The sequence below is a fragment of the Devosia riboflavina genome (assembly GCF_000743575.1).
Lineage (GTDB): Bacteria > Pseudomonadota > Alphaproteobacteria > Rhizobiales > Devosiaceae > Devosia > Devosia riboflavina.
The window spans coordinates 107,318-162,859 of sequence record NZ_JQGC01000004.1 but is presented as its reverse complement, the minus strand read 5'-3'; the positions used below and the strand labels follow the sequence as shown (position 1 = coordinate 162,859).

At 61.7% G+C, this 55,542-nt stretch carries 58 protein-coding genes (1 of these 58 running past the window's edge); 24 read left to right on the top strand and 34 right to left on the bottom strand.

Annotation, left to right across the window (positions count from 1 at the left end; all coding sequences use genetic code 11):
• Positions 1-176: 176 nt before the first annotated feature.
• A complete protein-coding gene (locus JP75_RS06180; RefSeq protein WP_035080565.1) occupies positions 177-623 on the bottom strand; it encodes a hypothetical protein in 447 nt (148 codons plus the stop codon).
• A gap of 268 nt (positions 624-891) precedes the next feature.
• Here JP75_RS06180 and JP75_RS06175 point away from each other — a divergent pair, with 268 nt between their 5' ends.
• Positions 892-2,652 (top strand): tetratricopeptide repeat protein, encoded by a 1,761-nt coding sequence (locus tag JP75_RS06175; RefSeq protein WP_035080564.1) that lies wholly within the window; start codon positions 892-894, stop codon positions 2,650-2,652.
• A gap of 3 nt (positions 2,653-2,655) precedes the next feature.
• On the opposite strand, the gene JP75_RS06170 is transcribed toward JP75_RS06175, so the two are convergent.
• From JP75_RS06170 to JP75_RS06155, 4 genes are all read right to left on the bottom strand, one after another.
• The gene (locus JP75_RS06170) at positions 2,656-2,988 is read right to left on the bottom strand and encodes an SMR family transporter (protein WP_035080562.1); all 333 of its coding nucleotides are present in this window, start codon (positions 2,986-2,988) and stop codon (positions 2,656-2,658) included.
• Entirely contained in the window at positions 2,985-4,286 is a 1,302-nt protein-coding gene (gene murD, locus JP75_RS06165) for a UDP-N-acetylmuramoyl-L-alanine--D-glutamate ligase (RefSeq protein WP_035080560.1), read from the bottom strand. The genes JP75_RS06170 and murD overlap by 4 nt, the downstream gene beginning before the upstream one ends.
• Positions 4,276-5,607 (bottom strand): MurL-like N-terminal domain-containing, encoded by a 1,332-nt coding sequence (locus JP75_RS06160; RefSeq protein WP_152565744.1) that lies wholly within the window; start codon positions 5,605-5,607, stop codon positions 4,276-4,278. Before JP75_RS06160 ends, murD begins: the two co-directional genes overlap by 11 nt.
• Before the next feature lie 80 nt (positions 5,608-5,687).
• Entirely contained in the window at positions 5,688-6,578 is an 891-nt protein-coding gene (locus JP75_RS06155) for a metallophosphoesterase family protein (RefSeq protein ID WP_035080557.1), read from the bottom strand.
• Between the two features lie 213 nt (positions 6,579-6,791).
• On the opposite strand from JP75_RS06155, the gene JP75_RS06150 reads away from it, so the two are divergent.
• Positions 6,792-7,265 carry an NUDIX domain-containing protein gene (locus tag JP75_RS06150; RefSeq protein WP_035080555.1) on the top strand — a complete coding sequence of 158 codons (474 nt, stop codon included), beginning with the start codon at positions 6,792-6,794 and terminating at the stop codon, positions 7,263-7,265.
• A gap of 3 nt (positions 7,266-7,268) precedes the next feature.
• Here JP75_RS06150 and JP75_RS06145 read toward each other — a convergent pair whose 3' ends face one another.
• Entirely contained in the window at positions 7,269-8,228 is a 960-nt protein-coding gene (locus JP75_RS06145; protein WP_035080553.1) for a glutathione S-transferase family protein, read from the bottom strand.
• A gap of 351 nt (positions 8,229-8,579) precedes the next feature.
• On the opposite strand from JP75_RS06145, the gene JP75_RS06140 reads away from it, so the two are divergent.
• The 3 genes from JP75_RS06140 to JP75_RS06130 all read left to right on the top strand — a co-directional run bounded on the left by JP75_RS06140 (position 8,580) and on the right by JP75_RS06130 (position 11,002).
• Positions 8,580-9,128, top strand: a complete 549-nt coding sequence (locus JP75_RS06140; RefSeq protein WP_051960417.1) for a GNAT family N-acetyltransferase — start codon at positions 8,580-8,582, stop codon at positions 9,126-9,128.
• A gap of 78 nt (positions 9,129-9,206) precedes the next feature.
• Positions 9,207-9,827, top strand: a complete 621-nt coding sequence (locus tag JP75_RS06135; RefSeq protein WP_035080682.1) for a CoA pyrophosphatase — start codon at positions 9,207-9,209, stop codon at positions 9,825-9,827.
• Positions 9,824-11,002, top strand: coding sequence for a CCA tRNA nucleotidyltransferase (locus JP75_RS06130; RefSeq protein ID WP_035080551.1), 1,179 nt, complete (start codon positions 9,824-9,826; stop codon positions 11,000-11,002). The genes JP75_RS06135 and JP75_RS06130 overlap by 4 nt, the downstream gene beginning before the upstream one ends.
• 12 nt (positions 11,003-11,014) lie before the next feature.
• Here the strand turns inward: JP75_RS06130 and JP75_RS06125 are convergent, their stop codons facing one another.
• From JP75_RS06125 to JP75_RS06110, 4 genes are all read right to left on the bottom strand, one after another.
• Positions 11,015-11,212 carry a DUF1059 domain-containing protein gene (locus JP75_RS06125; protein ID WP_035080548.1) on the bottom strand — a complete coding sequence of 66 codons (198 nt, stop codon included), beginning with the start codon at positions 11,210-11,212 and terminating at the stop codon, positions 11,015-11,017.
• A gap of 63 nt (positions 11,213-11,275) precedes the next feature.
• Entirely contained in the window at positions 11,276-12,448 is a 1,173-nt protein-coding gene (locus tag JP75_RS06120) for an AAA family ATPase (RefSeq protein WP_035080546.1), read from the bottom strand.
• Between the two features lies 1 nt (position 12,449).
• On the bottom strand, positions 12,450-13,322 hold the full coding sequence (gene hemF / locus JP75_RS06115; RefSeq protein ID WP_035080545.1) for an oxygen-dependent coproporphyrinogen oxidase: 873 nt from the start codon (positions 13,320-13,322) through the stop codon (positions 12,450-12,452).
• A gap of 18 nt (positions 13,323-13,340) precedes the next feature.
• Positions 13,341-13,811, bottom strand: coding sequence for a tRNA (cytidine(34)-2'-O)-methyltransferase (locus tag JP75_RS06110; protein ID WP_035080543.1), 471 nt, complete (start codon positions 13,809-13,811; stop codon positions 13,341-13,343).
• A gap of 226 nt (positions 13,812-14,037) precedes the next feature.
• On the opposite strand from JP75_RS06110, the gene petA reads away from it, so the two are divergent.
• The 5 genes from petA (at position 14,038) to JP75_RS06085 (ending at position 17,680) form a co-directional block, all read left to right on the top strand.
• Entirely contained in the window at positions 14,038-14,565 is a 528-nt protein-coding gene (gene petA, locus JP75_RS06105) for a ubiquinol-cytochrome c reductase iron-sulfur subunit (RefSeq protein WP_035080542.1), read from the top strand.
• A gap of 14 nt (positions 14,566-14,579) precedes the next feature.
• Positions 14,580-15,833 (top strand): cytochrome b, encoded by a 1,254-nt coding sequence (locus JP75_RS06100; RefSeq protein WP_035080541.1) that lies wholly within the window; start codon positions 14,580-14,582, stop codon positions 15,831-15,833.
• A gap of 14 nt (positions 15,834-15,847) precedes the next feature.
• Positions 15,848-16,717, top strand: a complete 870-nt coding sequence (locus tag JP75_RS06095) for a cytochrome c1 (RefSeq protein WP_035080539.1) — start codon at positions 15,848-15,850, stop codon at positions 16,715-16,717.
• Positions 16,718-16,927: 210 nt separating this feature from the next.
• Positions 16,928-17,122 carry a hypothetical protein gene (locus JP75_RS06090; RefSeq protein ID WP_035080537.1) on the top strand — a complete coding sequence of 65 codons (195 nt, stop codon included), beginning with the start codon at positions 16,928-16,930 and terminating at the stop codon, positions 17,120-17,122.
• A 24-nt stretch (positions 17,123-17,146) separates the two neighbouring features.
• Positions 17,147-17,680: an adenine phosphoribosyltransferase gene (locus JP75_RS06085; RefSeq protein ID WP_035080535.1), complete on the top strand. Its 534-nt coding sequence runs from the start codon at positions 17,147-17,149 to the stop codon at positions 17,678-17,680.
• Between the two features lie 68 nt (positions 17,681-17,748).
• Here JP75_RS06085 and JP75_RS06080 read toward each other — a convergent pair whose 3' ends face one another.
• From JP75_RS06080 to JP75_RS06040, 10 genes are all read right to left on the bottom strand, one after another.
• Positions 17,749-18,147, bottom strand: a complete 399-nt coding sequence (locus JP75_RS06080) for a GFA family protein (protein ID WP_035080533.1) — start codon at positions 18,145-18,147, stop codon at positions 17,749-17,751.
• Between the two features lie 71 nt (positions 18,148-18,218).
• A complete protein-coding gene (locus tag JP75_RS06075) occupies positions 18,219-18,617 on the bottom strand; it encodes a VOC family protein (RefSeq protein WP_035080531.1) in 399 nt (132 codons plus the stop codon).
• 162 nt (positions 18,618-18,779) lie between these two features.
• Positions 18,780-18,953 (bottom strand): hypothetical protein, encoded by a 174-nt coding sequence (locus JP75_RS26440; RefSeq protein ID WP_160194644.1) that lies wholly within the window; start codon positions 18,951-18,953, stop codon positions 18,780-18,782.
• A gap of 339 nt (positions 18,954-19,292) precedes the next feature.
• On the bottom strand, positions 19,293-20,312 hold the full coding sequence (locus JP75_RS06070) for a TerC family protein (RefSeq protein ID WP_035080529.1): 1,020 nt from the start codon (positions 20,310-20,312) through the stop codon (positions 19,293-19,295).
• Positions 20,313-20,610: 298 nt separating this feature from the next.
• Positions 20,611-20,955: a hypothetical protein gene (locus JP75_RS06065; RefSeq protein WP_035080527.1), complete on the bottom strand. Its 345-nt coding sequence runs from the start codon at positions 20,953-20,955 to the stop codon at positions 20,611-20,613.
• 31 nt (positions 20,956-20,986) lie between these two features.
• Positions 20,987-21,544 (bottom strand): MaoC family dehydratase, encoded by a 558-nt coding sequence (locus JP75_RS06060; protein ID WP_084587517.1) that lies wholly within the window; start codon positions 21,542-21,544, stop codon positions 20,987-20,989.
• Positions 21,541-22,014: a MaoC family dehydratase gene (locus JP75_RS06055; protein ID WP_035080525.1), complete on the bottom strand. Its 474-nt coding sequence runs from the start codon at positions 22,012-22,014 to the stop codon at positions 21,541-21,543. Before JP75_RS06055 ends, JP75_RS06060 begins: the two co-directional genes overlap by 4 nt.
• A gap of 70 nt (positions 22,015-22,084) precedes the next feature.
• Positions 22,085-24,379 (bottom strand): putative bifunctional diguanylate cyclase/phosphodiesterase, encoded by a 2,295-nt coding sequence (locus JP75_RS06050; protein ID WP_051960414.1) that lies wholly within the window; start codon positions 24,377-24,379, stop codon positions 22,085-22,087.
• Between the two features lie 60 nt (positions 24,380-24,439).
• Positions 24,440-24,913 (bottom strand): putative pterin-binding protein, encoded by a 474-nt coding sequence (locus JP75_RS06045; protein ID WP_035080524.1) that lies wholly within the window; start codon positions 24,911-24,913, stop codon positions 24,440-24,442.
• Positions 24,914-25,075: 162 nt separating this feature from the next.
• Positions 25,076-25,957 carry an AraC family transcriptional regulator gene (locus JP75_RS06040; protein WP_035080521.1) on the bottom strand — a complete coding sequence of 294 codons (882 nt, stop codon included), beginning with the start codon at positions 25,955-25,957 and terminating at the stop codon, positions 25,076-25,078.
• Between the two features lie 90 nt (positions 25,958-26,047).
• On the opposite strand from JP75_RS06040, the gene melA (JP75_RS06035) reads away from it, so the two are divergent.
• The 6 genes from melA (JP75_RS06035) to ychF all read left to right on the top strand — a co-directional run bounded on the left by melA (JP75_RS06035) (position 26,048) and on the right by ychF (position 31,803).
• On the top strand, positions 26,048-27,502 hold the full coding sequence (gene melA, locus JP75_RS06035) for an alpha-glucosidase/alpha-galactosidase (RefSeq protein ID WP_035080520.1): 1,455 nt from the start codon (positions 26,048-26,050) through the stop codon (positions 27,500-27,502).
• Positions 27,503-27,651: 149 nt separating this feature from the next.
• A complete protein-coding gene (locus tag JP75_RS06030) occupies positions 27,652-27,924 on the top strand; it encodes a CopG family ribbon-helix-helix protein (RefSeq protein ID WP_035080518.1) in 273 nt (90 codons plus the stop codon).
• Between the two features lie 47 nt (positions 27,925-27,971).
• On the top strand, positions 27,972-28,208 hold the full coding sequence (locus JP75_RS25770; RefSeq protein ID WP_244446267.1) for a type II toxin-antitoxin system RelE/ParE family toxin: 237 nt from the start codon (positions 27,972-27,974) through the stop codon (positions 28,206-28,208).
• Positions 28,209-28,330: 122 nt separating this feature from the next.
• Positions 28,331-29,872, top strand: coding sequence for a tryptophan halogenase family protein (locus tag JP75_RS06025; protein WP_035080515.1), 1,542 nt, complete (start codon positions 28,331-28,333; stop codon positions 29,870-29,872).
• On the top strand, positions 29,869-30,456 hold the full coding sequence (locus JP75_RS06020; RefSeq protein WP_035080513.1) for a LysE family translocator: 588 nt from the start codon (positions 29,869-29,871) through the stop codon (positions 30,454-30,456). The genes JP75_RS06025 and JP75_RS06020 overlap by 4 nt, the downstream gene beginning before the upstream one ends.
• Before the next feature lie 249 nt (positions 30,457-30,705).
• Entirely contained in the window at positions 30,706-31,803 is a 1,098-nt protein-coding gene (gene ychF, locus JP75_RS06015; protein WP_035080511.1) for a redox-regulated ATPase YchF, read from the top strand.
• A gap of 222 nt (positions 31,804-32,025) precedes the next feature.
• On the opposite strand, the gene JP75_RS06010 is transcribed toward ychF, so the two are convergent.
• A complete protein-coding gene (locus tag JP75_RS06010) occupies positions 32,026-32,844 on the bottom strand; it encodes a phytanoyl-CoA dioxygenase family protein (RefSeq protein WP_035080508.1) in 819 nt (272 codons plus the stop codon).
• An 85-nt stretch (positions 32,845-32,929) separates the two neighbouring features.
• Between JP75_RS06010 and JP75_RS06005 the strand changes: the two genes are divergently transcribed.
• Positions 32,930-33,751: a helix-turn-helix domain-containing protein gene (locus tag JP75_RS06005; protein ID WP_051960412.1), complete on the top strand. Its 822-nt coding sequence runs from the start codon at positions 32,930-32,932 to the stop codon at positions 33,749-33,751.
• On the opposite strand, the gene JP75_RS06000 is transcribed toward JP75_RS06005, so the two are convergent.
• Positions 33,748-34,665: a helix-turn-helix domain-containing protein gene (locus JP75_RS06000; RefSeq protein WP_035080506.1), complete on the bottom strand. Its 918-nt coding sequence runs from the start codon at positions 34,663-34,665 to the stop codon at positions 33,748-33,750. The genes JP75_RS06005 and JP75_RS06000 overlap by 4 nt on opposite strands.
• Positions 34,666-34,882: 217 nt before the next feature.
• On the opposite strand from JP75_RS06000, the gene JP75_RS05995 reads away from it, so the two are divergent.
• The 5 genes from JP75_RS05995 (at position 34,883) to melA (JP75_RS05975) (ending at position 42,340) form a co-directional block, all read left to right on the top strand.
• Entirely contained in the window at positions 34,883-36,910 is a 2,028-nt protein-coding gene (locus JP75_RS05995; protein ID WP_051960411.1) for an ABC transporter substrate-binding protein, read from the top strand.
• A gap of 172 nt (positions 36,911-37,082) precedes the next feature.
• Positions 37,083-38,093, top strand: coding sequence for an ABC transporter permease (locus JP75_RS05990; protein WP_035080503.1), 1,011 nt, complete (start codon positions 37,083-37,085; stop codon positions 38,091-38,093).
• Entirely contained in the window at positions 38,090-39,277 is a 1,188-nt protein-coding gene (locus JP75_RS05985; RefSeq protein WP_084587509.1) for an ABC transporter permease, read from the top strand. The genes JP75_RS05990 and JP75_RS05985 overlap by 4 nt, the downstream gene beginning before the upstream one ends.
• Positions 39,278-39,287: 10 nt before the next feature.
• On the top strand, positions 39,288-40,952 hold the full coding sequence (locus tag JP75_RS05980) for an ABC transporter ATP-binding protein (RefSeq protein ID WP_035080502.1): 1,665 nt from the start codon (positions 39,288-39,290) through the stop codon (positions 40,950-40,952).
• A gap of 20 nt (positions 40,953-40,972) precedes the next feature.
• Positions 40,973-42,340, top strand: coding sequence for an alpha-glucosidase/alpha-galactosidase (gene melA / locus JP75_RS05975; RefSeq protein ID WP_035080500.1), 1,368 nt, complete (start codon positions 40,973-40,975; stop codon positions 42,338-42,340).
• A gap of 273 nt (positions 42,341-42,613) precedes the next feature.
• Here melA (JP75_RS05975) and pth read toward each other — a convergent pair whose 3' ends face one another.
• From pth to JP75_RS26840, 11 genes are all read right to left on the bottom strand, one after another.
• Positions 42,614-43,312, bottom strand: coding sequence for an aminoacyl-tRNA hydrolase (pth, locus tag JP75_RS05970; RefSeq protein ID WP_035080499.1), 699 nt, complete (start codon positions 43,310-43,312; stop codon positions 42,614-42,616).
• Between the two features lie 203 nt (positions 43,313-43,515).
• Positions 43,516-44,136: a 50S ribosomal protein L25/general stress protein Ctc gene (locus JP75_RS05965; protein ID WP_035080674.1), complete on the bottom strand. Its 621-nt coding sequence runs from the start codon at positions 44,134-44,136 to the stop codon at positions 43,516-43,518.
• Positions 44,137-44,393: 257 nt separating this feature from the next.
• The gene (locus tag JP75_RS05960; protein ID WP_244446266.1) at positions 44,394-45,629 is read right to left on the bottom strand and encodes an RNA polymerase sigma factor; all 1,236 of its coding nucleotides are present in this window, start codon (positions 45,627-45,629) and stop codon (positions 44,394-44,396) included.
• Positions 45,626-45,979 carry a YciI family protein gene (locus JP75_RS05955; protein ID WP_035080497.1) on the bottom strand — a complete coding sequence of 118 codons (354 nt, stop codon included), beginning with the start codon at positions 45,977-45,979 and terminating at the stop codon, positions 45,626-45,628. Before JP75_RS05955 ends, JP75_RS05960 begins: the two co-directional genes overlap by 4 nt.
• A 3-nt stretch (positions 45,980-45,982) precedes the next feature.
• Positions 45,983-46,390: a YciI family protein gene (locus tag JP75_RS05950; RefSeq protein WP_035080495.1), complete on the bottom strand. Its 408-nt coding sequence runs from the start codon at positions 46,388-46,390 to the stop codon at positions 45,983-45,985.
• Between the two features lie 225 nt (positions 46,391-46,615).
• Positions 46,616-47,548, bottom strand: coding sequence for a ribose-phosphate pyrophosphokinase (locus tag JP75_RS05945; protein ID WP_035080493.1), 933 nt, complete (start codon positions 47,546-47,548; stop codon positions 46,616-46,618).
• 119 nt (positions 47,549-47,667) lie between these two features.
• Positions 47,668-48,429 (bottom strand): peptidoglycan editing factor PgeF, encoded by a 762-nt coding sequence (pgeF, locus tag JP75_RS05940; protein WP_035080491.1) that lies wholly within the window; start codon positions 48,427-48,429, stop codon positions 47,668-47,670.
• Positions 48,426-49,505 carry a class I SAM-dependent methyltransferase gene (locus JP75_RS05935; RefSeq protein ID WP_035080489.1) on the bottom strand — a complete coding sequence of 360 codons (1,080 nt, stop codon included), beginning with the start codon at positions 49,503-49,505 and terminating at the stop codon, positions 48,426-48,428. The genes pgeF and JP75_RS05935 overlap by 4 nt, the downstream gene beginning before the upstream one ends.
• Positions 49,506-49,517: 12 nt before the next feature.
• A complete protein-coding gene (gene lgt, locus JP75_RS05930; RefSeq protein ID WP_244446265.1) occupies positions 49,518-50,384 on the bottom strand; it encodes a prolipoprotein diacylglyceryl transferase in 867 nt (288 codons plus the stop codon).
• A 206-nt stretch (positions 50,385-50,590) separates the two neighbouring features.
• The gene (locus tag JP75_RS05925; RefSeq protein WP_035080486.1) at positions 50,591-51,826 is read right to left on the bottom strand and encodes an MFS transporter; all 1,236 of its coding nucleotides are present in this window, start codon (positions 51,824-51,826) and stop codon (positions 50,591-50,593) included.
• 128 nt (positions 51,827-51,954) lie between these two features.
• Positions 51,955-52,623, bottom strand: coding sequence for a hypothetical protein (locus JP75_RS26840; RefSeq protein WP_201772906.1), 669 nt, complete (start codon positions 52,621-52,623; stop codon positions 51,955-51,957).
• 375 nt (positions 52,624-52,998) lie between these two features.
• On the opposite strand from JP75_RS26840, the gene JP75_RS05915 reads away from it, so the two are divergent.
• Positions 52,999-53,802, top strand: coding sequence for an ABC transporter permease (locus tag JP75_RS05915; RefSeq protein ID WP_035080484.1), 804 nt, complete (start codon positions 52,999-53,001; stop codon positions 53,800-53,802).
• A 26-nt stretch (positions 53,803-53,828) separates the two neighbouring features.
• The gene (locus JP75_RS05910) at positions 53,829-54,839 is read left to right on the top strand and encodes an ABC transporter substrate-binding protein (protein WP_210165356.1); all 1,011 of its coding nucleotides are present in this window, start codon (positions 53,829-53,831) and stop codon (positions 54,837-54,839) included.
• 132 nt (positions 54,840-54,971) lie between these two features.
• Here JP75_RS05910 and JP75_RS05905 read toward each other — a convergent pair whose 3' ends face one another.
• Positions 54,972-55,542: the 3' portion of an outer membrane protein gene (locus tag JP75_RS05905; protein ID WP_051960410.1), read on the bottom strand. It continues 125 nt past the right edge of the window; 571 of the gene's 696 nt are visible here — the last part of the coding sequence; the start codon falls outside the window, past its right edge; the stop codon is at positions 54,972-54,974.

The window sequence follows — 55,542 nt, the reverse complement described above, 5'->3', positions numbered from 1 at the left end:
ACCGTGCCCCCACGCCAGTTCACTTGGAGCTGAACCAGCGGTGTCAGACGTCGATGGTGCAGATCGACGTCTGTATTACGAAGACGGAGAGCAACGCTTGGGAATGCAGGACACGATCGAAAACGTGGCTCGCAGCGATGCTCTCCGTCCAGGCACGCAACCTGTGGACGCAGGAGTCACATGCCAACAGCATCCAGGCGCTCAGTGCGCGCCCAGAAATTCGCTATACCGGCCAGCTCGTGCCGATAGGCATCGGCTTCCGACTGGCGGAAGAAGACGGCGGTAGCGCCGGCTTCGAGGTAAACCATTCGCCCCGCCCGATTGGTCGGGGGCACCATCACCAGCAGCGCGACACCCTTTTGGTGCAGCCAGGCCTGATGGCGGCGGATAAATTCGAGGTTGGCCTGGCTGTGGCCCTTGAGGTCCACGACCAGCAGCTCCGGCCAGTGCGACTGCGGATCGCTCAAGACCTGAGCAAGATCCTCGACCGCCTCTTCGTCGTCGCTGTAATGGCGAACCGACGGGCCGTCATTGGCGGCCAGCACGCGCATGAACAGGCGGGCCGAATGGCCGTCGTCGTCAATCAGCCCAATGAAGGGCGCCTGTGCAAACGGACTGGTCACACGATTACCTCTGCCCGAAACACACCGGGCAAAACACTCTTGTGGAAAAACATGCGGCCGCCGCGCCGCATGCTGGTTCAGAAACACTTGGTGGTCTCACGCATCCGGCAGGGCCTATCCACCGGGAACCGCGTCTGTTCAGCGAACTGACGCCGGTCATATGAGGGAGGTCGGGCAGGGCGGGTAGGCAAACTCGCGTAAAATTCAGGTAAGTCGCTCTTGCTTTTTACATGTAAGCGATGACTATTAACCTCCATACGGGGGTAAAATGGCTCAGGCCAATGACGACAAGGATGCAGTGCTGGCGGCGCTGGATCGCCTGACGGCGTGGTCTGAAATGGCCAGGTCGCCCCAACTCACGCGCTTTCTCGACTACATCGTGCGCAAACGGCTCGATGGCGATACGCAATCGATCAAGGCCTATTCGATCGCCGTCGACGTGTTCGGCCGGCCAACGGACTTCGATCCGCAGAGCGATCCGATCGTCCGTGTGCAGGCACGGCGTTTGCGGGCCTTGCTGGATCAATATTATCGCGGGCCCGGCGCGCAGGAGCGGTTGCAGATCGTCCTGCCGATCGGACGCTATGTGCCTGATTTCCTGGAGACGGACGGCACTCCTCCGCCGCCTTCCAGCCAGACCGCCCAGCGGTTCATGGATGCCGATATCGATGCCGTTCCGGACGCAACGGCGCCGCGCGGCCATGTCACCGTGTCCTGGCTGGTGCTGCTCGTCATCGCTATTGGAGCGGCTGCACTTGCCTATTCGCTTTCCACATGGGGGCCTCGGCAGGAGCAGCAGGCGACGCAGAACGGCGTCATGCAGCAGCCAAGCCTGCGGGTGATGGAGTTTCAGAACCTCACCGACGACCCTTCGATCACCGCTGCCGTTTCGGGTCTGGCCATCGAATTGGTGGACCGGCTGCAGCCGCTGAACTTTCTCAGCGTCGACTATGGCGGTCGCGGGGAGGTAAATTCGGAACCCGTTAAGGCGGACGGATATCTGCTTACCGGCATCGTTCGGCGCGACCCGGGAGCGCCGGCCAATTTACAGTACAGCGTCGTCCTTACCGACCTTTCGAGCAATAGCGTGGTCTGGAATCGCTCGTTGATTCTGACGGAACAGCAATTATCCGATCCCGGGCGAATCGATCGGCTCTCCATCGACATCCTGGCGGTGCTCGGCAATCCGCGGGGGCCGCTGCATACGCGGGCGCGCCAATATCTCAGCCAGAACCCGCTTGTGGGTGGCGAAAATCTCTATCTCTGTCGGCTGCTCTTTACGATGTATCGCGAGAGTTCGACGCTCGGAGCGGCCGAACGCGCCAGGTCATGCTATGCGGCGCTGCCGCAAAGCGACCAGAAAACGGGTATCGCGCTAGCCGCGGTCGCCAGCCTGACTGCGGAGGGAGCCGATAGCGGCAAGCCGTCGCCCACGGCGCAGCTCGACCGGTACCGAGTCGCCAACGAAATGCTCAGTGAGGCCGTGCGCGTCCTGCCGACGAGCAGCTTTGTCTGGGAGCAGCGCGCGCGCCTTCACGAAGTGCTCGGGGAGCACGGCTTGGCCGAGGCTGCCTATGGGACGGCGCTGCAATCCAATCCCTCCAATATGGATGCGCTTGCTGCGCATGCCCGGCACATGGCGTTCATGGGCCAGCTCGACCAGGCCGTTCCCCTGGCGCAAAGGGCACTCGATGCCTATACGATCATTCCGGATTGGTATTATGGCGTGCCCACGCTCCTCGCCATTCGGGAGCGCGATTTCGGCAAGGCGGCGCGCTATGCCGATATCTATGCGCGGGCCGACCGCGAAATGGGGCCGGTCCTCGCCATTCTCGCCGCCGAGGGGGCGGGCGACGATGCGCAGGTGGCGCGACAATTACCGCGCGTGCTTGATGTGCCCAGTTTCCGCAGCGTCGGGATCGTGACGCAGCTCCGGCGACGGATCACCGATACCGCCCTGCTCGATCGCATTCGCGTCGCTCTGACGGATGCAGGCGTGCCACCGCTGTCGCTGGTGACGGCTTACTAGCGCTTAGTGGGCGCTTGATTGGCTGAAGAGGTTGATTACCAGCACGCCCGCCAGAATGAGGCCGATGCCGATCAGCGCCGGCAGATCGAGCGTCTGGCCATAGGCGAAGAAGGCGATGATCGAAACGAGGATGATGCCGACGCCGGACCAGATGGCATAGCCAATGCCGACCGGAATGGTCTGCAGGGCCAGCGAGAAGAAGTAGAAAGTCACGCAGTATCCCACCACCACGACGATGGAGGGCACAAGCTGGGTGAAGCCGGCCGAGGCGCGCAGGAACGAGGTGGCGATCACCTCGCCGACGATGGCAATGGCGAGATAGGCAGCGCCGTTCATGATTGTGGGTCCGAAAAATGGGTCCGGCAGAGTTCGACGAAGCGCTGACCGCGCTCTTCGAAATTCTTGAACTGGTTATAGGACGGTGCGCCTGGCGACAGGATGACAGTGTCGAATTTTTCGCGCTTTTGGGCGAGCGCGGTTACGGCAGCTTCGAGATCGGGCACTTCCGTTACGTCGATATCGGGCGCGGCCTCGCGAGCGGCCGTGGCGAGGCGCTGCCCGGTGACCGGCAGGGTAACGAGTGTCGTTACGCCCCGGGGCGCCAGGAGCGTCGCCAGTTCGGCATAGTCCTGTTCTCGCTCGTGGCCGCCGGCGATCAGCGCGGTGCGGCGGCCGGGATAGGCGGCGAGGGCGGCCTTGGTGGCTTCGGGCGTCGTCGAGATGGAATCATTGACCACGGTTATGTCGCCAATGCGGTGTTCTTCGAGCCGATGCGGCAGGGGGCGGAAGGCAGCAACGCCTGCCAAAATGCCGTCCATGGTGGCGCCGACCGCGAGGGCGATTTCGGCGGCGAGAATGGCATTGTCGAGATTGTGGGCGCCCTTGAGGCGGGAACGGGACACTGCGCCTTCGAGGGCGATGGCCTGCTCCTCGGAAAGGGGTTTTACCAGCCGGCGGTGATCACGTACGGCCTTGGCGACGCGGGAATTGCCAGAGGCGGCGTGGCCGAGCGCGACAGCAAAGCTGCCATCCCGGTCCACCAAGTGCAGCTTGTCGTCGTAGTAGCGCTCGACCGAGCCGTGCCAATCGACATGTTCGGGATAGAGATTGGTGATCGCCGCGACATCGGGGATGAAGCTCATGTCGGCGGTCTGGTAGCTCGAGAGTTCGAAGACCACGATGGCGTGCTTGTCGGCGATTTCGAGGGGCGCGAGGCCGACATTGCCAGCGAGGCCTGCATCCAGCCCTGAACGCGCCAGCATCAGGTGGACCAGCGTCGCAGTGGTCGATTTGCCCTTGGTGCCGGAAATGGCAATGACCGTGCGGTCCTGCCGATAGGTCGCGCCCCAGAGATTGAGGTTCGAGGTCACGGCAATCCCGGCCTCGGCGGCGGTGGCAAAAATCGGCTTGTAGCGCGACACGCCGGGGCTTTTGACGATGGTGCCGAAGCGGCGCGTGGCGATGGCTTCAGCGAGATCGGCCGCCGCTATGATTTCCGTCTCCGGCACATCGGCGGTGCCGGAATCGACCGTCACAAAGACCTTCAGCTCCGGCTGGATACGTTTGAGGAATTGCCGGGTGGAATTGGCTTCGCGCCCGGCGCCGTAGAGGAGGACCGGTTCGTCAAACCGCATAGGCGGCCACCTTGGCGGCCAGCGCCGGGGGGATGTGATGGTCGCGGCTATCGGTCAGGCATTCGGCCATGGCCAGTTGCAGCCGCTCCTCGCCATATTGGGCGAAAAGGTCGGCCTTCACGGCCTTCACGATTGCGTCCTGATGCCAATCGGCGTGGCGGGTAAGGGTATAGAAGCACGCGGCGGCTTCGAGAATTTCGCCGACGCATTCCCAGGGTTTTTGTCCGGCGAGGCCGGAAAGCTCGCGGAAGGAGCGTTCGTTGGCCGGCACGTCGAGGAGGTTCTTGCCAAAGATTTTCAGCAAGCGATCCTTGGCCATGAAGGGGGCAAAGATCAGGAAGACGAAGTGACACTTCGGGCATTCGCCGCACCAGAGTGGGCCGTCATTGCCGGTCAGGCGGAAATTGCGGTTGCAGCTCGAAAATACCGCGTCAAAGCGCTTGCCCTGGGTGAAGAGCGAGGCGATGCGGGCTTCGGAATAGGGGCGGAGCAGCGAGAAGTATTTGAGGGCGCCGCCGGTGGCATTGCCCAGGATGTCGGCGATCAGCAGCTCAAAGCCGAGCGATTTCGAATATTGGTGATTGGTCTCGCGGCCATCGAATTCGATATTGCCTTCGCTGGCCGAGCGCTCGTTGCTGAGGACGATCTGGTCGTAGCCGAAGAGCAGGGCGCAGAGCGAGGCGATCATGGAATTGATCGCCGTCGACGGGACGTGGCCGTTGTAATAGCCGGGCTCCTTGCCGAGGCGGATCATTTCGGCATCGAGCGTGCGCGTCACATAGAGCGGTGCGCGGTCGATGGCATCCACCGAGGTCAGAATCGGGCCCTTGGGATTGACGGCGAAGGGCGTGAAGTCGATCCCGACGTGGCCCAGCAGTTCGACGCTGACGAGGGAATCCTTGCCGCCGCCGATCGGCAGCAATGTGCGCTCGGGCAGCTCGGGCGAGGGCTTGCGCTCCACAGGGTCATCGGCGGTCGACAGATTAAGCCGGCCGAAGCGTGCAAGATTGTTGCGCGCATAGAATTCGCCGAGGCCATTTTCGTAGACGTCGATGACGAAGGCTTTTTCCGCCGCGGTGAGGGCCAGGTCCGGGGCGGCGATGTCGAAGGGCGCGCGGAGCTTGAAATAGCTCACGCCCAGCACGAAGGCCGTCAAGTCGAGCAGCTTTTTGAAAGCCGGACTTTCGGCAAGTTCCGCCTTGGCACCCGTAGGCAGGCCCAGCACTTCGGTAAAGGTCAGCTCTCCCAGGCGATAGGGAAAGCGTGCTTCGCCAGTGGTCGGATCAAAACTCGGGGGCAGGATGGAAAAGGATTCGGTCACGGGCAACTCACGCGGCTTTGCATCATCATATAGGTGATTTGCGGCGATGGCGGGAGTGGGGCGAAAAGCGCTGCCGATGTTTAGTAGATGCGCATCTGCATGCGCATGACGATATCGCTGCCGATGCGCTGAAAACCGTATTCGCGCATGGTGCAGGACCAGCCGTTGCCGTTCTTCTCGATGCGGAAGAGGTTGTATCGGGCCGGATCGTCCAGCGTGCCGCCCTGCGCGGCGCTGGCTGCGGCGACGCCGATGACGGGCACTTCGTGGTCCAGACCCGGAATGTGGTGGATCGAGGAGCGATGCGTGTGGCCGTGCAGGATCATTTCCGCGCCGCGCGTGGCGATAACCTTGCGGAAGATGCGATGGCCCTTGAGGCCGAAGGATGGGTGCTGCAATTCGGCATTGGGCGGGTGGTGGATCAGCACCACGCGGAAATAGCCGGCATCGCCGAGGAGTTTCAGAATGCGGTCGAGCCGCGCCGCCTGCTTTTCCTCAAAGCGCCCGATGGCGAAGAAGGGGGCCGTGGGCACTGCGCTGGAACAGGAGATGATTGCAACATCGCCGACGCGGCGCACGAAGGGGAAGGGGGCGCCTTCGAGCGTTTCGCCCTTGAGATAATCGCCCCACATGTCGCAGGCCATTTCGAGCGCGCCGGGCACATAGGCGTCATGATTGCCGGGACAGACGGCGGTGCGTTCGCTGTCGCCCAGATCCTGCAGCCATTTTCCGGCACGGCGGATTTCGGAGGGCAGGGCGAGATTGGTGAGGTCGCCGGTGACGGCCGTGAAATCGGCCTTCTGCTCCTGCATGTGAGCGACGAGGCGGGTCAGGGTTTCGGAATTGAGTTCGCCGTGGCGCTTCAGCTTCCAGTTGAGATAGCCGGTCACGCGCTTGCCGACGAGATCACTGAAAGCCATCTCCGGCATGGGCGAGAGGTGAATATCCGATATGTGCGCAAGCGTTGTCATCGGGAGGGGTTTTGCCAGAAGCTTCCGCGCAGGGAAACGGTCAATCGACCGCGGTGGTCGGATTTTCCGGGCAAAATCTGGTGACCGGACTGGAATAGGTTGGCTTCAAACGTGTGAATGGGCGCTTGGCTGCATTGGAAAAGCGCGAAATGCGCTATCGACTTTTGCGCAGGAAACGCTACCCCTGCGGCAAGTTCGACGGAGAAGCCAGTCATGATGAACCGATTCCAGCGCGTCCGCGCCAAGGTGTTTCTCACCATTATCGGCATCATACGCCACATGACCATCGGTACCCGCGTCATGCTGGTCGACGGCAACAAGGTTTATCTCATCCGGCACACCCTCATTCCGGGCTGGCAGTTTCCCGGCGGCGGGATCGAGCCGGGGGAGACCGCCGAGGCGTCCGGCGCGCGCGAGACGCTGGAGGAGACTGGGCATCGCGTGACCGGACCCATGGAGCTTTTTGGCGTCTACCACAATTCCAGTTCGGTCACGAACCGCGACCATGTGCTCTTTTATGTGGCGCGGTCGCACGAATTCGTCTTCGTGCGGAAGAAGGACCACGAGATCGCCGAAGGCGGCTGGTTCGAAATCACCAAGCTGCCGGAGGGTGTGACCCCCGCGACGTCCCAGCGCATCGACGAAGTGTTCGACGGTGCGCCCAAGCGGGACGTCTGGGGGTACTAAGCATCAGTCGAGGAACGACAGTTCCGGGCCAATCGGCACGATGCGGTGCGGATTGATGGTGATGTGGCTCCAGTAGTAGTGCGTCTGGATGTGGCCGATATCGACCGTTTCCTTGACGCCCGGGACTTCGTAGAGCGCCTTGAGGTAGTGCGACAGGTTCGGATAGTCAGCGATCTGCCGGCGGTTGCACTTGAAGTGGCCGAAATAGACCGCGTCGAAACGCACCAGCGTGGTGAAGAGGCGCCAGTCGGCCTCGGTGATATTTTCGCCGGTCAGATAGGCGTTTTCGCTGAGTAGTGCTTCGGCCCAGTCGAGCGCGTCGAAGAGCTTGTTGGCGGCTTCTTCATAGGCGGCTTGGGTGGTGGCGAAACCGGCCTTGTAGACGCCGTTGTTGATGTCGTCATAGACGCGGGCATTGATCGTATCGATCGTCTCGCGCAACGCCTCGGGATAATAGTCATCCGTGTTGCCGGTCAGTTCGTTGAAGGCCGTGTTGAACATGCGGATGATTTCCGCACTTTCGTTGGACACGATGGTATTGGTCTTCTTGTCCCAGAGGACGGGAACGGTCACGCGGCCGGTATAGTCGGGCTTGGCCGCGGTGTAGACGTGGTGGAGAAAATCCTTGCCCAGCAGGGTATCGCCGGTCGAGCCTTCGTCGGTCCTAAAACTCCAGCCGGTCTCGTCGGGCATTTTGGGCGAGACGATGGACACCGAGATCAGGCTTTCCAGCTCCTTGAGCTTGCGGAAGATCAGCGTGCGGTGGGCCCAGGGACAGGCGAGCGAGACATAGAGATGGTAGCGGCCGGCTTCAGCGGCGTAGCCGCCTTCGCCCGTGGGGCCGGGGCTGCCGTCGGCGGTGACCCAGTTGCGGAAGCCGGACTGCGAGCGGACGAATTTGCCGCCGGTCTTGCTGGTGTCGTACCACTTGTCCGACCATTTGCCGTCGATCAATTGTCCCATCTTTGGTCCTTTTTCGTCATCTTGCTGTCGGCATTACCCGCTCTTCTGGGGCAGCTCGGTTTCGTTGTCGGCAAACTTAGTGGTCGCAATGGAAGCCGATAAGGCACTTCGGGCGCAACAATGCGTTGTGCAATTGGGATACACCGATCCATTCGAAACAGGAATTTCAGCCATGCTGCCGATATTCCCATTTACGGGAACCCATGCTGGTGCTAATGCGGATTCAGACGTGGAGGCGTCCAGGATGGTGAAGGTTTTGCAGATGTTCCGACGACCCTAGTTGGTCGTTTTTCGCGCGGTGCCCTTGGGTAACCGCATGCTCATTTGCACATAATCTTCCTGGATAGACCCATGACCACGCTCGTTGCGGCTGAGGCCGTCGCTACCCCTCTTTCTGGCCAGCCTGTCGTTCGGCCTGCTACCCCCGCCGATGATGCCTTCGTCGAAGACCTGCAGGCGATTGCCTTTGGTCCTGGCCGGTTTGCACGTACGGCGTTCCGGGTGCGCGAGCGGTTCCCGATCGATCCCAGCCTGAGCCTGATTTCGGAAGTCGATGGCACGCCTTCGGGCTCTGTGTGGATGACCCCGATCAGCGTTGGCGGCATGAAGGGCTATCTCCTTGGGCCGCTGGCAACGCATCCGAATTTCCGCAAGCGTGGCGCCGGCAAGCTGCTTGCCCGGGAAGTCAGCAAGCGGGCGCTGGCGCGGGGCGAAGGCCATTTCGTGCTGCTCGTTGGCGATCAGGATTACTATTGCCCGCTTGGCTGGGTGCCGACCACGCCGGGCAATATCCAGTTCCCCGGCCCGGTGGATACCAGCCGCGTGCTGCTGCTGGCCGACGATCCGGAACTGGCCAAGACGCTGACCGGTTCGATTGCCGCTTTTGAAGCCGGCGTCTGACGCCGATCAAAACGGGTGCATCGGGGCAGGGGCTCGCATAAACTCCTGCCCGAGATGCTGAATCATCCGGACGCTTCCTTGCCCTTCGATACGCCGATCGCCGAGCTGCTTTCTGGCCGCTTGCTGGTTTCTCCACCGACCTTGCCGGCCGGCGATGAACTCATACCCGACTGGGCGCCGCTCGAGCCGTTTTCGCGGCCACCGACACCTGCCGCAGTGCTTATCGGCCTTGTACGCCGGCCCGAGGGGCACACGATACTCTATACCGAGCGCTCGCCTGACCTGCGCTCGCATTCCGGGCAGGTGGCTTTTCCTGGCGGGAAGATCGATGCTGCGGATGCGCATGCGGGCGCCGCGGCTTTGCGCGAAGCCAATGAGGAAGTCGGGCTTCAGCCGGCCGAGGCCAATATTCTGGGCTATATGGAGCCCTATTTTACCGGCAGCAATTATCTGATCACCCCTGTTATTGCCGAAGTGCTGCCGAGCGGGCCTTTTGTGCCCAATCCCGGCGAAGTGCATTCGGTCTTCGAAGTGCCGCTCAAGCGCATTCTCGATTCCGCCAGCTATGGGCGTTTTCGTATCAAGCGGGCCGGCAAGGAGCATTCGACCTGGCAGATCGACCATGACGGTCATACGATCTGGGGCATCACTGCCAATCTCACCCGAAAATTCCGTGACCTTATTTTGGGTGAAGCATGATCCCCGACCACCTGCCGCAAACCGAATGGCTGGCGCGCCCGGAAGTGCAGGCGATTTTCGCAGCGCTTGATGGGCGGGAGGGGAAGACGCGGGCCGTTGGCGGGATCGTGCGGGACACGCTAATGGGGCGGCTGAGCCCTGAGGCCGATATCGACATGGCGACCGAGCTTTTGCCTGTCGTCGTGATGCAGCGCGCCAAGGCGGCGGGGATTTCGGCTTATCCCACCGGTATCGACCATGGGACGGTGACGCTGAAGCTCAACGAGACGACGGTCGAGGCCACGACGCTGCGGCGCGATGTCGAGACCGACGGGCGGCATGCGCAGGTACAGTTCGGGACCGATTGGACCGACGATGCAAAGCGGCGCGATTTTACGCTCAACGCCATCTATTGTGGCTTTGACGGTAAGCTTTTTGACCCACTGAAAGGGGCCGGCGACGCCCTCGCGGCCCGGGTACGATTCATTGGCAATGCTGCCGAGCGGATCGCGGAAGATGGCCTGCGGGTCTACCGGTTCTTCCGGTTTTCGGCGAGCCATGGCGGCGAGAAGCTTGATGCCGAAGGTCTTTCTGCCTGTCAGTTGGCGGTAGGCAAGCTGGATCATCTCTCAGCCGAGCGGGTCGGCTCGGAGATGCTGCGGATGCTAGCTCTGCCCAAGATCGCGCTGACCATAGCCGTCATGAACGAAATCGGGCTGCTGTCATTGTCGCGGAGCGAACTGTCGGCAGTGCTGCGCTATGAAGTCCTGGGTGGCCACAATCCGGCGGCGCGGCTGGCGCTGCTTGCGGGGAGCGATATCGATGCCCAGCAGGAGCGCTGGCGCCTCTCCAATGCGCAGGTCGAAGCGGCGCGGCGCGTTTTTTCGGCGGCGCTGCTTATGTCGGAAGATGAGATTGCGCTGGGGGTCTATCGCTATCGCGATGAGGCCATCGAGGGATTGGCTGTTGCTGCCGCCCAGCACAATTGGCCGCGTGACCGACTGATGGAAGCGGCCCGCGAAATCGCTCGACTGCCGAATCCGGACTTTCCGGTTTCGGGTCGGGATATCGTGGCAAACGGAATCGAACCCGGGCCAGAAGTAGGAGCGACTCTGGCCCGGCTCGAGGCGCTTTGGGTGCAAAGCGCTTTTTCGCTGACGCGGGATGAGCTTCTGGAAAGCTTGGATATCCGCTAGCTCAGACGTGCGTCAGTGCTTGGTCGCGCCTTTGGCGTCTACGTCGACGATGCGTTCCTTGATCCGCTCGACCATGTCGGGGCGGACTTCGGTTTCGCCGTGGAAATTCTTGAGGTTCTCCACGGCACGACGCACCACTTCCGCCTCGCTTTCGGCTTCGGCCTTCCAGGTCGAGCCGGGGATGAGCGTACCGGAATCAAAGCGTTTCATTGCGTTTCCTCCTACATCTCGTTGGGGTAGAGGGAGAAACGAGACCGCGGCCGGGTGGTTCCACTAGTCGTCGATGAATTCGCCAAGCTGCCCCAGGCCTTCGAGCCAGGTTCCGTTGTCGCCGCGGACGACTTCGCGCGGCAATACGCCACTACCTTCGGCTATGGCATTGGCCAGTTCGCGGTCGTGAGTGACCACCCAAATCTGGCTCCGTTCGGCTGCCTTGACGATCATGCGTGCCAGGATAGGCAGCAACGATGGGTGGAGACTCGTCTCGGGCTCGTTGAGAGCGATAAATGGAGGCAGGCGATAGGACATCAATGCCCCGGCGAGGGCGAGAAACTGCAAGGTGCCGTCTGAAAGCTCATGTGGCGCGAAGACACGCTTCGGCATTTCCGGGTAGCGCAGACCAAATGTGGCGAATTCACCCGCCGGCGGCACAACCAGTTCGACGCCCGGAAAGGCGTCCGCAACGGCCGCATCGAGATCCACGGTGTCCTGCCGGATATGTCGGAGCGTGGCAAATACCGCGCCCAGATTGCTACCGTCCGAAGCCAGCGAGGGGGCAGTGATCGCGGGGGATGGCCGGCGCAGCGCCGAATCGATGTCGCTGCGAAAACCGTGGAAGAAGCGCCAGCCGAGAATGGTGTCGCGCATGCGGGCAATTTCCGAGCGGCCAGCGAGGCGCGCAAGCGCTGGTTCGCTCGGCAACAGGTCTTCGTCGGCCACCTCCCGCCGCCCTTCGGCATCGCGCGCCCAGGCGATATTACCCTTGCGCTCCATCAGCGACACCGTCTTGCCGCGGTGGTGCATATCGAGCAGCTCGCTTTTGACCTGCACCTCGTTGGGGAAGGCGGCGCTTCCCTTGGGGGCAAATCCCAGCTCGGCGCGATAGCGCGGGCCGTCGGCGAAGCCGTCCATCTCATCGAATGTGGCCTCAAGGGCCAGCCGATTGCCCTCGTAGGCCCGATAGCCATCGGTGCGATACAGGGGGGCGAAGCTGCCATCCTCGGTGAGGTTCTTGCCGCCGGCCCAAAAGACCGAGGCCAGCCCACCTTCGCGGGCCAACTCATTGGCCACCGTGCCCTTGGCTATGGCCTGGAGAAGTTCGAGCGAGCGATAGAGATTGGTCTTGCCCACCCCATTGCCGCCGACCAGTACGGTCAGCTGCCGCAGCGGAAAGCGAATGCGGCGCACCGAGCGATAGCCTGATATCTCGAGCGCCGCGAGCGTCATGTCAGGGCCACTTCACCGCGGGTGGCATGGAGGAGAGAATGGAATTCACATTGCCGCCGGTCTTTAGGCCGAAGGTCGTGCCGCGATCGTAGAGCAGGTTGAATTCCACATAGCGGCCGCGGCGCACGAGTTGCTCGTCGCGTTCGGCGTCGGTCCAGGTCTTTTCGAAGTGGCGACGGACCAGTTTTGGGTAGATGGTGTTGAACGCCTCGCCGACGGCCTTGGTGAAGGCGAAGTCGGCGTCCCAATCGCCGGAATTGAAGTGATCGTAGAAGATGCCGCCGATCCCGCGCGGTTCGTTGCGGTGGGGCAGGAAGAAGTATTCGTCGCACCAGGCTTTGAAGCGGTCGTAGTCGACGCCCGGGCGGCCTTCGCAGGCTTCGCGCATGGCGGCGTGGAATTCGAGCGTGTCGGGATCATCCTGAGTGCGCTTGCGGTCGAGCACAGGGGTCAGGTCGGCGCCGCCGCCCCACCACTGTTTTCCCGTGACGATCATGCGCGTGTTCATGTGCACGGCCGGAACGTGGGGGTTCCAGGGGTGGATGATCAGCGAAATGCCCGAGCTCCAAAAAGCGGTGCCCGCTTCGGTACCTGGCATTTGCTTAGCAAAGTCTTCGGTGAAGTTGCCATGAACGGAGGAGATATGAACACCGGCCTTTTCGAAGACGCGGCCATGCAGCATGGACATCTCGCCTCCGCCGCCGGCAGCGCGGTCCCAGGGGGTGCGCTCGAACTTGCCGGCGGGCATGTGGGCATTGGGGCCGGTAACTTCGGTTTCGATGGCTTCGAGGCCACTGCAAATCCGGTCACGCAGGGCGCGGAACCAGGCGGCGGCGGTGGTCTTCTTGGTGTCGATATCGGCAGGGAGGGTCATAGCGGGGGGAATGGACCTTCAGGAAAGCTCTGTAAAGCGGCCAATCTGTCTCATGGCCTCGCCAACTATCATGCTGCCGGCGAGAGCAACATTGATCGAGCGCAAACCGGGGCGCATGGGGATGCGAATGCGCAGGTCGCACCGCTCGGCGACGGAATCAGGCACGCCGGCGCTTTCGCGGCCGAGCATGAGAATATCGCCAGGGGCGAAACGCGTTTCATAGGCCGACTGGCTGGATTTCGTGGTCAGGAGCACCAGACGCCGGCCGTGTTGGGTTCGCCAAGCCTCGAAAGCCTCAAAACTGTCATGCTGCTGAATGACGGCGTGCTCGACATAGTCGAGGCCGCTGCGCGCCAGGTTTTGCGGGGTGATCGGAAAGCCTGAGGGGTGGATGATATGGACGGTGAGTCCGAGGCACGCACCGAGGCGCACCAGCGTGCCGGTATTGTTGGCAATGTCGGGCTGATAGAGGGCGAGATCGAGCGACAAAAGCGTTGTCCCCGGGGCGGGCCCGGTCCATCCGAGAGGTTTGGCGCTAGGATATAGTTGCGCTCAATCAAACTGTCACCCGTCGCGCACTGGACAAGCCCAGCCGAGAGTGCAAAAAGAACCCCAACTGACGGACCGCTTGAGGGCGGCTGGCTTGTCGATTCTGCTTATGGTGTCGAGGGCTGGAGCCGGTTCCGTCATTTGTGCATCGTACGGGGAAACGGACTTGTCCACGCAAGCAGAACACTCATCCACCAACCGGCGGGATTTTCTCTTCGTCGCCACTGGCGCTGTCGGCGCTGTTGGTGCCGCCGCAGTGGTATGGCCGCTGATCAATCAGCTCAATCCGGACGCGTCCACGCTGGCGCTTGCCAGCATTCAATATGACGTGGGCCCGATTGCCGAAGGGCAGTCGGTAACCATCATGTGGCGCGGCCTTCCGGTTTTCGTTCGCCACCGTACGGCGGCCGAAATTTCAGAGGCCCAGGCTGTCCCGCTTTCTGATCTCAAGGACCCGGAAACCGACGAGGCACGCACCAAGCCAGGCCACGAACAGTGGCTGATCATGATCGCCAACTGCACCCATCTCGGGTGTATCCCTGTTGGCGAATCCGGCGATTTCGATGGCTGGTTCTGCCCATGCCATGGTTCGCACTATGACTCGGCTGGTCGTATCCGCCGCGGCCCAGCACCCAAGAATCTGGTCGTGCCGCCGTATGAATTCCTCAGCGATACGCTGGTCCAGATCGGTTAGTGGGGGCTTTTCCGATGTCAGAACATTCGACTTACGTTCCGGGAAATGCCGTTGAGAAATGGCTGGACGACCGCCTGCCGGTGGTGCGTTTCGCCAAAGAACATCTCATGGACTTCCCCACGCCGAAGAACCTCAACTATTGGTGGACTTTCGGCGCCATTCTCGTGATGTGCCTCGGTGTGCAGATCGTCACCGGTATCATCCTTGCCATGCACTATACGCCCAACGTGGCGATGGCCTTCGACTCGGTCGAGCACATCCGCCGCAACGTCAATGGCGGCCGTATCATCCAGGCTACCCACGCCGTGGGCGCCTCGATGTTCTTCATCGCGCTCTATATCCACATGTTCCGCGGTCTCTTCTACGGTTCGTATAAGGCCCCGCGTGAAATCCTCTGGATTCTCGGCGTCGTAATCTTCCTTCTCACCACTGCCACTGCGTTCATGGGCTACATCCTGCCCTGGGGCCAGATGAGCTTCTGGGGTGCGACGGTTATCTCGAACATCTTCACCGCTATCCCGGTTCTGGGCGAAAGCATCAAGCAGCTCGTGCTCGGCGGCTTTGCCGTGGGCAATCCGACGCTGAACCGCTTCTTCTCGCTGCACTACCTGCTGCCGTTCATCATCGCAGCCGTCGTGGCGCTCCACATCTGGGCGCTGCACGTGCCGGGCAACAACAACCCGGTCGGCGTCGATGTGAAGGACAGCCGCGATACCGTGCCCTTCCATCCGTACTACACGATGAAGGATCTCTATGGCATGGTGCTGTTCATGATCCCGTTTGCTTGGTTCGTGTTCTTCGCACCGGACATCCTGGGTCACCCGGACAACTACATCATGGCGAATGCCCAGGTGACGCCGGCTCACATCGTTCCGGAATGGTACCTGCTGCCGTTTTACACGATCCTGCGCGCAATCGACTTCAACGTGCTGTTCATCGACTCCAAGCTCGGCGGCGTGATCGCCATGGGCGGCGCGATGCTCATGCTGCTGATCGTGCCGTGGCTCGACACGTCCAAGGTTCGTTCGGGTGTGTTCCGCCCGATGTTCAAGTGGTTCTTCGCGCTCTTTGCCATCAACTTCGTTGGCCTGATGTATCTGGGCGCTCAGCCGGCTGAGGGTATCTATACCGTCCTCGCCAAGGTCTGCACGGGCTACTACTTCCTGTACTTCCTCGTGATCCTGCCGGTGCTCTCGCGTATCGAAACGCCCAAGCCCCTGCCAACCAGCATTTCCGAGAGCGTTCTCGGCAAGAATGCACACGCGTGATCGGGGCGAGTACCATGAACATCCGTAAGCTCATCATCGCCGCCGCCGCACTCGTTGCCGGTCTTGCCATGGCTCCGGCCCAGGCAGCCGAGGGCGGTGCCCATGTCGAACGGCAGTCCTGGTCGTTCGGCGGCATCTTCGGCACCTATGACACCAACCAGCTCCAGCGCGGCTTCCAGGTTTTCCGCGAAGTCTGCTCGAGCTGCCACAGCGCGCACCTCATCTCCTTCCGTAACCTCATGGAAGAAGGCGGCCCGGAGTTCTCCGAGGCTCAGGTTCGCGCCCTTGCGGCCGAATATGAAGTCGCTGATATCACCGCCGAAGGCGGCCGTCGTCCGGCTGTGCCGGCAGATCGCTGGCCGTCGCCCTTTGCCAATGACCAGGAAGCTCGTGACGCCAATGGCGGCGCGTTGCCGCCTGATTTCTCGGTGCTGGCCAAGGCCCGCGGCGTGACCGATCCGTTCCCGACCTGGATCTTCAACTACTTCACCGGTTACCAGGAAGGCGGCGTGGACTATATCCATGCGCTGCTCAACGGCTATCATGAAGAAGTGCCGGAGACTGCGCCGCACAATGCTGACGGCACACCCTTCCAGTTGCCGGAAGGCAAGCACTACAACGACTACTTCCCGGGCCACGCCATCGGCATGGCGCCGCCGCTGGCGGATGGCGTCGTCAGCTATGCAGAAGGCGAAGACGGCCAGTCCGTGCCGCTGACGCTGGAGCAGTATTCGACCGACGTCGCTGCCTTCCTGATGTGGATGGCCGAACCGCACCTCGTCTCGCGCAAGCAGACCGGTTTTGCAGTGCTGATCTTCCTCGTGCTGTTTGCCGGCCTGATGTACGGCACCAAGCGCAAGATCTGGGCTGGTATCGAACACTGACCATCGGCCGCTCCGCGGCAAAATCGCTCCGGTGGAGCGATTTTAGATGGTCGGGCCCGAAGAGCTAGGCTCGCAGGGCATGCACTGAAGATTGGGATTGGGGCCTTTACAGGCCCCTTTCTTTTTCCGCTCACATCGGTGCAAGGCCCTTGCCAATCCCGCCCTCAAACGCAATATGAACCCGTATTGGTTTTGTGGGAGGAGGTTGCCTTGTCCGCCATTCGCCTGGCTGTCACCGTCGTGTCCGCCGCCATGACCATGAGCCGCCATCCGGCCGTGCGTGCCGGCATTCAGGCCGTGGCCAACAATCCCAAGGCCCGCGAAGCCGCTGCTAACGCCACGCGCAATGTCGCTTACAATGCCGGTGTCATCGCCCGCCACATTGTCGGTCGCCGCACCCCCTGATTCCCAAGTCTTACAAGGCCTGCCATGTCGCTCGACCTGAAGTCGCTGGTCCGGACCATTCCGGACTATCCCAAGCCTGGGATTTTGTTTCGTGACATCACCACACTGATCGAGCATCCGGAAGGGTTCAAGGAAAGCGTGGAGCGGCTCGCAGAGGCGCATCGCGGACTGGGCTTCACCCATGTCGCCGGTATCGAAGCGCGGGGCTTCATCTTCGGCGCGGGCGTTGCCATTGCGCTGGGCGTCGGCTTTGTGCCGGTGCGCAAGCGCGGCAAGCTGCCAGGTACGACGATCGGCCAGAATTATGCGCTCGAATATGGTGTCGATACGATCGAAATCCATGCCGATGTGCTGAGCAATGTGCACAAGGTGCTTGTGGTCGACGATCTTATCGCGACGGGCGGCACCGCTATCGCTGCGGTTGGGCTCATTCGCCGTACCGGCGCCATCTGCGATCACGCTGCCTTTGCCATCGACCTGCCGGACCTTGGCGGGGCCGACAAGCTCCGTGCGGAAAAGGTCAATGTGAGCGCGCTGATGGCCTTTGAGGGGCACTAAGCCCATTTGAACGGCGCTGACGTTCACATCCGAAGATCCCCGCGAAAGCGGGGATTTTTGTTGGTGGCCTACCAGTTGTTCCGGCCGTCCATCTTTTCGATCTTCACGTGCGACCAGTCGAGCGAATCGACGGCGTTGAGGTTGACTGCGAAGGTGCGCTTGGTGGGCATGGCGCCGGGTTCGCCCTTTGGCGTTCCGTCGGCATTATAGACCGACGCCCAATCCGGTGAGCTGCCCCATGTGTGAATGCCGCAGTTCGAGCAGAAGTGGTGCTCGTTCATGCCGCCGCTGGCAGAGTAGATCTTGTCGTTCTCGAGCGCGTTGAACTCGAGCTCGCCCTCTTCGAAATAGGTCCAGACTGCGCCGGTCCGCTGGCAAAAGGTGCAGTTGCAGGTTTTGATCTCGGTGGGCAGATAGGGCAGGGTGATGCGCGTGGCGCCGCAGTGGCATGTTGCGATCAGCGACATGGGTTTCTCCTCGAATTGGATGATCCCGATGTAGCGCGGTGCGCTGACAGCTCCTGTCAGCACATTAGCGATCAGGCCGCGGCCATGGTGGTGATGCGAGGATCGACGAGGCAGAACTGATTGCCCTCGGGGTCGCGCATGACCGTATAGGTGGGCAAGACCCGATCCACCGTGGCGCCGGCTGCCTTCAGCCTTTCGACGTCAGAACTGCGGTTGGTGGTCTCGATGTCGAGATGCACGCGATTGTTGTTGTAGACGCGGCCATCGACGTTCTGGAAACAGATCGAGGGGCCGGGACCATCGACCATCACGGTCGTGTCCGTTTCCGGCGTTAGGCCGAGAGCAGCAAGACGCGCAATCTCGTCTGCATCATAGGGTCTGACATCATAGCCATCGAGAAGTTCGGCCCAGAAACGAGCGAGAACGGCTGGCTTGTCGCAGTCGAAGATGATCTCGTGGATCACACCCATTTGCGCTTCTCCTTTGTCATTATGACAATTTTGCTATTGGGCAAATGCGGCAAGTTTAGAGCACTGCTTTATTTGCAATGCTTTCCATTGTAGGCGCGCCAGCGAAGCTCTTGCCGGCGCTTGGAAAAGTGCGGCCGGTGTTTCCACCGGCCGCACCTCTTTTTAGTGCTGTCGCTCGCTGCCCAGCAGCTTTTCGAGCGGCGGCAGGCCCGATGTTTGGGTCGGCAGCTTGGGCTTTACCTGCAGCTTTTGCGGCTGCGGCTGCTGCTGTCCGTGCCGCGGCACATTGTTCGAGTGGTTGATCGGTTGCGGGCGCTGGAATTGGTTTTTCGGCATGAGTCTATCCTTCTGGCCCCAGGGCGTTTCCCGACGGCCAAGCAAGTGAAACAGGGCACGCCGCAAGGCGTGCGGATGCGGAAAGGCTGAGACGCCGATGGGGCGGGGCAGAGATAGACTAGGGAGAGATTTTGGCCGTCCGTGGATCGACCGCTGCCACACGCGCCATCATGACTGGCCGGTCCCCGGTGCGGGGATGCCAAGACAAGTCAGAAGCGTCAGGGGTGCGGTTTCAGATCATTTCTGGACAGGGCCTCCAAAGCGCATTGCGCGGAAGTAGAATAAGAAAAGAGGCGGCCCGGGTCAACCGGGTCGCCTCTTTGGTCAAATCAGACCGGATCAGGGTTCGAGCTGACCTTGGCCGGGGTCTTGCTGAGCGCTGATATTGGGCTCGTTGCGGGTCTTCCAGAGCGAGAAGCCGATGCCGCCCGCCAGGATCGCCAGCGTCACGAGAAGCGAGAGAAGGGTGTCGATGTGGATATGGAAGGGCACCAGCGAGATCTTGATACCGACCAGCACGAGGATGATCGCCAGCGAGGTCTGGAGGTAACGGAAGCGGTTCATGGCTGCCGCCAGGGCGAAGTAGAGCGAACGCAGGCCCAGGATGGCGAAGATGTTCGACGTATAGACGATGAACGTGTCCTGGGTGACCGCGAAGACGGCCGGCACGGAGTCCACGGCGAAGATCAGGTCGACGATTTCGACCATGATCAGGGCCACGGCAAGCGGGGTCAGCCAGGTGACGAGCTTGCCCGTGGTCGGGTGCGCCTGCTTGACGGTGAACGAGCGGCCATGCAGTTGCTTGGTGACCCGGAAATGCTTGGAGATGAACTGGAAGACCTTGTTGTCTTCGAGGTGCGGCTCCTCATCCTGATGGCGGAACATGCGGATGCCGGTGAAGACCAGGAAGGCACCGAAGCCGAGCAGAATCCAGCTAAACTGATTGACCAGCGCTGCGCCGACGCCAATCAGCACGGCGCGGAACAGGATGACGCCCAGAATACCCCAGAAGAGCACACTGTGCTGGTAGAGGCGGGGGATGCCGAGGAAGCCGAAGATCGTGGCGATGACGAACATATTGTCCATCGCCAGGCTCTGTTCGAGCAGGTAGCCGGTATAGAATTCTAGGCCGGCCGTGGCGCCACGCTGCCACCAGACCCAGCCGCCGAAGGCGAGGGCAATAGCGACATAAAAGCCATAGAGCAGCAGGCTCTCCTTGGCTTCGATCTCGTGCTCATCCTTGTGCAGAATGCCGAGGTCGAAAACAAGCAGACCAATGACGATCGCGATGAACGCGACCCAGAAATAGACGGGGGTTCCGAGAAAATCGCCCGAAAGGGCGGCAAGAAGCGTTTCCATACGCCGGACCTTCTCCATGTAACGAGGTGGAGCAATTCCGACATCGCCATGGAGAACCCATGACCAGAGGGGCCCGGCATTGCCCCTCTAAATTGTGCAATTGGCTGAAAAGGTCAAGCCCCTACCTTGGTGGACTTTCGCGCTGCAGGGCGAGAAGCGTCGGCATCCAAGCTCCGTCGTCATTGCCGGGCTTGTCCCGGCAATCCACTCTTCGGCGCAAGGAGTGGCATCGTCTGGATCACCGGGACAAGCCCGGTGATGACGACCGTGGTGGATTGCAAGGAATTGGAAAGGCGCCTCAGCGCGGCGTGCAGAGCATGACGATGGTGTCAGCCGTTTCGAGCTGCACGGCGACGCCATTGACGGGATCTTCCACCATGCGCGCAGCCTGGACGCCGAGATTGGCCTTGAGGTTGCCGTCGTTGAAGCCGACGCCGTCCTGATAGGGCGTTACCGTGCCAGTGCCGGAATTGGGGTCGCCCATGGTGCGCGAGGCCCAGCCATAGACATTGCCGTAGATCGTCAGGATGCCGACGCGATTGGTCGTCGCGTCCCGGCAGGACCAATTGCCTTGATAAATCTGCGCCATGGAGGGCACGGACAAGGCGGGGAACAGCAATAGGGCAAGGGCGAATCGGCGCATGCATGCAGAGTGCCGGTGCGCCCTTTGCCTTTCAAGTGCTCCGGCGCAGGAGCGGACCGATCACCGGCACTCTGGTGAGCGCCAGCAACACTTTCAATTTGAGCGGCATGGAATAGTCGCGCAGCTTGGAAAAACCCACGATTTCGGCGCGATAGACGAGTTCGCCGCGCTGATTGGTTGCCGTCAGGCGGTTGAACAGCAGGCCCCAGCCGGGCAGCGAATTGGACGGCCGCTTGCCGGTCACGACGAGTTCATAGGTGACGGTATCGCCGGGACGCACCGGCGCCTTGAACTCCATGGAATTGACGCCGGGGGAAGGGCCGGATACGCCGGGTTCGTCGCCCTGTGCCTTGAGCCTGTCCGCCTCGGCATCGAGCGCATCCACCATTTTGCGATGGCCGACGCTGACGGTGTGCCAGCCGCTGGCGACGAGACCGCCGAAATGGCTGTGCTTGGCGAGTTCTGGATCGACGTGGAAATATTGCGGATCGTAGAGCTTTCCGAAGCGGATGATCTCGTCTTCGGAAAAGCTGTGGTCGCCGAGGGGAAAGGCCTCGTCGATGACGATGTCTTCGAACCAGCGGGTCATGCGGCGGCCTCGCGGCATTCGACGAGATTGGAGAGCTGCATCGTCATGACCGGCTTGTCCGCCTGATTGCGAATGTCGAAATCGAGCGTGACAATGCCCCATTGCGGATGGCTGCCCGAGCGGCGGAGACCGGCAATGGTCACCGTCCCTCCGATCGTGTCCCCGGCCATGACGGGGTTTTTCCATTTAAGGTCCTGAAAGCCGAGACCGCCCGCGGAGGCAATCTTGCTCAGGAAGCTATCGACAAGCATGCGCAGGCTCAGCGCGCCCGTCTGCCAGCCGCTCGAAGCGAGCCCGCCCAGCAGGCTCTTCTTGGCCGCCTCTTCGTCGATGTGAAAGGGCAGGGGATCGAACTCCCGGGCGAAGGTGAAGATCATCTCCCTGGACACGGTGGTCTGGCCGAGATTGATGACTTCGCCGACGACGAGATCCTCGAAATGCCTGCGATCTTGGGTGACAGGATTGGTCATTGTCTTTCCCTATACGTCAACCATGTTTTCGCACGGGGACGGCTCGAGGGCAAGGCCAGCGAGAGGGCGGCTAGACGTCGGCGCTGACGCGGTATTCTCGCAGCAGGAGGGCGCGGAACTCGGCCTCGGGCATGGGTGCGCCGAAGAAATAGCCCTGGGCCTCGGTGCAGCCGGCCCGGGTGATGATGTCGAGCTGAGCCTGCGTCTCGACACCTTCCGCCGTGGTGGTCATCCGCAGATTGTGCCCAAGGGTCGCGATCGACTGGACGATGGAAAGGCTATCCGGCCGATCCGCCAGATCGCGAACAAAGCTCTGGTCGATCTTGAGTTTGTCGAAGGGGAACCGCTGGAGGTAGCTCAGGGAGGAATAGCCGGTACCAAAATCGTCGAGCGCGACGGTGAGACCAAGGGCGCGCAATTGGTGCAGGGCTTCGAGGTTCACTGCGTTGTTCTGCAACAGCACCGACTCGGTGATTTCGAGTTCAAGCCGGCGCGCGTCGAGTTCGCTTGTGGCGAGCACTGCCTTGACGATGTCGACGAGGCCCGCGCCACGAAACTGCACCGGGGAGAGATTGACCGAAACGCGCACATGATCGGGCCAGTTGAGGGCGTCGCGGCAGGCCTGTTGTAGCGCCCATTCGCCCAGCGCCTCAATGGCCCCGGTTTCTTCGGCGAGGGGAATGAACTGGGCCGGCGATATCATGCCGTGTTCTGGATGGCGCCAGCGCATCAGGGCTTCGCCCGAGACGACGCGACCGGTATCGAGGCGGACCAAAGGCTGATAGTAGAGCTCGAACTGGCCAAGCTTGATGCCGCCGCGGAGGTCCATTTCGAGGTGACGGCGGTTCTGCAGCGACTTTCCCATCTGCGGGGAGAAGAAGCGATAGGTGCCGGCGCCCTCTGCCTTGGCGCTATAGAGCGCAAGGTCTGCATTCTTCATCAACTGATCGGCGTCATCACCATCGACCGGGGCAATGGCGATGCCGACACTGGTGCTGACGACGATCTCATTGCTTTCAATGTGATAGGGCTGGGCGATGCTGGCGATGATGCGCTCGGCCAGCGCCTGCGAACTGTCCGAAGACGTATCGAGGCAATAGTGGAGCACGGCGAATTCGTCGCCGCCAAGGCGCGCCACCATATCGCGCGGTGAGGCCGTTGCGCGGAGGCGTTCGGCGACCTGGCGCAGCAGGGCGTCGCCAATCGGGTGGCCGAGCGTATCGTTGACTTCCTTGAACCGGTCGAGATCGAGGTAAAGGATGGCGAAGGGTTGCGCACGCGCGGAAAGCCCGCGCACGGCCTGGCCGATGCTTTCCCAGAACCGCAGGCGGTTGGCCATGCCGGTAAGGTTGTCATGGTGCGCCATGTGCACGATGCGGCTTTGCGCGCGATGGCGCTCCGTTACGTCTTCGAACGTGCAGACCCAGCCGCCTTCGGCAGTCGGTTCGCGCGAGATTTCCAGCACCGTGCCATTGGGCAGGTGCCGGGTGTGATTGTTGAGCAGGGCAAAGTCCGTATTGTCCCCCGGCTGGTCGTCCTCATGGTCCGAGAGCAGGTCGGCATCGATCAGATCGGCGATTGCCGTTCCCGCCGTTGCGCGCGTGGCGTCGAGACCGAAGATGTTGAGAAAGCGCGGATTGCAGACAATGACGCGGTTGTTTGCATCAAGTAGGCAGAGGCCCAGCGTCATGGCGTCGAGCGCCGCGTCAAAGCGGGCATTCTGCACGGCGAGGGTCCGTTCCTTCTGACGCAGCACCTCCTGCGCGCGGCCGAGGAGGCCATTGTGGAGGAGCAGCAGGGCGATGAGGAACACACCGCAGACGATCATGCCGACGGCGACATAGGTAAATGCCCATTGCAGGGTGAAGAGGCCCTGGCGATCGGCTTCGATGCGTGCCACGTTCCAGACATTGGCGTCGGTCGAGAGCCGGGCCAATTTTGGGTAGATCGGCTCCAATATTTCCAGGATTTGCGATGGAGTGCCCGGCCTGTCCAGCTCTGCGAGCAGGGGGCGCGACGCTTCCAGCGCTTTTTCGAGATCGTCGAGAATCTGGCCGACCCGCGGATCCGCGTCCGCGAAATTGGCGACATCCTTGGTTCGCAGGGTTTTCAGGCGATTGACGACGATGTCGAAGCGCAGCTTCACCTCGTCAGCCGAAATGGCGGGGTCGCCCGCCGCGAAGGCGCTGACGCGCTGTTCGAGCCGGGCGAATTCGCTGGGGGCCTGGGCCACCATCCACGTGACATTGCCGAGGCCCACGCCTTCGAGAGCGGCCTGGCGCTGGAAAACCAACGCAGAAATATAGATCGCCGAGGCGATGAAGCCCAGGATGACAATGGTCAGCGCTATGCGAAGGAACCGCATGGTGGCGGCTTCATCCTATCTTTCTCGCCGGCCTGCCCTCTCCCATGGGCAGACGAGCCACTATTGGACCGTTATTTCCTTAACCTGCCAGACGGCACGTCCGTAGTAGGGCTGGCCCTGCAGAACTGGATTGGAATCAAAGGGATAGATGACGAAGAAGGGGCCCTGATCATCGACCGGCATATATTCGCCATTGCGCTTGACCGCGAGGATGGTGCCGAACTCGTCGAAATCGGCGGTGGGCACATCGACGCTGTAGTCGTTGAGCGCGATGACCGTCGCTGTTTCACCTGATGCATTGGCTTTTTCCAGCAGCGCCTTGAGCGGCACGCCTTCGAAGTCGACGACGCCTTCGTTCCATGGCGTGCTGGTCTTGATCGAGACAAGGCCCATGGCTTCGAGTTCGTTACGATCCAGAGTGACGGTTCCCGAGGCACTGCTGACCGTCACGGCCGGAACATCCTGGGCGAATGCGGGCACGGTGAAAGCGACGGCGGCGAGAACCAGGGCGGGTATCAATCGCGTTGAGATCATTGGCGTGCTCCTTTGCACATTCCTTCAGCCTGCGCCTTGAACTCTTAAGAGCGGTTAAGTTGCAAGTGATCGTGGTGGCAGGCTTAACGAGATCTCACCTGCACGTATCGATTTGTCCGGAATGAGGCAGCAACGCGGCGCTTGACGGACGTTTTTGGAGTTCTAGAGGCTTGCCCGGCGTCCGGCCGCGCGGAACTCCAGCGGCGCCATTTTGCGATGACGGCGCAAGACCTTGGCCATGTAGTTTCCATCAGCGAATCCGCTGGCTTCGGCGATGGCGGCGACGGGCATTTCCGTGGCGAGGAGAAGACGTTCGACGCGCTCAAGGCGTTTTTCGAGAACGTAGTCGGAGGGCGCTTTCCCCAGGGCCGCGCCGAAGCTGCGGACGAAATGGGCCCGACTCATTTCGGCGATTCCCGCGAGTCGTTCGACAGGCAGGGGCGCCGAGATATTGGCCTCGATATGCGAAACGGCCCGGGCGATGCCAGCGGGCAGGGTTCGTTCGGGCGCCGGGCGGCTGCCGAAGGCGGTGTCGTGGAGGCTGGTCATGGCGGCGTAGGCGGCGGTGGAAGCAAGGCCCGGCGAGGGTTCGGGCATTTGCAGCAGATCGAGGCAGGCGGCGGCGAGGCGGTCTATCTGGGTCGTGGTAGGTTCGAGGACTGGACCGGCGTTGTCGAGGATTTCGCGGGCGAGGCGCAGGGCTTCGCGGCCGTTGAGGAGCAGCCAGAAATATTCCCATTCGCCGCCGCGCTCGAGCCAGTAGCGGTGGGCGTGCGGCATGGTGACAAGCATTGTTTTTCCGGGGGTTAGCCGGTGTTTTGTGCCTGCATAGTCAAGCCGGCCTTCGCCCAAAGTGGTGTGCTGGATGACGAGGAAGGGGGCGGTGCCGCGCTGCATGCCGTCCCACGAATAGACCTCGTTGCGGCGCTGCTCGTAGCCGGCGCTGACGCCCATGCAGTGAAGCGGCGCGGCACTGCGCGGCAGGTTCAGCGAGCGAATGTCGTGACCATGGTCGAGAAGTTTTGAGAGCACAAAATTACCCATGAAGGCACAAGCTTTCTCTACACCACTCAGGCCCCAGGAGCTACCTATTGCTAACAGACTGCTAGCGTTGAGCGCTGCACGGGAGGGAATATGTCATTCAAGGTTACGGTGATCGGCGCCGGTTCGGTGGGTTTCACCAAAACGCTCATTTCGGACCTGTTGAAGGTGCCGGAATTCGCCGATGTGGAATTTGCGCTTACGGATCTCAATCCGCACAATCTCGACATGGTGCGCCAGATCATCGAGACCATCGTTTCGGTGAACAAGCTGCCGGCCAAGGTGACCGCGACGACCAATCGTCGCGAGGCGCTGACCGGCGCGCGCTACATCATGAGCTGTGTTCGTGTCGGCGGGCTCGAGGCCTTTGCGACGGATATTTCGATCCCGCTAAAATATGGCGTCGATCAGTGCGTGGGTGACACCATCTGTGCCGGCGGCATTCTCTATGGCCAGCGCAACATCCCGGTTATCCTCGACTTCTGTCGGGATATCCGCGAGGTCGCCGAGCCGGGCGCGCTGTTCCTCAACTATGCCAACCCGATGGCGATGAACACCTGGGCGGCTGACCTCTATGGTGGGGTCAACGTCGTCGGTCTCTGTCACGGTGTGCAGCACGGGGCGCATCAGATTGCCGAGGTGCTTGGGATTAAGGATAGCGAGCTCGATTATGTCTGCTCGGGGATCAACCACCAGACCTGGTATATCGATATCCGCGCCAAGGGCCGGAAGATCGAAAAGGAAGAACTGATCGAAGGCTTTGAGCGCCATCCCGTCTATTCCAAGACGGAAAAGGTCCGCATCGACGTTCTGAAGCGCTTTGGGGTCTATTCGACGGAGTCGAATGGGCATTTGTCCGAATACCTGCCGTGGTATCGGAAGCGTCCGGACGAGATCAATCGCTGGATCGATATGAGCGACTGGATCCATGGCGAGACCGGCGGCTATCTGCGCTATTCGACCGAGCGCCGGAACTGGTTCGAAACCGATTTCCCAATGTTCAAGGAGCAGGCCAATAAGCCGCTTTCCGAACACAAGCGGACGAGCGAACACGCCAGCTATATCATCGAGGCTTTTGAAACCGGCCGTCCGTATCGCGGACACTTCAACCGCCGCAACAATGGCATCATCACCAATCTGCCGGACGATGCGATCATCGAAAGCCCGGGCTATGTCGATCGATTTGGGATCAACATGATCGAAGGGATCACCCTGCCGACGGCCTGCGCGGCGACGTGCTCGGTTTCGGTTTCGGTGCAGCGGCTTTCGGTTGAGGCGGCGATGACGGGCAATCTCGATACGCTGAAGCTTGCCGTGCTGCATGACCCGCTGGTTGGCGCGATCTGCACGCCGGACGAGGTGTGGGCCATGGTCGACGAAATGGTCGTCGCCCAGGCGCAGTGGCTGCCGCAATATGCCGACGCGGTGCCGGCGGCCAAGGAACGCATTGCCAAGTCGACGGTCAAAACCCGCGAGTGGGAAGGCGCCGCCCGCAAGAAGGTTCGCTCGGTCGAGGAACTGCGCGAAATGAGCGGCGCGCATCACTGATCTTTTTCAAGTTTGACGCGACCTCCCAAGCGTCATCTTTGGCCCCGGCGAGAGCTGGGGCCATTTTCTTTGGTCGGTGTTTACATCACTGACGTGGACAGGAGGGGCGAGGAGGCGTAGGGTATCAAGAGGTAATACCAGAGGTCGATATGGCCGTTTCCGTCAAACTAGACGATGATCTGCGCGAACGCATCCAGTCATTGGCCGAAAGCAAGCAGCGTTCGGCGCACTGGATCATGCGCGAGGCTATCCGCGGATATGTGGAGCGGGAAGAGGCCCGGCGCCAGTTCGATGAAGATACGCTCGCATCCTGGAAGCATTATCAGGAAACCGGTCTGCATCTGACAGGCGAAGAGGTTTTTGCCTGGATGGAGACGTGGGGTACCGATGAGGAAACGGATGCTCCTCCTTGCCACACCTAAGACTTACCGACGCAGCTATCGCTGATCTCAGCCGGCTTCGAGGCTTCTTGCTTGATAAAAATCCGCGCGCCGCGCAACGGGCGGTGGCGGCCATACGTGAGCGGCTCGTTGCAATCACGGAGACGCCCCAGGCAGGGCGTCCGGTGCCAAATTTAGATCCGTTTCGAGAAATTCTCATCCCGTTTGGCGATGGAGGCTATTTGGCGCGCTATCGGTACGATCAGTCGACCGATACAGTTTATGTGGTCGCCATTCGGCATCAAAGAGAACTCGGCTCTATGTAACCGGCGGCGTCCGCTTCGCATGGACTTTCTTCCGGGGTTCTAAGAAAACACTTGGTGTCTTCTTTGTCAGGCTTGTCCGCTTTGCTGCCGCCAAATAGCTTTGGTGCGGGGAGAACTAAGCTATGACAAAGCCTGCGCATTTTGTGATCGTCGGCGGTGGCACAGCCGGCTGGATTGCCGCCTTCATCATTCAGGATGAGGCGCGGCGGCGCGGGTTTGATTTCAAGATTTCGGTAGTCGAGAGTTCGCGCATTCCCACGGTTGGCGTGGGGGAGGCGACGACGGCGGCGTTTCGGGTGCTGCTGAAGCACTTTGGGATCGATGAATTCGAGTTTTTCCGCAAGACCGATGCGAGTTTCAAGCTGGGCATTCGGCATGAGGACTGGCGGCGCAAGGGCTATACCTATTACGGGCCGATCGATGATCCACATCAGGTGATCCAGGCGCCGCCGGGGGCGCCTTCGGACTATCTCAATGTCTATGCGGTGGCGGCGGGCAGGGCGGTGCAGGAGATGCATCTGTTTCAGCCGCTCCTGGAGCAGAAGAAGGCGCCCTATGCGCTGAAGCCGGATGGGTCGCTGATCCCGTTGGGGCCGTTTCACCACGCCTTTCATTTCGATCAGGCGCTGGTGGGCAAGTTTTTTGCCAGCAAATCGAAGGGTGTCGACAAGGTCGATGCCATGGCGGCAGGCGTCGAGCGGAATGGTGAGACCGGGGATATTTCGGCGCTGGTGCTCGACGATAATTCGCGGCTTGAGGGCGACTTTTTCATCGACGCGACGGGGTTTCGGAAGCAGATAATCGTCAAGGCGCTCGAGGCGCCGTGGAAGTCTTATGCGCATGAGCTGCCGGTCAATCGGGCGCTGCCGTTCTGGATCGACCTGAAGGAAGGCGAGGAGTTGGCGACCTATACGCGGGCCTGGGCGCAGAGTTCGGGCTGGATGTGGCAGATACCGACGCGGCAGCGCTATGGTTGCGGCTATGTCTATTCCGATGAATTTTTGACGCCGGAACAGGCCAAGGAAGAAGTCGAGAGGGTGCTGGGCCACGAAATCGAGGTGCGCAGCGATATTCGTTTCCAGATCGGGCGGCTGGAGAAGGCGTGGATCGGCAACTGCGTGGCGGTTGGGCTGAGTTCGAGTTTTCTGGAGCCGCTTGAATCAACGTCGATCCACGGCACCATTGTGCAGATGATGCTGTTTGCGCAGCGCTACATGGATGAGCCGGGCAAGATTACCGAGAAGGCGCGGGACGACTATAATGCGCGGGTGGGGCGGCAGGTCGATGATTTCCGGACCTTTGTGAATACCCACTATATGACCGAGCGGGACGATACGCCGTTCTGGCGGGAGGTGCGGGCCAATCGCATTCATTCCGAGACCAAAGAGAGGCTGGCGCGGTGGAAGCGGGAAATGCCGCGCAATGAGCATTTTCCGAATTATCTCGGCGGGCTGCCGCATATCGAGACGCAGTTGCACTATCCGGTGCTGAATGGGCTCGGGTTGCTGGACCAGAACCTGGCGCGCAAGGAAATGGAGGCCGATCCGAAATTGCGGCGTTTTGCGCAGCAGGCGTTTGACGGGTTGGTGCAGGAATATCGGGCGGCGGCCAATCAGGCGCTGGGGCACCGGGAATTTCTTGAGATTGTGCAGGGTATGACTTGAGCGACTGGACGGCTTTTATTCTTGCCGTGCTGGGGTTGTTGGCGACGCCAGGTCCGACGAACACGCTTATGGCGGCGAGTGGTGCGCAGCGCGGGGTGCGGGGATCGCTGCATTTGCTGGCTGGGGAACTCGGCGGCTATGCGATTGCGATCACGGTGTGGATCGAGATCGTCGGGGCGGTTGCGACGAAGGAGCCGATGGTGGCGGTTGTCGCCAAGCTCGTGGCCGTGGCGTTTCTCTATTGGTCGGCGATAAAACTTTGGCGCAATGCGGGGCAGACGGATCTGGGGCAGCGGGGGATTACGTTGAGCCGGGTTTTCGTGACGACGCTGCTCAATCCCAAGGCGCTGGTTTTTGCGTTCGCGATCTTTCCGGCGGTCGGGTTTGTCGAGCGGCTGGCTTATGATGCTGTGTTTGCGGTGCTGGTGGTGATGACCGCGGTGGGGTGGATGGTGCTGGGGGCTCTGGCGCAGCGGGGTTCGGCGGGGCTGCTTACATCGGCTCGGGTGGAGCAAATTACGGCGGTGGCGCTGGTGGCGTTTGCGACGGTGTTGGCGGTGTCGGTGCTTCAGACCTTCAATTGAGACTGTCCTCGACGATCCTCGGTCTTTTGTCCTCCCACGGTGTCATTCCCGCGAAAGCGGGAACCTCCGTTTCAAAAACAGGGGTTCCTGCTTTCGCGGGAATGACACCGAGATAAGCGGAGGCATCGGCGTGTGCCGAAGTCGCATCTCGTTGGTATTGGGCAACGTGGGCACCGATCGAGCCCGGGACGCATTGACATCCACGTCAAACCGACCCAATTGAAACCCAACAATTTCCCGGAGTTTCCCATGGGCTTTAAGATGGGCATCGTCGGCCTGCCGAATGTCGGCAAGTCGACGCTTTTCAACGCGCTTACCCGCACCGCCGCGGCGGCTGCCGCCAACTTTCCGTTCTGTACCATCGAGCCCAATGTGGGTGACGTGCCGGTGCCAGACGTGCGGCTGCAGAAGCTGGCAGCTATCGGCAAGTCCATTGCCATTCAGCCGGCGCGCATGAGCTTTGTGGATATTGCGGGCCTGGTGAAGGGGGCGTCGAAGGGCGAAGGGCTGGGCAACCAGTTTCTGGCCAATATTCGCGAATGCGACGCCATTGCCTATGTGCTGCGCTGCTTTGAAGACGGCAATATCATCCATGTTGCCAACAAGGTCGATCCGCTGGCCGACGCGGAAGTCGTTGAAACCGAACTGATGCTGGCTGACCTCGAAAGCCTTGAGAAGCGCCGCGCCGGCGTCGAAAAGAAGGCCAAGGGTAATGACAAGGACGCCAAGCTGACGCTTGAGCTTATCGATCGTTCGCTGGTCTTGTTGCGCGATGGCAAGTCGGCGCGCTTTGTCGAGCGGTCCAACGAGGAAGAAAAGGCGTTCCAGGAGCTGCAGCTTCTGACGTCGAAGCCGGTGCTCTATGTCTGCAATGTCGATGAAGGCTCTGCCGAAAAGGGCAATGCCATGAGCGACAAGGTGGCCGAATACGCCAAGGCGAATGACGCGGGCGTGGTCATCATCTCGGCCGAGATCGAGAGCCAGTTGGCGCAATTGCCCGATGCCGAGCAGAACGAATATCTGGAATCGCTGGGGCTGCATGAGCCGGGGCTGAACCGTCTTATTCGCGAGGCTTATGACCTTCTTGGGTTGCAGACCTATTTTACGGTTGGGCCGAAGGAAACGCGCGCCTGGACCATCCACAAGGGCGACAAGGCTCCGCAGGCGGCGGGCGTCATCCATACCGATTTCGAGCGTGGGTTCATTCGTGCGCAGACGATTGGTTACGATGATTTCGTCACGCTTGGCGGCGAAGTTCCGGCCAAGGAAGCGGGCAAGGCTCGTGATGAAGGCAAGGAATATGTCGTTAGGGATGGCGATGTGATGCTGTTTAAGTTTAATACTTAAGCCCGGCCGCTCTGCGGCAAAATCGCTCCGGTGGAGCGATTTTAGGGCTTAAGGCCATGAGCGCTATGCGCGAATGGCTGGGCCAGGAGCACCGATGTTTGAATCCCCGCGCGAGCGGGGATTTTTTGTTTTCAGATGAGTGCCACGCCCTCGTGGTTCGAGGCTGCGCTTCGCTGCGCACCTCACCATGAGGTCTACTGGGAGAGGTTTGGCGGCGGAGCCTCAGTGCGGGCCCATTGCCGGCTGATTGGTGCCGCAGGGGCCGCCGTCCATGTTGATGGCGATGTCCTGTTTGTCGCCCTCAAAACTCAGGGCTTCGTACCAGTGGCTGATCTCTTTGGTGCTGGCCGGGATGTAATGAAAAATCAGCGAGCGGCGGAAGCGGTCGGGGCTCGTATTGGGCGTCGAGCCGTGGATGACGCTGCCGTTGAAGAAGAGGACGTCGCCGGCTTTGAGCTGCATCATTTGCGGTTCGAGGCCGGGAGGGGGCTCGACGTGTTCGGTGGTGAAGAAGAGGGCAGGGTCGGCCTGTTCGGGGCAGGCGATGTCGAGCATGGCGGTCTCTGGTACGCACATCATGCCGCCATTGCCGGCATCGGCGTCGTCGACGGCGATCCAGGCGGCCATGCAGGTGCCGGGTTTGACGCGTAGGTAGAAATTGTCCTGGTGGAGATCCTGGCCGCGGGCGCCGGGGGGCTTGAAATAGAACATGGACTGGCAGGCGAAGGGCTCTTCGCCGAAGAGGTCGGCGAGGATGGGGCGCAGGCGCGGGTCGAGCATGTAGCGCATGGCGAGTTGGCCGACTGATTTGTCGGGGTGCTTGTGCGGGTGCATCATGCGGGGATAGCGGCTGAGGGGATCGTTGGGCGTGTTGCCGCGCGGGGTGTCGGAGAGGCCGGGGACGGGGCCATTGGCGGCGGCGTCCATGAAGGTTTGGCGGATTTCGCCGATTTCGTCCGGTGAGATCAGGCCGCGGATGGCGACGAAGCCGTTGCGCTCGAACTCGGTCGCCTGCGTGTCGTTGAGAAAAGCATAGGTCATTTCGTCCTCCCCTTTAGCTTGAGGGTATGAGGGCGGGCGGCCATTGGCCATGGAACATGCTGCCAATGACATATAATATCCTGCTATGAGCGAGATTGCGGAAGCCCCATATCAGGCGGTGCAGCGGCTGCTGACCGGGCATTTTCATGAGATATCGGGCTATCGCGCCGTGCGGCGGCGCGGGGTGGGCGATTGGCTACTGGTGCTGACCACCGGCGGGCGGGGCCGGTTCGGTCATGCGGGCGGGGATTTGCTGGTGGAGCCTGGGGATTGGGTGCTGCTGCGGCCGGGGACGCCGCATGATTATGGGGTCGAGGCGGCGCTGGAGCGGTGGGAGCTGGTCTGGGCGCATTTTCAGCCGCGGGCTGATTGGGTGGATTGGTTGGCCTGGCCAAGTGTTGCCGAGGGGCTGATGCATCTGCGGATCGAGGGGGAGGCGGGGGAGAGGCTCGGGCGGCAGTTTCTCGGCGTGCATGAATTGCTCAATAGCGGGGAGCGGCGGCGGGAGGCGCTGGCGTTCAATGCGCTCGAGACGCTGATATTGGGTTGCGATGCGGTGCAGGCGCGGGAGGAGCAGGCGTTTGATGGGCGGATCAGGCGGGCGCTTGATCATATCGAGGGGCGGCTTGGGGAAAAGCTGCTGATCGAGGATATTGGCCTGGCGGTGGGGCTGTCGGCTTCGCGGCTGGCACATCTGTTTCGGGCGGAAACGGGAACGACGGTGCAGGCGCATATCGAGGCGCGGCGGATGCAGGTGGCGGCGGACCTGCTGCGGCGCACCAGCTTTCCGATCAAGCAGGTGGCGGCGAGTGCCGGCTTCGAGAGCCCGTTTTACTTTTCGCAGCGGTTTCGAAAAGTGATGGGTCTTTCGCCGCTGCAATTCCGGCAGCGGCAGGATCGGGGCTAGGTGATGGTGTCCCGGCGCATCTGGCTCGGGGTCATGCCGTAGGCCTTGCGGAAATGCTCGTAGAACTGGGTCTGGCTGACGAAGCCGGATTGGAAGGCGACGTTGGCAATGGAGAGGCTGCCGTCGAAGAGGAGGCTGCGGGCGCGGATGAGGCGCATGCGGGTGACGAATTTTTGCACCGAGATGTGCATCACCTTGGTGAAGAGGTTGGTCGCGTAATTGGGGTGGAGGCCGACCACCTTGGCGATGTCTTCGGCGCTGAGGGGATCGGTGATGTTTTCGACGATATGGCGGACCATGCGCACCACGTAGCGGACGGGGGTCGCGGTGCGGGTGCGGCTGCCCGACTTTTCGAGCCAGGCGGGGAGAAGCGTGTCCCAGCCGGTGATGGCGGCTCTACGGAACATGGTGGCGATTTCGGCGCGCACTAGGTCGGTGCGAAGCGAATTGCCGCTGCGATAATCGCCGTGCCAGCGTTCGAGGGTTTCGAGGCCGATGCAGTCGGCGGTGAGCTGGATGACGCCGCCGCCCATCAGGGTTTCGGTGAGGCGGCCGAGCTGGGGCATTTCGAGGAAGGCGTCCATGGGCAGGTAGATATTGAGCTGCTTGCCTTCGCCGATCTCGCGCAGGTCGACGGTCTGGTGCGGAATGCCGGCCCAGAAGGCGACGAGGCGATTGGCTTCTACGGTGACCGGGCCGCCATCGAAGACGTAGTCCATGTGGCCATTGGTGAGCCAGTTGAACTCGATATGGCCATGGCTATGGGGGGCAGGCATGATCTGGGGCGGGAAGGCGCGGATGCCGAAACGGCCGAACGCCTTTCCGGAGGCGTAAAAGCTCCGGTCGGGGCGCGGGGTCGGGCGAGGGGCCTTTTCGCGCAGGCGTAGGGCAGGGCTGGTTTCGGCAACAGTCATACTTATCAGCGCAGTTCTTAGAAACCCGGAATTAGTCTCTATCATTCCGGATTGTTTCGCCCGATGCAAGTCGTAGGCTCTCAATCATGCACGGGGCCCCGGAGTCAGTGGGAGTGACTGGCTCGACGCACCAAACGCTGCCTCGTTGCAAAGGGAGGTTCTATTGAGAAAGCCTATCTATGCCCTTGGCGGGGCAGGACTTTTGCTGTCCGTATCAATGCTCGCCATTCCGGCCCAGGAACTGACCGGCGACCTGCCGGATCCGCCTGACTTTGCCGCCCAGAGCGAACCGAACTTCGTTTCGGTTGGCGATATCCTCGAATTCAAGGCGCTGCCGGAATATCACGAACCCGATTGGGTGACCTCGAAATATGTCGAGGCCGGTACGCTGCCGCCCGTGGCCGAGCGCCTGCCCAAGGAGCCGCTGGTCTTCAAGATCGGCGACATGCCCGATGGCGTCGGCGTCTATGGCGATGTGATGCGCCATGTGATCGGTGGCCGGCCGGAAGGCTGGAACTATGTCGGCGGCCAGAGCCAGGGCTGGGGCGGTATCGACATCGGCCTTTCCGAATGTCTGACGCGCACGGGTCCGCTGTTCGAGGTCAAGGCCGACGAACTTGAACCGCTGCCGAACCTGGCCAAGAGCTGGGAATGGTCAGAAGACGGCCATGAGCTGACCATGCACCTGATCGAGGGTGCAAAGTGGTCCGATGGCGACCCGTTCGATTCCGAAGACGTGATGTTCTATTGGGAAGACAACGTTCTCGACCCCAATGTGAGCCCGCTCAACGGCGCGACGCCGGAAAGCTTTGGTGTCGGCACGACGCTGGAAGCCATTGATGCCTATACGATCAAGTGGACTTTCAAGGACGCCTTCCCGACGCAGTATCTCTATACCATGGCCTATGGCACGTTCTGCCCGGGTCCGAGCCATATCCTCAAGCCGGAACACCCCAAGTACAATTCGGCCAATACCTACGATCAGTACAAGAACGCTTTCCCGCCCGAATATATGAATATTCCGGTGATGGGCGCCTGGGTGCCGGTGGAATACCGGCCGGACGATATCGTGGTCATGCGCCGCAACCCCTACTACTGGAAGGTCGACGAAAACGGCAACCAGCTCCCTTACCTGAACGAGCTGCACTACCGCCTTTCGACCTGGGCCGACCGCGACGTTCAGGCCGTTGCCGGTTCGGGCGACTTCTCGAACCTCGAACAGGCCGAAAGCTATGTCGAAGCCCTGCGCCGCTCGGCTGAAGACACGGCACCCGCTCGTCTGCAGTTCGGCGCTCGTACCATCGGCTATGCGCTGCAGTTCAACTTCTCGGCCAATGGCTGGGGTGAACCGGACGAACGCGCCCAGGCCATCCGCGAACTCAACCGCAATCCGGAATTCCGCAAGGCCATTTCGGCCGCTGTAGACCGGCAGCGCCTGGGTGAATCGCTGGTGCGTGGTCCGTTCACCGCCATCTATCCGGGCGGTCTCTATGCCGGCACGGCCTATTACGACAAGGCTTCCACCGTCTACTATCCGTTCAACGCCGATGGCGCGGGCGCTCTGCTCGATGGCCTGGGGCTCGTTGACACCGATGGCAATGGCATCCGCAACTTCCCCGCGGGCACCACTGGCGGCGCCGACGTGGAAATCACGCTGCTCGCCAATTCGGACTACGGCACGGATACGAACCTGGCCGAAGGCATCATCGCGATGATGGAACCGCTTGGCCTGCGCGTCATCGCCAACTTCCAGCAGGGTACGGCGCGCGATGACATGGCCCAGGCCGGTCAGTTCGACTGGCAGGTGGTGCGTCAGGGTGCGGAAATGGTGTCGGTGGTGCAGAACACCGCGGCGCTGGCTCCGACCGGGCCGACCATCCACAGCTTCCACCGCGGCGGCACGGATGGCACGCTCGACCTCCTGCCTTTCGAACAGGAACTGGTCGACATCGTCACCAAGTTCGTTTCGACCAGCGACAATGCCGAACGTTCGGAACTGATGAAGCAGTATCAGCAGATTTTCACCGAGAACGTCTACTCGGTGGGTCTCACCCAGTATCCGGGTGCGCTGATCATCAACAAGCGCTTCGCCAATATCCCGGCCGGTGCCCCGATCTTCATGTTCAACTGGGCTGAAGACAACATCATCCGCGAACGCGTCTTCGTTCCGGCGGACAAGCAGGGCGACTTTGAACTGCATCCGGAAACGCTGCCTGGCGCTCCGGGCAGTGCCGGTCCGGCCTGATCCGACGCAGCGAGGGGCGGCCAGCCGCCCCTCACCCCGGCCCCTCCCACGCAAGGGTAGGGGATCCGTTCAATGACCTTGGCAGGATCGCGCTCTGTCGGCGATCCGCCCCCTCGCCCTCCGGGGAGAGGGTTGGGGGAAGGGGTTGTGCCCCTAGCCAGTGAGGCCGTTCATGCTTCGATTTCTTATGATGCGTGTGCTTGGCGCGATCCCATTGCTGTTTCTGCTCAGCATTGTGACCTTCGCCATCATCCAGGCGCCGCCCGGCGACTATGCCGACTATATCCGCTCCATGCTGATCAACCAGGGCGGCGTGCGGCCCGACCTTGCCGAGATTCAGGCCGAGGCCTATCGCCAGGCCAACGGGCTCAATGATCCGCTGATCGTGCAGTATTTCCGTTGGATCACCGGCATCGTCACCCGTTTCGATTTCGGGCACTCGCTCTACTACAACAAGCCCGTGGGCAATGTGATCGCCGAACGCCTGCCGGCCACCATTGCGCTGGCGCTGGTGTGTCACATCCTGGCTTCGATGCTGGGCATCGGCCTCGGCATCGTCGCGGCGACCCGTCAATATTCCTGGACCGATACGCTGCTCGGCATCATCTCGTTCCTCGGCATGACGATCCCGCGGTTCCTGCTCGCGATCATCATTCTCTACGTCCTGGTGTTCAAGATGAACGTCCAGGAAGTGGGCATGTTCTTTTCCGCCCGTTGGGGCGGGCAGCCCTGGAGCTGGGGCAAGTTCGTCGATCTCGTCTACCATGTCTGGCCGGTGATCTTCATCGCCACCTTTGGCGGGCTCGCCTACAATATGCGCGTGATGCGCGCCAACCTCCTCGACGTGCTCAACAGCCAATATGTCGAGACCGCGCGGGCCAAGGGCCTGCCGGAAGGCGCCGTGATCATGAAGCATGCCGTGCCCAATGCGCTGCATCCGCTGATCGCCTATCAAGGCGTGGTGCTGCCCTATATGCTCACCGGTGAAATCGAAGTTGCCGTGGTGTTCGGGCTTGCGACTGTCGGGCCGGCCATTGTCGGCTCCATGGCCGTGGGCGACGTGTTCGTCACCGCCTCGTTCATGCTGGTGCTCGCCACCACGCTCATCATCGGCAACATCATTTCCGACCTGTTGCTCGTCGCGCTCGATCCGCGCATTCGTCTGGGAGGATCGGCAGAATGACCAAAGTGGATACGCATTCCTCCATTCCCCTGCCCACCGACGTTGGCGGTGGCCCGGCTCCGACGCCGGCCGAAGAGGCCGATGTCGCGCCGGTCGTGACCCGCTACGGCTCGGGCAACGAGACCTATGCGAGCCTGGTGTGGCGGCGGTTCCGGCGCTCAACCATGGGCATGATTGGCCTCGTTCTCGTCGGCCTGCTGCTCTTTGTTTCCATCTTTGCCGATTTCTTCGCAGTGATGGACCCGAAGGCAACGAACTTGCCTTTTGCGCCGCCCGATGTGATCGCTTTTCAGGATTCGGCCGGTAATTTCAGCCTGATCCCGCATGTCTATCCGATTGGGGACACCGGCGAATTCGATCCGGTGACGTTTCAGCCGCTGACCGGGCCCGTGCTCGACAATCCGACGCCGACCGGGTTTTTTGTAGAGGGTTATTCCTATTACTTCCTGTGGTTCATCCCTTCCAATATTCACTTCTTCGGCTCGACCGATGGGCGGCCGATCCAGCTCCTGGGCACGGACAAGTTCGGGCGAGATATTCTCTCGCGCGGTATTGTCGGGTCGCGGATTTCGCTGACGATTGCCCTTGTGGTGGTGGCGCTGACAACGATTGTCGGGACGCTGGTGGGGATTACCTCGGGCTATATCGGCGGGCGGCTCGATGCCTGGGTGCAGCGGTTTGTCGAGTTCGTCCTGGCGTTCCCGCAATTGCCGCTCTATCTCGCGCTGACTTCGCTCATTCCTGTGACGGCTCCGTCCAATGTATTCCTGACATTCGTGATCTTCGTCATGGCGGTGTTGGGGTGGGCGCAGCTTAGTCGAGAAGTGCGGTCGAAGACGCTGTCGCTGGCGCGGATCGACTACGTGCGTGCGGCGATTGCCGTGGGGTCTTCGGATGGGCGCATCATTACGCGCCATATCCTGCCCAACGTGTTGAGCCACATCATCGTGTCGATCACGCTGGCTATTCCGAGCGTCGTGCTGCTCGAAAGCTTCCTCGGGTTTTTGGGTTTTGCCGTGAAGCCGCCGCTGATTTCCTGGGGCCTGATGCTGCAGGATACGGGGACGTTCTCGGTGATCGGGTCCTATCCGTGGATCCTCTCGCCGGTGATCTTCGTGCTCATCACCGTCTTTGCCTTCAACGCGCTGGGTGACGGCCTGCGCGATGCCATCGACCCCTATTGAGGACGCGAAAATGACTTCTCAAAACTTTGCGCCCGCTGAACGGCATGATCTGGGATCGCATGGTCGCGAACTGATCCTCGATGCTCGCAATGTCGCCGTCGACTTCAAGGTCGAGGGCGGGGTGGTGCAGGCGGTGAAGGACGTGTCGTTCCAGCTGCACAAGGGCGAGACCATCGCCCTCGTGGGCGAGAGCGGCTCGGGCAAGTCGGTGACGGCGCGCACGCTGATGAAGCTGCTCACCAAGCGCGCCACGATCGGCAAGAACACGCGAATTACGCTTTCGGGCAAGAATGTCGTGACGATGAGCGATCGCGACATGCGAAAACTCCGCGGCAATGACATTGCGATGATCTTTCAGGAGCCGATGAGTTCGCTCAACCCGGTCTATACGGTGGGGCAGCAGATCTGCGAGATCATTCACCTCCACAATCGCGTGTCGCGGCAGGAGGCGATGAATCGGGCGGAAAAGCTGCTTGAGGAAGTGCAGATTCCCGAACCGGCGGCGCGGCTGAAGCAATATCCGCATCAGCTTTCGGGCGGGCAGCGGCAGCGTGTGATGATCGCCATGGCGCTGGCCAATCGGCCGGATGTTCTCATTGCCGACGAGCCGACGACGGCGCTCGACGTGACGGTGCAGGCGCAGATCCTCAATCTGATCAAGGATCTCAAGGACAAGTACGGCATGGCGGTGATCCTGATCACCCATGACCTGACCGTGGTCCGGCAGTTTTCGGACTATGTCTATGTGATGCAGAACGGGGCCGTGCAGGAGCACAACGAGACCGAGGCGCTGTTTGCCAATCCGCAGCATGCCTATACGCGGCATTTGCTTGCGTCGGAGCCCAAGGGCACGGCGCTGCCGCTCGAAGAGGGCGTGCATGAGACGGTGCTTGAGGGCAAGGAGGTGAAGGTCACCTATACGCTCAAGCGGGGCGGGCTGTTCAATCCGGACTTCTTTGAATTGAAGGCTGTCGACAATCTCGACATCAAGCTGATGCGGCATGAAACGCTGGGGATTGTCGGCGAGAGCGGCTCGGGCAAGACGACGTTCGGGCAGGCGCTGATCCGGCTGATCGGCAATCAGGGCGGGCAGATTTTCTTCGACGGCGAGCCGATCCATAACAAGGATCGCAAGGCCATGCGGCCGCTGCGGAGCCGGATGCAGATCGTGTTCCAGGACCCGTTTGCATCACTTAATCCGCGCATGTCGATTGGCCAGATCATCGAGGAAGGCCTGATCGTCAACGGGCTTGGCGCCAATCGCAATGAGCGGCTGGAGCGGGTGCGGCAGGCGCTGCGCGATGCTGGCATGCCGGACACGATTTTGAACCGCTTCCCGCATGAATTCTCGGGCGGGCAGCGCCAGCGTATCGCCATTGCCCGGGCCATTGCGCTCGAGCCTGAATTCATCCTGCTCGACGAGCCGACATCGGCGCTCGACCTTTCGGTGCAGGCCCAGATCATCGATCTGCTTCGAAAACTGCAGAACGAGAAGGGCCTCTCCTATCTCTTCATTTCGCATGACCTGAAGGTCGTGCGGGCCCTTTGCCATCGAGTGATGGTGATGCAGCACGGCAAGATCGTGGAGCAGGGGCCCGTCAACGAAGTTCTCACCAATCCCCAAACCGAATATACGGCTCGGCTTGTCCGCGCCGCATTCGAAATCGCTGCCTGACGACTGGAGTCTTTCTCAAAATGGCGAACCCCAAAATCACGTTCATCGGCGCCGGCTCTTCGGTGTTCATGAAGAATATCGTTGGCGATATCCTGCAGCGCCCGGCGCTGGCAGGGGCGCAGATCCGCCTGATGGACATCAATCCGACGCGGCTTGAGGAAAGCGAGATCATCGCCAAGAAGCTGGTGGCGACGCTGGGCGTGCCGGCGACGGTGGAAACCTTCTCGAACCAGCGCCAGGCGCTGGACGGCACCAATTTCGTCGTCGTCTGCTTCCAGATCGGTGGCTATGAGCCGTCCACGGTCGTCGATTTCGACGTTCCGAAGAAGTACAACCTGCGCCAGACGATTGCCGACACGCTTGGCGTTGGCGGCATCATGCGCGGGCTGCGCACCGTGCCGCATCTCTGGAGCATCTGCGAGGACATGCTGCAGGTGGCGCCCGACGCGATCATGCTGCAATACGTCAACCCGATGGCCATCAACACCTGGGCGATCTCGGAAAAGTATCCGACGATCAAGCAGGTTGGCCTCTGCCACTCGGTGCAGGGCACGGCCATGGAGCTGGCGCACGACCTCGACATTCCCTACGAGGAAATCCGCTACCGCTCGGCCGGCATCAACCACATGGCCTTCTATCTCAAGTTCGAGCACCGCCAGGCGGACGGGACCTACAAGGACCTTTATCCGGAACTACACCGCGCCTATCGCGAGGGGCGTGCGCCCAAGCCGGGCTGGAATCCGCGCTGCCCGAACAAGGTGCGCTACGAGATGATGACGCGGCTCGGCTATTTCGTGACCGAGAGCTCCGAGCACTTTGCCGAGTACACGCCCTATTTCATCAAGGAAGGGCGCGAGGACATCATCGAAAAATTCGGAATTCCGCTGGACGAGTATCCGAAGCGCTGCGTCGAGCAGATCGCCAAGTGGAAGCAGACGTCCGAGGACTATCGCAAGGCCGATCGGATCGAGGTCAAGCAGTCCAAGGAATATGCTTCGTCCATCGTCAACTCGGTCTGGACCGGCGAGCCTTCGGTGATCTACGGGAACCTGCGGAACAATGGTGTCATCACCTCGCTGCCGTATAACGCGGCGGTGGAAGTGCCGTGCCTCGTCGACGACAACGGGTTGCAGCCGACCTATATCGGCGAATTGCCGCCGCAGCTCACGGCGCTGATCCGGACCAATATCAATGTGCAGGAACTGACGGTTCGCGCGCTGATCGAGGAGAACCGCGAGCATATCTATCATGCCGCGATGATGGACCCGCATACAGCCGCGGAACTGGATCTGGATCAGATCTGGAACCTGGTGGATGATTTGCTCGAGGCCCATGGCACGATGTTGCCGGAATGGGCACGTGGGGCGCGGAAGCAGCGGGTCGCCTAAGCGTTAGGTTAGTGAGATTGGGGCCTCGGTGTGGAAGCACCGGGGCCTTTTTGTCTTGAAGACCTCATGGTGAGGTGCGGAGCGTAGCGTAGCCTCGAACCACGAGGGCGGGCGAGTGGAGGGTGTTGGGGCACGCCCTCGTCCTTCGACAGGCTCAGGATGAGGGCTACTGAGGGATACCCCTCACCCTGATTTTCTGCTGAACGCAGAAAATCTGTCCCTCTCCCTCAAGGGGCGAGGGAGGTCCGGTGGCTGGGTTGTCTTGGGTAGGGCCTACTCGCCCTTTCCAAACAGCTTGTTGAGCATGTCGGCCATTGGGCCTGATTTGGGCACTTCGGCCTGCGGCTTGCTGGTGCGGGCTTGGCGGATGTGGCTTTGCGCTTTTGGCGCTGCCTTCGGCTCTTCGCTACCCTTCGCGGCCAGTGCCAGCTTGTTCATGAAGCCGGCATCATCTCCGGCGAGCAGCATCCCCGCGTGGCGGCCGATGTCTTCGAGGAGGGGATCGAGCCAGGTCTTGTCGGCCTTGGCGAAGTCGCCGAGGACGTGGTGGGTGACGAATTCCTTGCCGGGGTGGCCGATGCCGAGGCGGACGCGTTTGTAGTCGAGGCCGATCTGAGGGTCGATGGAGCGCAGGCCATTGTGGCCGCCATTGCCGCCGCCGATTTTGACGCGGACCTTGCCGGGGGCGAGGTCGAGCTCGTCGTAGAAGACCACGATGTCGGCGGGGGCGATTTTGTAAAAGCTCGCGACCTTTTGCACGCTGTCGCCGGACTTGTTCATGAAGGTCTGAGGCTTGAGCAGCAGCACGCGATCGCTGCCGATGGTGCCTTCGGCGAGGAGGCCTGAATTCTTGGACTTCCAGCCGGAAATGCCATTGGCGCGAGCGATCGCGTCGACGGCCATGAAGCCGATATTGTGGCGATTGCCTTCATATTGGCTGCCCGGATTGCCCAGGCCGACAAGCAGTTTCATGGCGCGCTCTAATCAAGAAAAGACGTTGAGACAGGGAATAGCCGTAGCGGCGTGTCGTGAGAAGCCCTGGTGCTCCAAAACAGAGGTTCCCGCTTTCGCGGGAATGACACCGTAATGGTGGGGACGATCCTGCGCTGACACGGTGGATAGAAAAAGAAAGGGGCGACCCGAAGGCCGCCCCCAAAGTCTCGAAGCGAGGCCGATTACTCGGCTGATGCTTCGCCTTCTTCCGCAGCGTCGCCGCCGCTGGACTTCAGAGCCGACGGAGCAACGATCGTGGCGATCGTCACGTCTTCTTCGTGGCTGTGGTCAGCGGAGCCCTTGGGCAGCTTGATGTTCGAGATGTGGACAGTGTCACCGATATCGAGGCCGGTCAGGTCGACGGTCACGAATTCGGGGATAGCGTCGGCAGAAACGGTCAGGTCGAGCGTGTGGTGCACGATGTTGAGCGTGCCGCCACGCTTCAGGCCGGGGCTCGCTTCTTCGTTTTCGAAGTGAACCGGAACCTGAACGTTGATCTTGGCGCCCTTGGCGACGCGCAGGAAGTCGATGTGGATCGGCTGATCCATGACGACGTCGAGCTGGTAATCGCGCGGGATGACCTTATGGATCGTGCCATCGACGTCGAGGTCGAGGATGTGGGACTTGAAGCCACCGGCGTAGATGAACTTCAGCGCGTCCTTATAGGCCACGGAAACGGTGACGGGGGGCTTCTTGTCACCATAGATAACTGCGGGAACGAGTCCCTGACGACGAGCTTCGCGAGCGGCCCCCTTGCCAACTCCGTTACGCGCCTGTGCCTTGAGCACTTTGGTCTCAGCCATGGAAAGCATCCATTGGGTTGGTGTATGCGTCATCACAACGGCATACGCGCCCGTCCTCCAGGGGTGACGAGCGCTTCATGCGCCGGGCTATAGAGGAAAGGGGGGATGGGGGCAAGGGATTCTGGGGGATTTGCTGCGATACTTCCCTCTCCTCCGCACGATGTCATTCCCGCGAAAGCGGGAACCCCTGTTCAGGAAACGGAGGTCCCCGCTTTCGCGGGGATGACACAGTGGGAAAAGGCGAGATCGGCGGGCCATTAGCCGGCCATTAACTCACCCCTTCTCGCCTCCAGCCAATCTCGGATCGCCGGGTCAGTGGAAAGCCCCATGGCCAGTGTCAGCGCCTCATGCGCAGCTTCGCGGTTACCGGTTTCGGCGAGGAGGCGTCCGCGGACGGCCCAGTAGGGTTGGTAGTCGGCCATGCGCTTGTCTTCGGCGAGGGGCGCTATGCTTTGGAGGGCCGCGGCGGGGCCTTCGGTTTCGGCGAGGGCAGCGGCGCGGTTGAGGAGGACGACGGGCGAGCCGGTCATGGCGTGGAGGATGTCGTATAGTTTTACGATGATCGGCCAGTTGTCGGTGCCCGTCAGACGGCGGACGACATGGGCGGACTGGATGGCGGCTTCGAGCTGGCAGCGACCCGTCGGGCCGGCGCTGCTGGCGGCGCGGAGGAGGGTTTCTGCAGCTTCGATGGCTTCCATGTCCCAAAGAGCGGTGTCCTGCTCGTCGAGAGGCACATAGGCGCCGGTGGGGCTGCGGCGGGCGACGCGGCGGGCGTGGGAATAGAGCATGAGGGCCAGCATGCCCTTGGCTTCGGGCGAAGCTGGCAGGAGCGAGGCGACGAGGCGACCGAGCCAGATTGCTTCCTCTGCAAGCTGGCCGCCCGTCTCGCCGACGAGGTCGTTCCAGCCTTTTGCATAGGCGGCGTAGATGGCTTCGAGGACGGCGTCGAGGCGGCCGGGCAGGTCTTCAGTGTCGGGGATTTCAAAGGCGATACCGAGTTCGGCGATCCGCGATTTGGCGCGGACGAGGCGCTGACCCATGGTGGCGGCGGGAATGAGGAAAGCAGCGCCGATATCGGCGGCGGTGAGGCCCAAAATGGTCTGGAGGATCAGGGGGCTGCGGAGGGACGGGTCGATGTCGGGGTGGGCGCAGGCGAACATCAAGGCGAGGCGACGATCGGGGATGGCTTCCGGAGTCATGGCGAGGTCATCCAGTTCTTCGCGCATCAGGGTTAGATGGGTTTCACCTGATCTGCTGGTACTGTTGCGACGATAGGCATCGGTCTGGCGGCGGCGGGCGACGGTGAGCAGCCAGGCGTCGGGATTGGCCGGAACGCCCTGTTCCGGCCATGCGGTTAGGGCGCTGGCAAAGGCTTCTGCCAGCGCGTCTTCGGCCCCCGCGACATCGCGGGTGCGGGCGGCGAGGAAGGCGAGGAGGCGCCCGTAGCTTTCACGGGCGGCTCGTTCGGCGGCTCGCCTGGCGGTGTCGCTCACCAGTTCTTGTCCGGCTGGACGATGGGACGGATTTCGATAGTACCGTATTTGCTGGCGGGGCAGAGTTCGGCCCATTTGACGGCTTCATCAAAATCCTTGGCTTCGATGAAGAAATAGCCGCCGAGCTGTTCCTTGGCGTCGGAATAGGGGCCGTCGACGACATTGGTCTCGCCATTGCGGGTGCGGACCGTCTTGCCCTGGGTGGGGGACTGCATGCGTTCGCCCGGCGCGGCGCCTTCGGCCTTGGCGAGAGCTTCGTTGAAGGCGCCCCAGGCGGCGTAGAGCGCCTGCTGGCCGGCGGGGTCGCCGATATTGGTTTCGTCGTGGTGGATCAGCATCATGTAGCGCATGGGTTACGCCTCCTTGGCGGAACTGGTGTGGACGACAGGACGAATTTCGATGGGTCCCCATTGGGCGGCGGGACAGCGGGCGGCCCATTTGACGGCCGCGTCCATGTCTTCGCATTCGATGACGAAGAGCCCGCCGAATTGCTCGCGCGCTTCGGCATAGGGGCCTTCTTCCACCTTCAGCGTGCCGCCCTGGTTGATGAAGGCGCCGTCCACATTGTGGATCTCGCCGCCTGACATGCGAAGGGTGCGCGCATCGCTGGTTCGGCCGAGGGCCGAGGTGGAGACGAAGGCGCCGGCTTTTTCGAGAGCCTGCTGATAGGCGTACATGCCCTCCATCGCCTTTGCCATCTGCTCGGGCGGGATGGCGGCGCCGGCATTCTCGTCGGCATAGAGCATGAGGAGATAACGCATCGCACTCGTCCTTTCACGGTTGGCCGCTGGTTTTGTAGTGCGGCACAACAATGTCGGGGAGGGGAAGCGGTTTTCGACAGGTGGGGGAATTTTTGTTGGGGGCGCTGCCGGGCGCGCCCTCCGGTCGTCATCCTCGGGCTTGACCCGAGGACACTTTACTCCGCTGTTGCGAGGCAAGTGCAGGGCCCTCGGGTCAAGCCCGAGGGTGACGATCTGTGATGGGCCTTAGTCGAACAAGCTAGAAACGCTCTGTTCGCTGGCGGTGCGGGCGATGGCTTCGCCGATCAGGGCTGCGATGGTGATGCGGCGGATGTTGGCGGCGGCCTTGGTGGCGGGGGTCTCTTCGATAGAGTCCGTCACCACCAGTTCCTTGAGCTTGCTGCCGGCGATGCGCTCGGCGGCGCCTTCGGAGAGGACGCCGTGGGTGATGTAGGCCGAAACCTCATTGGCGCCGGCCTTGAGGAGGGCATCGGCGGCATTTACCAGTGTACCGCCGGAATCGACGATGTCGTCGATGAGGATGCACGATTTGCCGGAGACGTCGCCGATGATGTTCATCACTTCGGATACGCCGGCCTTGGGGCGGCGCTTGTCGACGATGGCGAGATCGGTGCCGAGGCGCTGGGCGACGGCGCGGGCGCGGGCCACGCCGCCGACGTCGGGCGACACGATCATGGTATTGTCGAGCTTATAGTTGTCGAGGATGTCACGGGTGATGATCGGCGCGGCATAGAGATTGTCGGTCGGGATATCGAAGAAGCCCTGGATCTGCGCGGCGTGCAGGTCGAGCGTGATGACGCGGTTGACGCCGGCTTCGGCGATCAGGTTGGACACCAGCTTGGCCGAAATCGGGGTGCGGCCGGCGGCGCGACGATCTTGGCGGGCATAGCCGAAATAGGGGAGGACCGCGGTGATGCGGCGTGCCGAGGACCGGCGCAGGGCGTCGGTGAGGATCAGCAGTTCCATCAGGTTGTCATTGGCCGGGAAGCTGGTCGACTGCAGCATGAAGACGTCTTCGCCGCGGACGTTTTCGTGGATTTCGACAAAGACCTCTTTGTCCGCGAAGCGCTTTACCGTGCAATCTGTCAGGGGAAGCTCAAGATAGCTGGCGACGGCTTGGGCGAGGGCACGATTGGAGTTGCCAGTCACCAGTTTCATGAGGGCGATCCTGTCTCAACCAGTCCCCGGGGAGGAGGGACCTTCCAGTTTCGCGGGCAGCTTTATCGAGTCATTTTTATGACTGCAACGCCCCATTGGTCTCATGCGTAAATTTAAGCCTAAGCGAGGCCGATAACGGCGATCTGGCGGCCGGTTCTCGTTTGCTGGTGCGTGGCGTAGCGGTGGGAGAAGAAGCGGGCGGGGTCGGCATAGGTGCAGAGGGCAGTGTCGGTGATTTCTGCAAGGCCGAGGGCGCGGGCTTGGATGGCGAGGTAGCCGGGCAGATCGAAGTGGGGCTTGCCGCCGGGCGGGGTCGTGAAGGCGGCCTTGGTGTTCGCATTCTGATTCAAGGCGTCGGCCTTAAACTGCTCACCGACTTCGTAATTCTGCTGGCTGATCGTCGGGCCGATGGCGAGCTGGATGCGGCGGCGCTGGGCGCCCAGGGCTTCCATGGCGGCGACGGTGTTTTCGAGAATTCCGTCCACCGCGCCGCGCCATCCGGCATGTGCGGCGCCGATGATGCCGGCGTGGCGATCGACGAAAAGCAGGGGAGAACAGTCGGCGGTGAGGACGCCGATGAGCACGTCGGCGCGGCGGGTCACGATTGCGTCAGCCTCGACAGAGCGGTCGGGGATGCTGCCGGCTTCGACAGTGATGGCGCGGTTGGAGTGGACCTGTTTCAGCGTCACAAGCGGCGCGCCGCCTAGGGTTTTGGTGATGAGGGCGCGGTTTTCCTCGACGGCGTCGGGGTTGTCGCCGACCGAGTGGGAGACGTTGAGGCCGGCGAAATCGCCCGTGGACACGCCGCCGTGGCGGCCGAAAAAGCCGTGGCGGACGACGTCGCTATCGGTCAGCGACTGGACGGAGACAAAGTCGATCATGCGGTGAACCCCGGGGGATTAAGGCCGGGGGAGTGGGCGCAGAAAACCTTGAAGAGGTCGCCCATCTGGTCCTTGCCGGTGAGGCGCTCGTGGGCGATGCGGATGTCGCTGGCGGAGCTGGGATTGGCGCCGGCGAGGGCTTTCGCGCGTTCGGCTATGCCGAGGCGGGTGAGGAATTCGCCTTGGGTGGCAAGGGGTTGTACGGCGAGGCCGACTTCTTGAGTCACCGCGGCGAGGGCGCCGAAATCGACATGGGCGGAGAGATCGGTTTCGCCGGGTTCTTCGAGGACGTCGGCATAGGCGTGGTTGCGGACGCCTTGCAAAGTGTCGCCGGTCTGGGTGCGGGCGTAGCCGTAGTCGATGGCGAGGATGCTACCGCCTTGTTTGGCCACCACTTTTGCGAGGCGCGACATGACTTCGCCGCCGGCAAAGCAGACTTCGAACAGGCTGTCGGGCTCGGCATTGGCGACGGCGGAGGGCATGGTTTCGTTGGGGATTGGGGTGGGCGAGAGGCCGAAGGCGCGCTTGCCGTCGATGAGGCCGACGAGGCGTTCGTGCCAGCCGTCTTCCTTCTTGATGAACTGGCGGATGGGCAGGGCATCGAAGAACTCGTTGGCGACGACGAGGATCGGGCCTTCGTCGAATTGCTCAAAGTTTTCAAGCCATTGCGGCTCGTAGCTTTCGAGGCGATTCCGCTGTTCGACCGTCAGGGCAGGGTTGGTTTCGAAGAGTTTTAGTTTGAGGCCATCGCGGAAACCGGGGGCGCGGCAGGCGACGCGGAGGATGTCGGCCATGAGGGTGCCGCGGCCGGGCCCGAGTTCCACGAGGTTGAAGCTTTTCGGCTCATCCATCTGTTGCCAGACATTGACGAGGTGAAAGCCGATAAGCTCCCCAAACATCTGCGAAATTTCCGGCGCGGTGATGAAGTCGCCCCCGGCGCCGAGGGGGTCGGAGCCCTTGTAATAGCCCTTGGTGGGGTGGGTCAGGCAGAGACCCATATAAGTGGCGACGGAGATGGGACCGCCGGCGGTGATCTGGAGGTCGATCTGCTGTGCCAGTGTTAGCGTACTGTTCACGTTGAGCGTCTCCTAGGGGCGCAATGCGTTAACGGGGCGCGTCGTCGCGTAGATGACGAGGATAAGGCCGCCGATAAGAATGGGGAGGCTGAGGATTTGGCCCATGGTGAGCCAGCCGCCATAGAGGTAGCCGAGCTGCTGATCGGGCAGGCGCACGAATTCGACGAGGATGCGCGAGAGGGCGTAGCCGATGGCGAAGATGCCGGCAACAAGACCGGGTTTCCGCAGCGCGTAGAAGACGTGGGTGGCGAGGCGGATGATGAGGAAGAGGAGGAGGCCTTCGAGGGCGGCTTCGTAGAGCTGGCTCGGGTGGCGGGCGACCTGCAGGGGATCGGTGGGGAAGACGACGCCCCAGGGCAGGGTGGTGGGGGCGCCATAGAGTTCGGCATTGATGAAATTGGCGATGCGGCCGAGGAAAATGCCGATGGTGGCGACGGCGCCCAGGAGGTCGAGCGAGGAGAGCCAGTTGCCCTTTTTCGAGAGGGTGAAGAGGATGGCCGCCAGCATGAGGCCGAGCATGCCGCCGTGATAGGACATGCCGCCATCGAGGGTGTTGATTATCTCGATGGGGTTCTGGAGATAGTAGGGCAGGTTGTAGAACAGCACGTAGCCGGTGCGGCCGCCGATGACGATGGCGAGCATCGCCCAGAAGGCAAAATCCCAGATATCCTTGGCCGGGAAAGGCGGGGTGCCCTTGTGCCAGAGGCGTTCGTTGCGCAGCAGCAGATAGCCGTAACCGGCGCCGAGGATGACGCCGAAGAGATAGGCGAGCGCATACCAGCGAATGGCGACGGGGCCGATGGCGAAGGCGATTGGGTCGATATTGGGGAAGGGCAAGGTTTGTCCTTTTGCCGGCTCGGCCAGTTCAGCCTGTTCCAAATTCTACTGCGGCGTCACCTGGCGGCGTTTTCTGCGCTTCCGGTGCTCACGGACGATTTGTCCGCTCCGCTCCGGTTCTCGAAAACGCCGCCATCTGACTCGCCGCAGCGAATTTTCAAACAGGCTCTCGGGTTTTGCCAGCCGTAGCCTCATGGCGGGGTGGGTCGCAAGGGGAGAGTTCTACAATTGGATGTGTGGGCGCAACCTCAACTGGCGGGTTGCGCGATGGGGCGCTGACCTATGGCGCGGAAACGGGGGATTGCGGCGGGAGACAATGCGGCCACACCGTAGAAGGCCGCGGTGATGCCAAGGGCGGCAAGAATACCGGTAGTGTCGGTAAGCAGGCCCGCATAGATGCCGCCAAAGGGAATGAGAACCCAGGTGAGCGAACCCACCAGCGCGATCACGCGGCCCACGACGGGTTTGGGAATGCGTTCGAAGAGGAGTGCGCCGATGATGGGGTTGAGGAAGCCGGCCGCGAAACCGCAGACAAGCAGAATCGAGACGATCAGCCACAGGGGCGGGCCGAAAGCGAGCGTCGCCATGGGGACCGGACCGGCAAAGGTGAAGCCGACCACGTACATCAAAAGTCGCGGCAGACGTTCGGCGAAAAATGCGCCGGCTGCGGCTCCGGCAATTGCCGCGCCGGAAAAGACGGCGAGGAGAATGCCGACCCAACTGGCGTCGAGGCCGGAAGAGCGGACCCAGACGGGCAAGAGAACGGTTGCATAGGCCTGGTCGAAGAGCCCGGTAAAGGCGAGCATCACCACGAGGGCGACGAGGATGGGGTCGCGGCTGAACGCGGCCCAGCCTTCGGACATTTGTGCGCGGTAGTTTTGTGAGGTGGGTTCGGTTTTCGGATGCGCCGCGGCGGTGGTTCCCATGCCGATGGTCAAGGCCAGGGCCGAAATGACAAAGGCGGCTGCGTTGGCGAGGAGGGCGGGGCCAGAGCCGAGCAACGCAATAAGAATGCCTGCACCGGCAGCGCCGAGCGTCCCGGCAAGACGGTCGCTGGTGCCGAGAATCCCGGTGACCCGTTCCAGGGAGAGGCTGCCGGCCTCGGCAACCACGGGAACCAGTGCATGCTTGGCAGCATCGGACGGCGCCCGCAGAACGCCCAAGAAGGCGACAGCGGGAAGGAGCAGCCAGAAGGACAGAATGCCGGACCAGTAGAGCAGCGGAATGACGCTGACGGCAATGGCCGAAAGACAGTCGCACCAGATGGCGATGCGTCGGGCCCCGAGGCGGTCAATGAAGGGGCCGCTTAGTGCCTTGGCGAGCACATAAGGCAACATTTCCGCAAGGCCCGCGACGCCGGTAAGCACCGGGCTGTTGGTGGTGGAAAGCACCAGCCAAGGAACGGCGATCGCGGATAGCCGCGTACCGCCGATTGATCCGACCGTGGCAATGGCCAGGGCTATGAGTGGCGTCTGCTGTTTCATGCGTCCACTTCCGGCGGCAGGAATGCCGGAAGGGAGCTTGAGTTGGACGAAACGCCTTGTCGAGTGCGGGACAGCGTCTTTTCGTCCAGCAGTCGGATCGGTTTTTGAGGGTGCCCTTCTTGCGGGCGTCAGTTCAGGGACTGGAAGGTGCCGTCGAGGCCGAACCAGCAGTTGAAGAAGGTGGTGTTGCCGTCGCGGTCGAAATTGCCCTGGGTGACGAAACGGTTGCCGGACTGGAAGGCCATGTTGACGGTGATGTCCTGCGGCCGGACGCCGTATTCGGCCGATGCTTCGCCGGCGCAGAAGCGAGGCATCTGGCTGGTGTCGAGCTGGGATGGGGCGGCGCTCGATGTGTCGGGTGCCTGGGGGCGCGGCGCTGTGGGCGCGGACTTGGCAGCGTTTTCGACGTAGAGGGTGAGATCATAGTTGGCGGTCTCGCCGCGACGGGCGGCGTTGCGCATCAGGTAGACGTCGACGATGTAATTGCCGCTCGAGGGTACTACGAAGGAGGTCGCGTTGCCCGAGATGGAGCCATTGTATAGGGCTTCGCTCGCGCCGGGGGCGGTGATGTTGAAATAGCTGCTCGCATTGTCGGTATCGAGCTGGACATCCATGGTCTGGCCTGCGGATACGCCGATGCTGTAGCGCACACTTTGATCGCCGGTGATCTTGCCCTCGATGGTCGTGCCGGAGGTGCCGCGCTGGAAGTGGACCGTTTCGGTGCGCGCATTTTGTGCGGCGGCCGGGGTCAGAGCCGAGCCGGCCAGCAGAAGCGCCAGCATAGCTGGTTTCGTCATTGTTCGCATTTGTAACTCCTTGGACGCATTGGAAACCCGGTGTGAAAACGTAGCGATGAGAATTTGGGCGGGCGCAATCGAACGACTGCGGCAGTTATAATTGGAAGCCTTATTTGTGGCAAAGGATTGAAAATCGGCGGAAACCGCGATTCCCGCTTTTGCGGGAATGACGCCGAGTTGAAAATGGGATGCAAGACGGGCGGCCGCCTGCATTTGACAGGCCCGCTTGGCGCTTCTATCACCCGGTGAGATGTTCTCGTTGCCTGGGAGGGGTGACGGACAGTGTCCGCATCGCGCGGCAAGAAATGGCTCGCTTTGTCAAACGAAGACACTCGCTCCCGGACCGATCCTGAAAATTCGCGGGAGAGTGGCGGGATGCGTAGCAGCGCGCGGGAGTTGGTGGACGCCTGGCGGGAGACGGGGGATTGGCTGAAGGGCGTTCGGGCCGAGACCTGGATCGTGCTTGGCCTGATCGTGGCGCTGCTGGTGCTTTGGGAATGGGTGGCGGGGCAATATCCCGAGGCGATCATTCCTTCCATCGGCGAAACGGCCGAGGCCCTCTTCAAGATGATGCAGGACCCGAAGCGCGATTATTTCAACGCTGTCGGCAGCACGGTGCAGATTTACTTTTCCGGGCTCGGACTGGCTTTGGTGCTGGGCTGGGGCATGGCAGGGTTGATGGGGCGGGTGCCGCTGCTCGGGCGGGTGATGAAGGTCATCCTCGATTTCTTCGCCAATATTCCGATCATCGCCTTCATGCCGCTCTTCGTGGCGCTGCTGGGGTTGGGGCCCTCGGCCAAGATCGTCGTGGTGCTGCTCGCGGCCTTCATCGTGATCACCACGACGGCGCAGGCGGCATTCGAGGGAGTGGGCAAGAGCGATGAGGAAGCGGCGATGGGGCTTGGTGCGTCGCGGTTGCAGGCGCAGGTGCGGGTCGTCTGGCCGCAGGTTCTGCCGCAGATGATCGCGGGGTTGCGGCTTGGGGCCGCGCAGGCGCTGACGGCCTGTATCATCGCGGAAATCTATACGGCGATGACCGGGCTTGGCGGATTGTTGGTCGGCTATGGGGCGTCGTTCAATATGCCCCGCTATTTCGTGACCGTGCTGACGGCGCTGGCGATTGGCAGTGCTACCTCGGCTATTTTGAGACGGCTTGAGCGCCGGTTTGCCATTCCCTGAATGCTTTTTCCGATTGGAGTTTTGCGTTGAAAATTTCCCAGGTCGCTATCGCCCTGCTGCTGGCAGGTTTTGCTATGGGGCCGGCGGCGGCTGCGCCATTCCGGATCATCGTAACATCGACCGAAGTGCCGCTGGTGCCCAATTCGGTGCTGCACCTGGCGCTGAGCGAGGGCTATTTCGAGCGGGCGGGAGTCGAGGTCGAGCTGGTGCCGGCGGCGCAGACGCCGATGGCGATCACGGCCGTGCTGACCGGCGGCGGGGAAATGGCCAATATTTCGGTCGAGGCGCTGCTGGGGCTTTATGCGCGGGGCGACAAGAGCCTTGTGGCGGTGGGTTCGACCGACAAGGCCATTCCCTACATTATCGCGGCGCGGGAGGGTGTTACCTTCGATAGCCTGAGTGAGGGCACCTTTGGGGTCGGGCGGGAGAATAGTCTCGACTATACGCTGTCGCGACTGGTGTTGCAGAGCCGTGGGACCAGGATCGAGCAGATGACCTATGTGCCGCTCGGCGATCCGGCGGTGCGGGCGCAGGCGTTGCAGCAGGGGCGGGTGGATGCCACGACCATGTCGATCGGCGTGTTCCTGGCCATGCCGGAGCGGACGGGGCTCGATATTCTGGTGGATGCCGCAGAATTCTATCGTTCGGCGCCGGTGCTGACCAAGGTCAATGTGGTTTCGACGAAGGTGCTGGAGGAGCGCGCCGGGGATGTCGATGCCGTGCTTGAAGCGCTAACGCTGGCGGCGCGTGATTTCGCGGCTGATCCGCAGCTCTGGGTCGCTGCCATGACGCGGGCGCGGCCGGATGTCGAACCGGCGACGCTGGCGGAATTGTCCGAACTTTACGCTGGGAGCTGGACCGTGAATGGCGGGCTGCAGATGAGCGATGTCAAATATACGCAGACTTGGTTCGAGGAGAGCGGGTCGCTGGGGGCAGACGTGAAGATACCGGCGGGGTTCTGGACCCGGTTCGAGCCGATGGATCGAGTGCTCGAAACGATCGGGGTGTCCGATGTTGGGGATGCGGTGACGCGCTAAACGTCTTGCCTCTCGTGTGTATCGCGAAAGCAGGGGCAGCTTTCGGATACGGGCCGGCGGTTTCGCCGAAAGCGTGTTTTCACGCCTCTATTTCAGACCTACGCCGTCCCGACTCGGCCGGGGCGGTTGCTTCTAGAAGTGATAGTTTACGCCCAGCCGGACGATGTGGGTCGAGGCGCTGAGGTTGGAGGCCTGGGCGCTCGACAGCGTGCCGGTGGGGGCCTGGAGGCCACTGAGGCTGACATAGCTATATTCGGCCTTCACCGAGAAAGCGTCGGTGACGAAGGCTTCGATGCCGGCGCCTGCAGTCCAGCCGCCCATGGTGCCCGTAAAGGTGTTGGTCTGGGCTGGTGCGGCAGGGGTGACGTTGGCGGTGGTATTGCCGACGGCGAAACCGGCGGTGCCGAAGAAGAGCACACGATCCACGGCGAAACCGGCGCGGCCCTTGAACGTGCCCAGCCAATCGAGCTTGCCCTCGCAATTATAGATCGGGTTGGCTGCGCAGGTGGCTGTGCCCGTGGCGCCAGTCCAGGCGATGTCGCCTTCGAGGCCGAGCACGATGCGGTCGAACTGGGCATTAAAACCCAGGGTGCCGCCGATCAGGCCGCCGGAAACCGGAACGGTGGTGGTGACGCCCGTCACCGCGCCGACGGACTTGGCCTCGCCGCCGATATAGCCGGCATTGAGGCCGGCATAGAGGCCC

Bases quoted from the DNA above. Each gene is read 5' to 3' on its own strand.
- JP75_RS05995 (WP_051960411.1), top strand. From the start codon at position 34,883: ATGCTCGCCATTCCGGCCCAGGAACTGACCGGCGACCTGCCGGATCCG.
- JP75_RS06045 (WP_035080524.1), bottom strand. From the start codon at position 24,913: ATGATCTCAACGCGATTGATACCCGCCCTGGTTCTCGCCGCCGTCGCT.
- JP75_RS06060 (WP_084587517.1), bottom strand. From the start codon at position 21,544: ATGACCCGCTGGTTCGAAGACATCGTCATCGACGAGGCCTTTCCCCTC.
- JP75_RS06170 (WP_035080562.1), bottom strand. From the start codon at position 2,988: ATGAACGGCGCTGCCTATCTCGCCATTGCCATCGTCGGCGAGGTGATC.
- JP75_RS05925 (WP_035080486.1), bottom strand. From the start codon at position 51,826: ATGAAACAGCAGACGCCACTCATAGCCCTGGCCATTGCCACGGTCGGA.
- JP75_RS06125 (WP_035080548.1), bottom strand. From the start codon at position 11,212: ATGAAACGCTTTGATTCCGGTACGCTCATCCCCGGCTCGACCTGGAAG.
- JP75_RS06085 (WP_035080535.1), top strand. From the start codon at position 17,147: ATGTCGCTCGACCTGAAGTCGCTGGTCCGGACCATTCCGGACTATCCC.
- JP75_RS06000 (WP_035080506.1), bottom strand. From the start codon at position 34,665: ATGACTGTTGCCGAAACCAGCCCTGCCCTACGCCTGCGCGAAAAGGCC.
- hemF (WP_035080545.1), bottom strand. From the start codon at position 13,322: ATGACCCTCCCTGCCGATATCGACACCAAGAAGACCACCGCCGCCGCC.
- JP75_RS06155 (WP_035080557.1), bottom strand. From the start codon at position 6,578: ATGACAACGCTTGCGCACATATCGGATATTCACCTCTCGCCCATGCCG.
- JP75_RS05965 (WP_035080674.1), bottom strand. From the start codon at position 44,136: ATGGCTGAGACCAAAGTGCTCAAGGCACAGGCGCGTAACGGAGTTGGC.
- JP75_RS05915 (WP_035080484.1), top strand. From the start codon at position 52,999: ATGCGTAGCAGCGCGCGGGAGTTGGTGGACGCCTGGCGGGAGACGGGG.
- JP75_RS05980 (WP_035080502.1), top strand. From the start codon at position 39,288: ATGACTTCTCAAAACTTTGCGCCCGCTGAACGGCATGATCTGGGATCG.
- ychF (WP_035080511.1), top strand. From the start codon at position 30,706: ATGGGCTTTAAGATGGGCATCGTCGGCCTGCCGAATGTCGGCAAGTCG.
- JP75_RS05990 (WP_035080503.1), top strand. From the start codon at position 37,083: ATGCTTCGATTTCTTATGATGCGTGTGCTTGGCGCGATCCCATTGCTG.
- JP75_RS06100 (WP_035080541.1), top strand. From the start codon at position 14,580: ATGTCAGAACATTCGACTTACGTTCCGGGAAATGCCGTTGAGAAATGG.
- murD (WP_035080560.1), bottom strand. From the start codon at position 4,286: ATGCGGTTTGACGAACCGGTCCTCCTCTACGGCGCCGGGCGCGAAGCC.
- JP75_RS26840 (WP_201772906.1), bottom strand. From the start codon at position 52,623: ATGACGAAACCAGCTATGCTGGCGCTTCTGCTGGCCGGCTCGGCTCTG.
- JP75_RS06175 (WP_035080564.1), top strand. From the start codon at position 892: ATGGCTCAGGCCAATGACGACAAGGATGCAGTGCTGGCGGCGCTGGAT.
- JP75_RS06055 (WP_035080525.1), bottom strand. From the start codon at position 22,014: ATGACCAATCCTGTCACCCAAGATCGCAGGCATTTCGAGGATCTCGTC.
- JP75_RS06030 (WP_035080518.1), top strand. From the start codon at position 27,652: ATGGCCGTTTCCGTCAAACTAGACGATGATCTGCGCGAACGCATCCAG.
- melA (WP_035080520.1), top strand. From the start codon at position 26,048: ATGTCATTCAAGGTTACGGTGATCGGCGCCGGTTCGGTGGGTTTCACC.
- JP75_RS06065 (WP_035080527.1), bottom strand. From the start codon at position 20,955: ATGCGCCGATTCGCCCTTGCCCTATTGCTGTTCCCCGCCTTGTCCGTG.
- JP75_RS05985 (WP_084587509.1), top strand. From the start codon at position 38,090: ATGACCAAAGTGGATACGCATTCCTCCATTCCCCTGCCCACCGACGTT.
- JP75_RS05955 (WP_035080497.1), bottom strand. From the start codon at position 45,979: ATGCGCTACATGATGCTGATCCACCACGACGAAACCAATATCGGCGAC.
- JP75_RS06140 (WP_051960417.1), top strand. From the start codon at position 8,580: ATGACCACGCTCGTTGCGGCTGAGGCCGTCGCTACCCCTCTTTCTGGC.
- JP75_RS06150 (WP_035080555.1), top strand. From the start codon at position 6,792: ATGATGAACCGATTCCAGCGCGTCCGCGCCAAGGTGTTTCTCACCATT.
- JP75_RS06040 (WP_035080521.1), bottom strand. From the start codon at position 25,957: ATGGGTAATTTTGTGCTCTCAAAACTTCTCGACCATGGTCACGACATT.
- pgeF (WP_035080491.1), bottom strand. From the start codon at position 48,429: ATGATCGACTTTGTCTCCGTCCAGTCGCTGACCGATAGCGACGTCGTC.
- JP75_RS06120 (WP_035080546.1), bottom strand. From the start codon at position 12,448: ATGACGCTCGCGGCGCTCGAGATATCAGGCTATCGCTCGGTGCGCCGC.
- melA (WP_035080500.1), top strand. From the start codon at position 40,973: ATGGCGAACCCCAAAATCACGTTCATCGGCGCCGGCTCTTCGGTGTTC.
- JP75_RS06075 (WP_035080531.1), bottom strand. From the start codon at position 18,617: ATGGGTGTGATCCACGAGATCATCTTCGACTGCGACAAGCCAGCCGTT.
- JP75_RS06095 (WP_035080539.1), top strand. From the start codon at position 15,848: ATGAACATCCGTAAGCTCATCATCGCCGCCGCCGCACTCGTTGCCGGT.
- JP75_RS06145 (WP_035080553.1), bottom strand. From the start codon at position 8,228: ATGGGACAATTGATCGACGGCAAATGGTCGGACAAGTGGTACGACACC.
- JP75_RS05950 (WP_035080495.1), bottom strand. From the start codon at position 46,390: ATGCGTTATCTCCTCATGCTCTATGCCGACGAGAATGCCGGCGCCGCC.
- JP75_RS06070 (WP_035080529.1), bottom strand. From the start codon at position 20,312: ATGGAAACGCTTCTTGCCGCCCTTTCGGGCGATTTTCTCGGAACCCCC.
- JP75_RS06050 (WP_051960414.1), bottom strand. From the start codon at position 24,379: ATGCGGTTCCTTCGCATAGCGCTGACCATTGTCATCCTGGGCTTCATC.
- JP75_RS06005 (WP_051960412.1), top strand. From the start codon at position 32,930: ATGAGCGAGATTGCGGAAGCCCCATATCAGGCGGTGCAGCGGCTGCTG.
- JP75_RS06130 (WP_035080551.1), top strand. From the start codon at position 9,824: ATGATCCCCGACCACCTGCCGCAAACCGAATGGCTGGCGCGCCCGGAA.
- JP75_RS06025 (WP_035080515.1), top strand. From the start codon at position 28,331: ATGACAAAGCCTGCGCATTTTGTGATCGTCGGCGGTGGCACAGCCGGC.
- JP75_RS06080 (WP_035080533.1), bottom strand. From the start codon at position 18,147: ATGTCGCTGATCGCAACATGCCACTGCGGCGCCACGCGCATCACCCTG.
- JP75_RS06010 (WP_035080508.1), bottom strand. From the start codon at position 32,844: ATGACCTATGCTTTTCTCAACGACACGCAGGCGACCGAGTTCGAGCGC.
- JP75_RS26440 (WP_160194644.1), bottom strand. From the start codon at position 18,953: ATGCCGAAAAACCAATTCCAGCGCCCGCAACCGATCAACCACTCGAAC.
- pth (WP_035080499.1), bottom strand. From the start codon at position 43,312: ATGAAACTGCTTGTCGGCCTGGGCAATCCGGGCAGCCAATATGAAGGC.
- JP75_RS05945 (WP_035080493.1), bottom strand. From the start codon at position 47,548: ATGAAACTGGTGACTGGCAACTCCAATCGTGCCCTCGCCCAAGCCGTC.